We start from the raw sequence: 57,671 nt of genomic DNA on the forward strand, positions 1-57,671 counted from the left end.
GCTGGATCAGGTCGCCGAGCGTGACCTTGCCGGACTTTTCGATCGCGGCGTGGTCGATGGTGAGCACCGGGTTGGCGGTTTCCATGTCGACGCGGCGGATGTTCGAACCGGTCACCACGATGGTTTCGAGGTTCTGGCTCTTCTTGTCGCCGCTGTCGGCGTTCTGGGCTTGGGCAGTCGTAGCGATACCGGCGGTGGCCACGGCGCCCATGGTCAGGGCGAGGCGCACCGAGGAAGATAGCTTGTTGATTTCGTTGAGTTTCATACACTCTCCAACGTCAGGGTTGATCTTTCGGGACAAAAAAATTCCTCCCCATCCAGGGGAAAAAGCACACACGAACACGCCTACGCGCAATTTCGATGACGCCGGATACTAGCAACAAATCCTTAACAAGGAAACATTCAAGGCGCGCCCGGAACTTCCGTTCGGTTCCGATTCAGGGACATGGTCACGCCCGATGAGAAGGCAAAAAAAAAGCCCGCGCGTCCGTTGCCGGGCGCGCGGGCTGCAGTACAACCAGTTGTTTTTAGAACTTCACCGTTACGCGACCCCAGAAGTAGCGGCCGATCGTGTCGTAGGTGTTGACGTCGGTGTTGGCGTTGGTCACGGCCTGGTAGAACAGCGGCGGCTGCTTGTCGCCCAGGTTGTCGATACCCACGTCGACGCGGGTCTTGAGCGCCGACAGGTTGTAGCCGACCGACACGTCGTGACGCACCCATGAGCCGACGTGGTAGCTGCCGAGGGCGAAGACGTGCACACGGCTCTGGTAGCGCTGGCGCCACGAAGCCGAGAAATCGCCCATCGACCAGTCGATGCTGCCCAGCGCGCGCCAACGGGCGAAGTTGCCGTACTGCGAGTTGTAGCCGCCGGCGACATGGGTGACCACCGCCGTACCGGTGCCCGTCGGCACGGTGTTGTCGTACTTGGTGTAGTACGTGGCCTGAAGGCCGAAGCGGAAGTTGCCGTACGGCGTTTCCTGCAACCGGTAGCTGGCGGCGAAGTCTGCGCCCGCGGCATCGAGGCGGCCCAGGTTGGTATAGGCGACGCCGGAGATGCTGTCGATCTGGCCCGAGGAGAAATTGATGAACTTGCAGAACGGGTTGTTCTTGTCGGCGAAGCAGAAGTTGGAGATGGTCTGACCGGTCGGACGCACGATCAGGTCGGTCAGGTAGACGCGCCACAGGTCGGCGCTGACGCTCAGGCCTTCGATGAAGTGCGGGTCGTAGACGAAGCCGTAGTCGAAGGTCGAACCGACTTCCGGCTTGATCGGCTGGCCGGCCACATTGGCGCCGGAGTAGAGCACCTGCACCTGGTTGCCGTTGGACGAACCGAAGCCCGCGCCCGGCGACACGTAGTTGTCGTACGAGCTCTGCAGGGCGGCCGAGGTCTCGGTCAGGTTCGGCGCACGGAACACCTTCGACACCGTGCCGCGCAGCAGCAGGTCTTCCAGCGGCTTGTACTCGATCGCCGCCTTCCAGTTGTTGGTGCTGCCGAAGCTCGAATACTTCGAGTAACGGTCGCCGAGGATCAGGTTGAGGCTGTTCGCGAACGGCGCGTCCTTGACGATCGGCACGAGCAACTCGGCGTAGGCTTCCTTGACGTCATAGTTGCCGCTGAACGGCGAGGTGCAGGTTTCCGGGATGCCGCCGCAACGCCCGCCGTTGTGCGGATCGGCGACCGTGGCCTGATCGGCGTCGGTTTCGACGTACTGCTTGCGGTAGCTCAGGCCCGCGGCCATGCTGACGTTGCCGGCCGGCAGCGAGAACAGGTCGCCGTTGGCGCTGACGTTGGCCTGGCGCTGGATCTGCAGGGCGTGATAGTGCAGCGTGCTGCCGTAGTACTTCTGCAGAAGCGTCACGGTGTTCGGGTCGAACTGGTTGAGGATGTTCAGGCAGGTGGTATTGCTCAGGCCGGCGCTGGCCGGCGTGCAGTTCGCGCCGAGCGCGCCGCTCTGGGTGATCGCCGCGGCGTTGAGATAGCCCGCGCGCGTGCGGTTGGCGCTGAACTTGCCAAAGCCGATGTTTGCATCCCACTGCCAGCCGGTGTCGAGCAGATTGCCGCCGAGGCCGGCGGTCACCTGGTTGTTTTCCGTATTGTAGTTCTGGTGGCGAGGACCGAGCGCGACCAGGCGCAGCGAAGCATTTTGTGCGCTCTTGGTGCCGATGTCGACGCCGAACGGGTTGTACGGATTCTTCGAGGAAATCAGCAGGCCCGTGCTGAACAGGCTGACCGGGACCGAGGCGATCTGGAATGCCGAGTCGGTCTTGTTGTACAGCAGGTTCATGTAGGCTTCGACCGAATCGGTCAGCTTGTAGGTGCCCTTGACGAAGGCGTTGGTGCGCTCGGACGGCGTCGAGATCAGGTTGATCGCGGCGAAGTTGTAGAGGTCGCCCAGGCCGGCAGAACTGCCGCCCTGGAAACAACGGAAGCCTTTCGGGATGCCATTGCCGCCAGGGGCGGTCGGGTCGTACGTACCACCCGGAACGTTGCCACCTTCGACGACATTCGGGCATGCGCTGAACATCGGTCCGCGGATGAAGCCGGTCGGTGCCGAGGTCGAACCGGTGTAGCCGACCGCCCCGGTAGCAACGTTACGAGTGTAGGAATAACGGGCGTAGTCGCGCAGGCCGGCGAGGATCTGGTCCTGCTTGTTGTAGTCGATGCCGCCCATGACGCTGCCACGGTCGGTGGCCTGGCCGATGGTCAGGTTGAAACCCTTGCGCTGACCGTCGTCGCGGTCGGAAATGCCGTACTGGCCGCTGACTTCGAGGCCCTGGTAGTTCTTGCGCGTGATGACGTTGACCACGCCGCCGATCGCGTCGGAGCCGTAGATCGCCGAGGCGCCGTCGGTCAGCACTTCGATGCGCTCGATCAGGTTGGCCGGAATCGCGTTGACGTCGGCCGTGGTGCCGCCGATCTGCAGGCGGCGACCATCGATGAGGACGAGCGAGCGCACCGAGCCCAGGCCGCGCAGCGAAACGTTCGCCTGGCCGCTGCCGCCGCCGTTGTTGACGTTGGTGTTGTTGGCGTTGCCGGCGATCGCGGGCAGATCCTGGACGATGTCGCCGAGGGTGGTCTTGCCCGATTTGGAAATCGCGGCGTGGTCGATCGTGATGACCGGGTTGGCCGTTTCCATGTCGACACGGCGGATGTTCGAACCGGTGACGACGATGGTTTCGAGATTGCGGGCCTTGCTGTCCGCGCTGTCCGCGTTCTGCGCGAGGGTCGTGCCGGCCGTGGCCGCGGCGCCGATGGCGAGGCCGAAACGGACCGCCGAAACCAGCTTGTTGGTATTCAAATTCATCTAACTGCTCCCCAACGGGTAAAGTGGAAATTCATCGAAATGACCGGCCACCGGCAAAAAGTCCGGGCTCAAGCTTCGGTGGAAGGTGCATGAATCTGCAATATTAGCAACAAATCTTTAACAATGGAACAGGTTTTTTCTTTTCATTTCATCTGCTTGCAAATGTGCAGAAATCGTGAAGTCCATCGCGGGGGCGACAAGCAAGGGGCGCGCTGCACGGCCGATGAGGTGCGCTGCCGCGCACGCAGCAACGTGGCGGCGCAGGAAATGCGGGGCTTCGCAGCGACTTTGGGCGGCGCCGGGACGGCTGCCGGGATCAGAGATCCTGGTGGTATTGCACGTACGGCACGCGTGCCTGACTCGATTCGATTTCGCGCGAGACGGGGCCGTTGTTGAGGTAGGGCAAGTTGCCCGAGGACCACAGGTTCTGCGTACCCACGCGGAACATGCCGCTCCATGGCGTGCGCCAGGAGATGCCGAGGTCGAGGCCGGTCAGGCGCGAACTGACGGCGTTGGCGCCGAGCGGATCGGCGGGACTGAGCACGTGGCCGGTGAGGTTGCCGCCGAACGAGCCGTACTGCACGCCGAAGCTGACCGCGGCCTGGTTGAGGCTGGTCAGCGGCGTTGTCGTGCCGGGGACGGAGAGCTGGATGCGGCCGAGACTGGCGCCGATGTTGACCGACTGGTCGTCATCGAGGCGGAAGCGGCCGAGTGCGTTGACCTGCGAGTTCTGTGCATCAAGCAGCGAATAGCTGGACAGGCCGAGAGGCAGCGACGGATTGCCCAGTCCGGCGACGCCGTAGTTGGGGGAAAAGCCGGCGACGTTGTCGTGGCGCAGCCAGGTCAGGTCGTAGCTGAGGCCGAGTTCGAAAGCATCGGAAGCCAGCCAGTTCGTGCCGAGACGGAATTCACCGCCATGCGCCAGCATGTCGGGGTTCGCGCCGGCCGGCATTTGCGGGGCGGAGCGTCCCAGGCTGACTTGCGCGCTCGCATTGTTGCCGATACGCATCAACAGGCCGCCGGAGACGAGGCTGGTGACGTCGATCAGCCGCCATTCGTTTGCTGCGCCGATCTGTGGCGACTTGGGCAAGGTGGGATTGTGATTGTCGCCCGCTGCAACCAAAGCCAGGATGCGGCCATCGGGGGTGCCCCAAAGCGGAACACTGCGCGCGTCCGAGCTGCCGAGAAGACTGCTCGAGCCGAGCATCTGTTCGAGCAGTTGCGGTGTGGCCCGGGTCGGCGGGGCAAGCGCAAGTGCCGGCGCAGGCGACTGCGCGACGCCGGCAAGCGGCATCGATGCAGTCAGCACCAGGGCGAGGAGTTTGCGCATGAATCCGGCCGTCACGTTTCCGCAGGTTATAGAGTGTTCATCCAGGTTCCGAGTTCCGTGTCGCAGGACGGGAAAACTTTATCCAGCGGCCTGCCGATGGTACCACGGTTTATGAAAAACTAACAATCATTTTCCCGTCTTTGTGTGAGTCGCGCCACAGATTCTTTCGCGGACGACGCAGCCGCCTGCTGTGCCAAACTTCCCGATCCATGCGCACCCCCGCAAAATCCTCGTCGCGCCCGCGACCACGGCGTTGGCCGCGGCGCGTCGTCCTTGCATTGCTCGCCTTCATCGCCCTCACCTGGCTGCCGGTGCTTATCCTGCGCTTCCTGCCGCCGCCGACTTCGGCCTTCATGGTCGAACGGCGGTTCGCGGCCTGGCGCGAGGGCGACGGCCGCTTTGCCTTGAAGCATCGCCACCTGCCGCTGGCCGACATTTCCGTCGAATTGCCGATCGCGCTGGTCGCGGCCGAGGACCAGAAATTCCCGTTCCACCACGGCTTCGACCTGCAGGCGATCGGCGAGGCGATGGACGATGCCGACGATGGCGCGCGCCTGCGCGGCGCGAGCACCATCTCGCAACAGGTCGCGAAGAACCTGTTCCTGTGGAACGGACGCAGCTTGGTGCGCAAGGGGCTGGAGGCATATTTCACCGTGCTGATCGAGCTGACCTGGCCGAAGTCGCGCATCCTGGAGGTCTACGCCAACATCGCCCAGTTCGGCGACGGTATCTACGGCGCCGACGCGGCGGCACGGCAATTCTTCGGCAAATCCGCGCGGGAGCTGGGCGCGCGCGAATCGGCGCTGCTCGCGGCAAGCCTGCCCAATCCGCTCAAGCTGCGCGTCGACGCGCCATCGCCCTACATGCTTGGGCGCGTGGCGTGGATCGAGCGCCAGGTGCGCCAGCTCGGCGGCCCCGGCTATCTCGCGCGCTGAAACGATGCCGGGAAGCCGACGCGGCCGAGGTATCGGTTGCCGCAGGCTTGGGCTAGCATTCAGCCATTCCCGCTTCGGCCCGCGTGCTCCATGTCCAGACTCTGCGTTGTCGTCCCGGCCTACAACGAAGGCGAGAGCCTGCGCGAATTCCACGCGCGGCTTGCGACCGTCTTCGATCAGGTCGCCGGCAAATTCGACATGCAGTGCGAGGTGCTCTACGTCGACGACGGCAGCCGCGACGACACCTACGTGGTGATGTGCAGCCTGCGCGACAGCGATGCGCGCGTGGCGACGCTCAAGCTGGCGCGCAACTTCGGCAAGGAACTCGCGTTGACCGCGGGACTCGACGCCGCCGATGCCGACGCTGTTGTCGTCATCGATGCCGACCTGCAGGACCCGCCCGAGTTGATTCCGTCGTTCATCGAGTATTGGCGCGAAGGCTGCGACGTCGTTTACGGCACGCGCTCCACGCGCGCAGGCGAGACGCCGTTGAAAAAATTCACCTCGGCCGCGTTCTACCGCGTCATGGAAAAGCTCAGCGCAACGCCGGTGCCGCGCGACACCGGCGATTTCCGCCTGATGAGCCGGCGCGCGCTGGATGCGTTGAGGCGCCTGCGCGAACGCCAGCGCTTCATGAAGGGCCTGTTCACCTGGGTCGGTTACAGGCAGAAATCCGTGGTCTACGAACGCGATGCGCGTTTCGCCGGCGAGAGCAAGTTCAACTACTGGCGCCTGTGGAACTTCGCGCTCGAGGGCATCACATCCTTCTCGACCGCGCCGTTGAAACTGGCCACCTATGTTGGCCTGGGTACGGCGGGTCTGTCTTTCGTCTACGCGCTGTGGGTGTTCGGCAAGGCGCTGCTGCTCGGCGACCGCGTGCAAGGTTATCCGACCTTGATGCTCGTGATCCTCTTTCTCGGCGGCGTGCAGTTGATGGCTCTGGGCATGATCGGCGAATACCTCGGGCGCATCTACATCGAGACGAAGCAGCGGCCGCTGTATCTGATCGACGAGCTGATTCCGGCGGCGCGGGACGAAACCGGCATTTCCTTGCAAAATTCGGCAAGCCAAGCCGGGAAGGTCGGCGTAAACTGACATCCGTTCGTCCTTCCGGCTTGACCAGCCATTCGGCTGTTGAAAACCGCCGGAGTGACGTGAATAACTCCGAAACTTCGAGCGGGAGGTTGCGATGCGCATCGTCAAGCAATTGATCGAAGGCAGACGCGAGATCTATTCGATCGGTCCGGACCAACCCGTGCTCGCGGCCATCCAGATGATGGCCGACAAGTTCGTCGGCGCCCTGCTCGTGGTGCGCGGCGACGATTTGCTCGGCATCGTTTCCGAGCGCGACTATGCGCGCAAGGTCATCCTCAAGGGCCGTTCGTCGAGCGACACGCCGGTGCGCGACATCATGACCGCGGATCTGATCACCGTCAGCCCGCACGAAACCGTGCATCGCTGCATGCGTCTGGTCACCGACAAGCACATCCGCCATCTGCCCGTGGTCGAGAACGGCAAGGTCATCGGCATGCTCTCGATCGGCGACCTGGTCAAGGCGGTGATCGATGACCAGGCCGAGCAGCTCGAGCAGTTGCAGCGCTATATTTCGGGTTGAAGCCTGCTTCCCTTATCCCGGCGGAAAAAGGGAGAAGCTACACCGCCACCGCACTCGCGTGCTCGCGCGTGGCGGCAAAGCTGATGTCGGGCCAGCGTTCTTCAGTCAGTTGCAGATTCACGCGCGATGGCGCGATGTAGACGAGCTCACCGGCCGCGTCGAGGGCGAGGTTCGGCGCGGCTTTCTCGCGGAACTCCTCGAGCTTCTTCGCGTCGCTGCACTTGATCCAGCGCGCGGTGACGACGTTGACGTTCTCGAACGTGGCCTCGACGCCGTATTCGTCTTTCAGGCGATACGCGACGACGTCGAACTGGAGCACGCCGACCGCGCCGAGGATCAGGTCGTTCGACATCAGCGGGCGGAAGAACTGCGTCGCGCCTTCCTCGGACAATTGCGCGAGGCCCTTCTGCAACTGCTTCATCTTGAGCGGATCGCGCAGGCGCGCGCGGCGGAACAGCTCGGGCGCGAAGTTCGGGATGCCGGTGAAGGCGAGCGCTTCGCCTTCGGTGAAGGTGTCGCCGATCGAGATCGTACCGTGGTTGTGAATGCCGATCACGTCGCCGGGAAACGCTTTTTCCACGATGTCGCGATCGCTGGCCATGAAGGTCAGTGCGTTGGCGAGTTTCATTGTCGATGCGGTGCGCACGTGGAACGCCTTCATGCCCGCGCTGAACGTGCCCGAGCAGATGCGCATGAAGGCGACGCGGTCGCGGTGCATCGGATCCATGTTTGCCTGGATCTTGAACACGAAACCGCTGAGCGGGCTCTCGGTCGCATCGACCGAGCGCGTCGTCGCCGCATGCGAAGCCGGCGCGGGCGCGTGCTCGACGAAGAAGTCGAGCAGCAGCTGCACGCCGAAGTTGTTCACCGCCGAGCCGAAGAACACCGGGGTCTGCTTGCCGGCGAGATACTGATCCGGATCGAACGGGTGCGATGCGCCCTGCACGAGTTCGAGTTCGTCGCGCAGCTCGCGCAGCATGTCTTCGCCGATCTTCGCGGCGAGCGCGGGGTCGTCGAGCGAGGCGAAGATGGTCGAATCCTGGCGGGTGAAATTGCGCCCCGGCTCGAATACGTGCACCTCGCCGGTCAGCAGGTGATACACGCCCTTGAGGCGCGAGCCCATGCCGATCGGCCAGGTGATCGGCGCGCACCGGATCTTCAACACCGACTCGACCTCGTCAAGCAGCTCGATCGGCGCGCGGCCCTCGCGGTCGAGCTTGTTGATGAAGGTCATGATCGGCGTGTCGCGCAGGCGGCACACGTCCATCAGCTTGATCGTGCGTTCCTCGACGCCCTTGGCGCAGTCGATCACCATGAGCGCCGAATCGACCGCGGTCAGCACGCGGTAGGTGTCCTCGGAAAAATCCGCGTGGCCCGGCGTGTCGAGCAGGTTGACGACGCGGCCTTCGTACGGAAATTGCATCACCGACGAAGTCACCGAGATGCCGCGCTCCTTCTCCAGCGCCATCCAGTCCGAGGTCGCGTGCTTGGCCGCCTTGCGCGACTTGACGCTGCCGGCCATCTGGATCGCGCCGCCGAACAGCAGCAGCTTCTCGGTCAGCGTGGTCTTGCCCGCGTCGGGATGCGAGATGATCGCGAACGTGCGCCGGCGGCGGGTTTCGAAGGTGTGGTCCATGAAAAACGCGAATTTTCCGGGGCAAAGGGGCGGTATCATAAAGCGCGCGGCGAACGATTCGCCAAAATTTCGATTGATCCGGCCTTGCGCCCGATGCGCCCTCGAGAACTTCCGATGCAAACCAGCGTGACCAAGGCCGCGACCGCCGTTGATCAGTACCGGCATTGGCGCAGTCGATTTTCCGCGCAGGTCGCGGCGAAAAAAATGTGCGATTTCCTCGCCGCTGCCGACGAGCAGGATTGGCTCGAAGCCGCCCGCGCCGTGATGATGGAGTACGGCCTGCCGGCGGCGCAGCCGATGCTCGAGGCGGCGATCGGCGCACATCCGCGCTCGGTCGAACTGCGCCGGGCTCTCGGCGGTGTGTATCGTCGGGCAGGTCGTGATGCGAAGGCGGAGGAAATCCTGCGCCGCTTGCTCGACGAGAAACCGGATGATGTCTCCACCGCACTCGCCCTGGCGGAGATGTTCAAGGAGCAGGGACGCGTCCGCGCCGCGGCGGACTGCCTGCACTCGTGCATGCGGCATCACTCGGCGGACGCGAAGCTGGCGATCTGGGCGATCGAATTTCTCGACGCTTGCGATTGCAAGGCCGATGCTGCCGCGGTGGCGTCCGCGGCAATCGCGGCGAATCCCGACGACGCACGCCTGCACGCCTACGCCGGCATGCTGCAACTCCAGCTCGGAAATTTCGAAGCGGCACGCGAACATCATCTGTTTGCGCTCAATCGCAGCGAACAGGCGTGGGAATGGAACATGCCGCTCGGCCTGTCGCAGACGCTGAAGTACCGCTCTGCAGAGCATCCGGATTTCGCCTTGTACGCCGCAGGGCGCGCGCGCGCGGGGCTCAGCGATCGCGCCCGTTCCGCGCTGCTGTTCACTTCCGGCAAGGCTTGCGACGATGTCGGCGACTACGCGGCGGCTGCGCGATATTTCCGCGACGCGAATGCCCTGGCCGGCCGCATGACGAAGTGGACGCTCGGGCACTGGGAACAAATGGTCCAGGCGCGTCTGGCCGCCGCGGCGCCGCCTGCCCGATCCATGTCGCCCGGCGAGCCCGCGCCGATCTTCATCGTCGGTCTGCCCCGTTCCGGCACCACGCTCGCTGCCGAACTGCTGGCGCGATATCCGCATGTATGCAATCGCGGCGAGCTGCCGTGGATCGCCTGGCTGTTCGAGAGATCGATGACGCAGAGGATGCCGTCGGTTGGCGATCTGGATCGTGTTGCCGCGACCTACCTCGCGCAGTTGCGCCGCGACGATACCGATGCGCGGTGGTTCATCGACAAGCAGCCGCATAATTTCCGTTACGTCGACTTCACGCTCGCGCTCTGGCCGCAGGCCAAGATCATCTACTGTGAACGCAATCCACGCGACAACGCGCTGTCGCTGTGGATGCAGGCGTTCCTGGAAGACGTGCAGGGATTTTCCTATCGCTTCGATCACATCGACCGCGTGATGAAGGATTGCCGGCGACTGATGGATCACTGGCGCGGACGATATCCCGCCTCGATACGCACTCTGCGCTACGAGTCGCTCGTGCGCGATCCGCAGGCGCACATCGCCGAACTTGCCGAGTGGATCGGCATCTCCGGTGCAGCGGACATCTCCAAAGCGCCGGTCGCTTCGTCGAGCATCAGCACCGCGAGCCTGTGGCAGGCCCGCCAACCCGTGTACGCGAGTTCCGTCGGGCGCTGGCACAACTACCTGCCTTTCGTGCCCGAGCTGGCGGCGTTTGCGGAAGAGTGATTTTCGCGCGACCTCAGGGCGCGCCCACGCCCACGCCTTCCGTCGGCGTGAAGGCCCTGCCGTCGGGGCCGACGAGCTGGATCGGCACCGACAGCATCGTCATGTTCGCATTGCGCTGCACGACGAAATGCAGGTGCGGGCCGTTGGTGTAGCCGGTATCTCCCGACAGCGCCAGTACTTGGCCCGTGTGCACACGATCGCCTACCTGCACGCGCGCGCTTTCGAGTTGCAGGTGCGCGTACACCGCCATCGTGCCGTCGCTGTGCACGATGCGCACGTTGTTCGCGCGGTCGCCGTACTTGTCCATGTCGAGACCGTTGCCGTAGTAGTCGTTGTCGACCGTCATCACGATGCCGTCGCGCGCGGCGAGCACGGGCGTGCCCTCGGGCATGCCGATGTCGATCGCGTATCGGTTCTGCGGTTCGTTGTGGCTGAACGCGCCGCCGAAGCCCTGGTTGATGCGCAGCTTGAGATCGGCAGGAAACGGCAACGCGTAGCGCGCATTCTCGTCGGGCACAGCGCGGTAATCGCCCGGCATGTAGGTGTACTTGTAGCCATAGCGGAAGCCCGCAGCCGGATTGGTCGCGACGATGTGCAGTGCGCGCGTCTCGCTGCGCCCGGGCAGCACCACGCGCGCGGGCAGAACTTCGGGTACGGTACGCACGTTGTTCGCGTCGGTGACGTCGATCTCGACCGTGATCGGCCCGCCCGCATCGTTGACGAGGACGATCGTTCGATCCTCATCGCTGCCTTCCTCGCGCGCGCGCAGCAACGGCTGTGCGTCGGTGCGCACCAGCGTCGACTTCACTCCGGGCGTGTTGTCCGGCGGCTTGACGTCAGTGAAATGAATGATGCCCTGCGCGTCGGTGTACTGATACATGTGCTTGGCGTGCGCGAGCGCGGCCAGGCCGGCGAGCATGAATCCCGCCATCGCGCGCAAACCGTTTGCTGGGTAGTGCATTGAACTTCCGGCTCCGCCGCAAACTGAACTAGCGCTTCGCGGGCGCCTCATGCAGCCCGTACCACAGCACATCGAGCAACTCGCCCTTCGGGTCTTCATCCTGTTCCCGATACATGATGCCACCCAATCGATTCGACCGGACGAAGGCGGTTTTCGCTTTCAGCGACTGTGCGTCTTCGTAGCGGATGAAGTGTTGTGTCCTCGGGTTTCACAGGAATGGCGCTTGCGCAACGGCGTCCCAATGACGCTCGTAGCCGTTTTTGCCGCCGCCGTTTTCCGAGAATCCGCCCGCGCCCCAGCCGCCGATCGACATCGTCACTTGCAGTCGCGGATGATCCTTCTTCAGCGCGGGAATGCCTTGCAGGCACGGTTTCGCCGCATCGGCGAGGACGACCGCGCCATCCTTCACCGGGGGCGAACGCGAAGATCAGCGCATCGATCTTGCCGGCGTCCCAACTGTCCGCTGCCTTGCGCGCGCCGACGTAGCCGACGATGCGATTTGCCTGCGCCGGCGTCTGTATTGCGCTGGCGTGGCAAACAGCGTGGCGAGAATCCGCCTTGCGCGCTTCAGCATTCGATCATGTTCACTGCCAGCCGGCCGCGCGACGTCTCCTTGTACTCGTCCCGCATGTCCGGTTCCGTCGCGCATGGTCTTGACACCTTGTCGAGCGAGACGCGATGTTTGCCGCCGCCGCGCAGCGCGAGCCTGCGCGGGGATTGATCAGGGCGCTTGCGGTGACGGGGCGCGCGCACGGCTGAGGCCGAGCCGCGAAGCGAAATCCGGTGCCGGGCAGGACGTCGGCCCGCGGCCCATCTGCATTCGATTGCGCTTGCCGTCGGGCCGCTGCGCGAGGCTTCCTTTACGCCGGCCGGCCGCGCGCGAGCGCGATCAGGCCAAGTACTGCGCTCAGCAGACCGAGCAGGAGCAGCGCGCGGCCGTCTAGCATCGGCGCGGTCTGCGTCGCTGCGGTTGGCGCCGCGACGAGAATCGTCACCGGATCCTTGATCGCGCCATTCACGACGCCGTCTTCGTCGCCCGCGCCGCCGTCGGTGATCGTGTAGGTCACCGTATCGCCGCTGAAGACGGCGGGATACGATGACCATTGGCTTTCGGACTCCGGCAGGCCGGGCGGCGGTCCGAATTTGTACAGATGGTCGGTGCTGTCGAAGTGGCTGCCCGGAAAGGTCAGCGTCACCGTGATCGTTGCGCCCGGCGTGCAACCCTTTGCGCCAAACGAGAAATCCTGTTGTATGAACGCCGACAAATTGGCCGATCCGCCCAGCGTGCTCGTCGGCGGAGCCTTGGCGATGGTCGCCAGTCCAGCAAAGTCCGTGGACACGAATGTGCATTGGCCGCCACCGCCGCTGATCCTCGCCGAAATACCGCCGACCTGTGTCGAATCGACGCTCGTCGCGGAGAAATTCGCGCCCACCGTGCAATCGGCGACGATCGGCGCGGTCGTGTAGGTCGTGCCGGCCAGCGTTCCGCCGCAGGTTCCGATTTCCAGCGGATTGAAACCTGCATCCGGGCTGAGCGTGAAGCTCAAGGTCGAACCGGGCGTGGCCTGGATGGGGCCGCTCGGGCTGATTTGCCCGTTTGCGCCGACCGTCGTGAGCACGGTGTAGCCCGCCGTTGCACCTATCTTTTCCACGTCGAAATTGTCGACGATGAACGCGTTGTCGTTGGTGCCGGACGCGGGGTTTTCCTGGATGTGCAGTCGCAACGGATTCCCTGTTCCGGCGAATGTCGCGCTCACGTGATGCGTGCCCACGCTCGTTGCGAAATTGCCGTGGTAGAGCACGGCTTGGGTCGCGGTATCGACCACCGTCACGTCCAGATGCGGCGTCGGGTTGGCGTACCAGCCCGCCCAGTCGAACGACAGGCTATAGTTTTGGCCGACGGTGCTCGCAAAATCCTGATAGAAATCCGCGTTGACCCCGTTGTATCCCTCGCCATCCGTATTGACGCTGTAGAGGCCCGAGATCGTCGGGTAGCCGCCTTGCGAGTGGATGGTGACGAGATGCCCGGGTGCTATCGTCCAGCCCGGGAGCTGCGAGCCGCTCAAGGCCGAGCATTTCGTATCGTGGCCGCTGCCGCAGGCGGTTCCGTTGCTCGCACCCCAGTTGGGCTCGTTCTCGAAATCGCCGTTGACCAGCACGTTGGCGCTGGCGGCGGCCGGCGTGAGTGACAAACCGGGCAGCGCGGCGAGAGCAACGACGAACCGGGCAAGGGAAATGCGCGTTTTCATGGGCGATGGCCTGTGGTGGGCGACATGCCGGGGTAATGCGCAAAAGTGGGCCGAAAAGTCTCATCGACTCTGCCGGGCCGCGAGCGCCGTATACTCCGGATCGGCCGAGTGGGGGCGGCGCGACGATGGCTGACGATCACGAACAACCAATCACGACGCTGCTGTCCGCGATGGGCGAGGGCGATGCGCAGGCGGCGGAGAAGCTGTTTCCGATCGTCTATGCGCAGTTGCGCCAGCTCGCCCAGCGCCAGCTTGCCGGCGAGTTCGGCCAGGTCACGCTCGCGCCGACCGATCTCGTCCACGAGGCCTATCTGAAACTTTCCGGCGGTGCGTCGCTGCGCGCCGCCGACTGCCGGCATTTTTTCACCATCGCCGCGCGCGCGATGCGCCAGGTGCTCATCGACCGTGCGCGTCGCCGCGAGGCGCTCAAGCGCGATGGCGGCGAGCGCGTGAGCCTGACCCCCGAACTGGCCGTGGACATGCGCACGCCACTGGATTTGCTGGCGCTCGATCAGGCGCTGAATCAACTCGCCGAAGTCGACGCGCGCAAGGCGCGCGCGATCGAGCTGCGCGTATTCGCCGGCATCGGCTTCGAGCAGATCGCCGATACGCTCGGTGTTTCGCGTGCCACGTTGGCGCGCGACTACCGCGGCGCACAGGCTTGGCTGTATCGCGCGCTCAGCGCCACCGAGCCGGCATCGTGACCGATTGGCGACGCGCATTGGATCTGTTCGACCGCGCCGTCGCCCTGGATCCGGCGGCGCGCGCCGCGCTGCTCGCGGCCGAATGCGGTGACGATGCCGCGTTGCGCCGCGAAGTCGACGAGCTTGTCGACGCCGACGCGCAGGCGCGGGATTTCCTCGCCGTCCCGCTGAGCGTTTGCGACGCCGGATCGGCCGACCGCAGCGGCGAGCAGCTCGGCGCATATCGTCTCGTCGCGCTGGTCGGCATGGGCGGCATGGGCAGCGTCTACCGGGCGCAGCGTGCCGATGGTGCGTTCGACAAGCCGGTGGCGATCAAGCTGCTGACCTTCGATGCGGGCGATTTGCGTGCGCGTTTCGCGCGCGAGCAGCGCATCCTCGGCAATCTCGACCATGCGCATATCGCGCGCCTGCTCGACGTGGGCCGGGATGTCAACGGCGCGCCGTTCTTCGTCATGGAGTACGTCGACGGCGAGCCGATCACGCGCCACGCGCGCGCGCTCGGGCTGCGCGCACGCATCGAGCTGCTGCTGCCCGTGCTCGACGCGGTGCAGGCCGCGCACGCGCAACTCGTCGTGCACCGCGACATCAAGCCCGGCAACGTGCTCGTCGACCGCGACGGCGCGGCCAAGCTGCTCGATTTCGGCATCGCCAAGTTGCTCGACGATGCGGCACGCAGCGGCCACACGCGCACCGGCATGGCGCCGCTGACGCCCGAGTATGCGAGTCCCGAGCAGGTGCGCGGCGAGCCGGTCGGCCCGGCATCGGACGTCTATTCGCTGGGCGTTCTGCTCTATGAGATCGTCTGCGAGATGCGTCCCTACCGGATCGCGGATACCTCACCGTCCGGCATCGAGCTTGCGGTTTGCGAGAGCGAGCCACCACGCCCGAGCACACGCATCGCCGATGCCGACGGCGGCAATCCACGCGATCTCGATGCGGTCCTGCTCAAGGCGCTGGAGAAAACCCCGGCGCGGCGCTACGCGAGCTGCGCCGAGTTCGCCGCCGATCTCAAACGCTGGCTCGCGCACGAGGCTGTCGTCGCGCGCGAACCCTCCACGCGCGAGCGTGTGGCGCGCTACGTGCGGCGGCACCGTCTGGGCGTTGCGGTCGCCGTGGCGACGAGCCTGGCGCTGCTTGTCGGCCTCGGCCTCGCGCTGTGGCAGGCGGGCGTGGCGCGGCAGGCGCAGGCGCGCGCGGAGGAGATGAACCGTTTCCTGCTGGCGATGTTCGACGCGGCCGATCCCGACGACCTCGGTCGCAACACGCCGATCGGCACCGTGCTCGACCGTGCCGGCGCGCGCGCCGAACGCGAGCTCGCCGGCGATCCGCTGCTGCTGGGGCAGATCCAGGGCGCGCTGGCGAATGCGTACTTCAAGTCCGGCGACATCGACAACGCGGTGCGCGAGGCACAGGCGCAACTGGCCAGCGCACAGCGCAGCGGCGACGCGCACGCGCGCCTTCTCGCCCAGCTGAATCTCGGCGATGCACTGATCCACGCAAGCCGATTCGAGGAGGCGCGCAAGTCGCTCGACGCCGCGCACGAGCTGGCGCTCGCGACGGGCGAGCGTGGCCTGCTCGGCCGTGTCGAGAATTCGCTCGGCGCACTCGCCAACGCGCTGGCACAACCCGATTCGGCGTTGCGCCACTACACGAATGCGCTGGCCGATCTGGGCGAGGGTGAGCTCGAACCGCGCGCCGAGGCGCTGAACGGGCTGGCGCTCGATGCCGGCAACCACGCGCAGTGGGCGAAGGCGATCGCGTTCCACGAGCAGTCGCTGGCGCTGCTCAAACGGCTGTATCCGGACGGTTCGATCTACATCGTCGTGCAACTGGGCAATCTGGCCACCGAACTGGAGGCGGCGGGACGCCACGACGAGGCCGACCGCACCTATGCCGAAGGGCTGGCGATGGGTCGGCGCCTCGTCGGCGAGAACGACGACCAGGTTGTCAACCTGCTCGCCAACTGGGCGTTCGACGACACGCGCCGCGGCGACGTCGCCGCGGCGCTGGCGCACGGCGAGCAGGCGTACCGTGCCGCGCAGCCGCTGGCCGCGCGCAACAACGCGCAGGCCGCCTACGCGGCGTCCGTCTATGCCGGTGCATTGATTCTCGCCAAACGCTACGCTGACGCGCTGCCCGTTGTCGACCAATGCCTGAAAACCCGCGAGGCGATCCTGGCCAAGGATCATCCGCTGCTGGTCAATACACGCAACCTGCGCGGTCTCGTGCTCGCCCATGTCGGTCGCATCGACGAAGGCCTGGCGCTCGTGCGCGAGACCTACGCGGCGCAGCGCGCCAAACTCGGCGGCGACCATCCGCTCACACGCACCGCGCGCGAGCGGCTTGTCGATGTGGAGGGTCTGGCGCGTTGAATCGCGCGTCGCCCATCAGCACTCGATCACATTCACCGCAAGCCCGCCGCGACTCGTCTCCTTGTACTTGTCCTGCATGTCGCGCCCCGTGTCGCGCATGGTCTTGATGACTTTATCCAAACTCACGCGGTGCTTGCCGTCGCCACGCATGGCCATGCGCTGGGCGTTGATCGCCTTGACCGAACCCATCGCGTTGCGTTCGATGCAGGGAATCTGGACGAGGCCGCCGATCGGATCGCAGGTGAGTCCGAGGTTGTGCTCCATGCCGATCTCGGCGGCGTTTTCGACTTGATAGATGCTGCCGCCCGTTGCCGCCGTGAGTCCGCCCGCAGCCATCGAACAGGCCACGCCGACTTCGCCCTGGCAGCCGACTTCGGCGCCGCTGATGCTGGCATTCTCCTTGTACAGAATGCCGATCGCGCCGGCGGTGAGCAGGAAATCGACGAGGCCGGCGTCGTTCGCGCCGGGCACGAAGCGTTCGTAGTAGTGCAGCACGGCGGGGATGATGCCGGCCGCGCCGTTGGTCGGCGCAGTGACGACGCGGCCGCCCGCGGCGTTTTCCTCGTTGACCGCGAGTGCGTAGAGGTTGACCCAGTCGAGGATCGTCAACGGATCGCGCAGCGCGGCCTCGGGGCGGTTGCGCAATTCGGCGGCGAGCATCGGCGCGCGGCGCAGCACCTTGAGTCCGCCCGGCAGCGTGCCTTTCTCGCGCATACCCCGCGCGACACAGTCCGACATTGCCCTCCAGATGGCCAGAAGCCCTTCGCGCACTTCCGCTTCGCTGCGCCATACCATTTCATTGGCCAGCATCACCTGTGCGATCGTCTTGCCGGATTCGGCGCAGAGTCTCAGCAGCTCGTCGCCGCTGGAAAACGGATAAGGCAGCGGCGTCGCATCGGGCACGATCTTGTCATCCGCCGCCTCGTCGGTGTTGACGACGAAACCACCGCCGACCGAGTAGTAGTCGCGCGTCGCAATCACTTCGCCTTGCGCGTCGTATGCCGTGAAGCGCATGCCGTTGGTGTGGTAGGGCAGCTTCTGGCGCTTGTTCATGGCGAGATCGGTCTTCTCGTCGAACGGGATTTCGTGCGTGCCGAGCACGCGGATTCTTTTTGTCTCGCGGATGCGCTTCAAACGCTCGGGAATCGAGTCGGGATCGATCTTGTCCGGCCATTCGCCTTCGATGCCGCAGAGCACCGCCTTGTCGGTGCCGTGGCCGCGTCCGGTAAGCGCGAGCGAGCCGAATACCTCGGCGCGGATGCGCGCGACGCGCGGCAAGTCACCTTTCTCCTCGAGCCAGCGCGTGCAGAAGCGCGCGGCCGCGCGCATCGGTCCTACCGTGTGCGAGGACGAAGGACCGATGCCGATCTTGAACAGGTCGAAGACGCTGACGGCCATGGGTTGCTCCGGGGGTTTGCGGCTATTCTACGCTTCCTGCCGAGCATTCCCGATGGCATGCGCCTGATCCTTTTCCAACGCGACGACTGCCACCTCTGCGACCTTGCGCTCGAGGCGCTCGCGCAGGCGCGCACGCCCGAGTTCGCCAGCGTGTTCGTCGACGAAGACGCGCAACTCCAGGCGCGCTATGGCGAGCGCGTGCCGGTGCTGCGCGACGAGGATTCAGGCGCCGAGCTGGGTTGGCCGTTCGACGCGGCGGCGATCGTGCGTTTCCTCGCGGGCTGACCCGCGGCGGAACTCAATCGACGACGCGCAGATTCACATCGTCGAGCCAGGCCGTGCCGTAGTCATTGAGGACGGCGGAGAACTCGACGTCCTGCGCGCCGGGCGGTACCCGGGTGCGGATCGCGACCGTGCGGAAATCCTGCGTGCCGGTCAGCGGTGCCGCCTCGCGCGCCGGATTCGGCACGCCGCCGGTAAATACCAGCGTCAGCTGCCAGCCGCCCGGACCGACGTCGCGGGTCCTCATCTTCGCGCTGAGTTCGAGCGTGTGGCCGGCATGGCTGGCGACTGGCACAGTCTGTGACACCGAGCCGTAGACCTGCTCGCGAATGCGTTCGATGCGGAAGCTCGCCGCACCTTTGGCGTGCACGTCGCGGTCGATCCCGGTCTTGTAGGAAACCGGTCCCGCGTGCTGGCTCGTGGTCCAGCCCTCGATGCTGCCGTCGGCGCCGGGGGCGGCTTCGAAACCCGCATTCGTCAGCGCAATCGCGACGCCGGCAAGCGGCGCTTCGTTGTCCGTCCGGCTGGCGCAGCCGCTCAGCGCGACCAGGATCGCGCACATCCACCCTGTTGTTCGCATCGATGTTTCTTCGCAACCGGAACAAGGCTGGCAGTATGCCACGCCGGTTCAGCGAAGTTCGCGCGCCCGCCCGCGCAGCCGCGCGAGGATCGCCGCGCGTGCTTCGCGCAGGATCGAGTCGCGGTCCAGGCTGGCGACGATGTCGGCGACTGCGCGCTTGGCGCCGCCCTCGCCCCAGGATTTGCCCTGGACCAGGTATTTCTCCGCCGCACGACCGACCAGTTCGGTCGCGTACCAGGCCAGCGCGCCTTGCGCGCCGGCGGTGACCACCGTCGTCAGCCCGGCACTCACGCCCTTCAGCGCGCTGGAGACGAGGTGCACGCCCCAGATCGCGCCCATCAGCGCGGCGAGCTGAGCGCAGATCGTCGCGATCAGCGTGCCGGCCTCGCTGCGCGTCAACGGCAGCCCGTATACTTTTCCCAGATGCAGCACGAGTGCGACGTCGAGCGAGGCCGCGGCGAGCAGGTCGGCGACCGGCACCGGATTGAGCGCGACGGCGACGCCCTTGGCCAGACAGTAGTTGCGGATCACGCGCTGGGCGAGATCCTTGCGCGCCGCGGCCACGCGCAGCGCGACGCGGTCGGAAAGGTCGCCCGCGAACAGGCCGGCGTTGAGCGCGGCCAGCGTCTTGCCCTCGCGTTCGGCGATCGCGCGCACGCGCGCCTCGAGCGCGGCGACGTCGGGCGGCTGCGCCGTGCGCGTCTCGCTTTCGCCGCCGTCGACGCCGACCTGGACGACGACGCGCTCGGCCGGCAGCGCGGCGCAGGCGATCACGTCGTCGGCGCGCACGAGTCCGGATGCGTGTTCGCGCAGGCGCGCGAGCAGGCGCGTGCGCTCGTCGGCGGTGTAGCGGTCGGCCTTGTTCAGCGCGAGCAGCAGCGGGCGCTGCGTCTTGCCCAGCGTATGCAGCGCATCGAGTTCGCTCTGGGTCATGTCGCCATCGACGACGAAGAGGACGAGGTCGCTGATCGCGGCCACGTCGAAGGCGAGGCGCTCGCGCTCCTCGCCCGACAATTCGTTGATGCCGGGCGTGTCGATCAGGTGCAGGCCCTGTCCGCCGACTTCCTGCCAACGCGTGGCGTTGCGCGTTTTCGTCGTGCCGTGCAGCACACCGGTCGCGAACACCTCGCGGCCGAGCAGTGCGTTGCCCAGCGCCGACTTGCCGACGCTGACGCGGCCGAACACGGCGATGTGCAGGTCGCCCGCGTCGAGCTTGTCGAGCAGCGCCTGGACCTGGGCGAAGTCGTCGTTCAGCTCGTTGCGCACGCTCGCGGGCACGCTCTTGTCGTTGAGCAGCGTGCGCAGCGCTTCGCTGGTTTGAGCAGTATGAAAATCATTGCCCGTGCCGTCCTGACCGCGTGGAGCGCTGCTCAGTCTTGAGCGTAGTCGGGCCCACCAGTCACTTGCAGACATTGCGACGTCGTCATCGGGAAATGGAGAAACATGGTAGCGCGTCGTCGGATTCTGCCGGACATTCCCGCCGAGAGCGCGCGGGAGCGACGCGCAACGCCAACAGCGTTGCTTACTTGCCGGTCAACACCAGATGCCCATGCACTGGCACGTCCGCGCCGATATCGTTCCAGTCGCTGCCGGTGCCGAGGCCGAAGGCGGCGCGCTTGAGCACGGTGTCGACGTCGAGCGTGGCCTTGTCGCCGGTGGCGACGAATTTCACCTTGAGCGTCACGGCTTGCGTCTTGTCGCGGATCGTCAGTTGGCCCTTGGCCTCGACGCCGCCGTCGGCGGCCCTGGCAAACGATTCGGTGACGAAGTGTGCCTGCGGGAATTTTCCCGGGTCGAAGAAATCCTCGCCCTTGAGCGAATCGTCGCGCTCGCTGCTCGCGGTGTCGACGCTGGCGACGTCGATGGTGACGTCGAACTTCGCTTTGGACAGATCGGCCTCGTCATAGCTGATCGTTGCGTCGAACTTCTTGAACTTGCCGGTGAAGCCCTCGCCCGAGTAGGTGTCCTTGAAGCCCAGCGTCGACTGCGCGGGATCGGCGGCCCAGTCACGCGCCTGGGTCGCGAGCGGCAGGGTCAACAGCAGGGATGGCAGCAGCAGGCGTGGTTTCAGCATGGTCGTTCTCCGTGAGTGTGGATGCGGTGGCGGCGGACGTGGCGACGCCAGGCGCGATCGCGAGGGCATGGCGACGTCCGGGCAGCATGCGCGACAACGTGCCGTCGCGGCTGACGAATTCGTGAATGAGGGCCATCGCGGCGTGGCCGAGCGCGACTGCGACAAGCAACCAGAACAGCCATTCGTGCGCCTCGTGAGCGAGTTCTTTCAGGTCGGTATTCGGCGCGGCGATATGCGGAATCTCGAACAGGCCGAAGAAATACATGGGCCGCAGCGCGGCGACCGAGTCGAACCACCAGCCCGACAGCGGCACGGCGAACAGCAGCGCGTAGAGCAGCGCGTGTCCCGCGCGCGCGCCCAGCGCCTGCCAGTGCGGGGTCGAGGCGGGTTCCGCGGGGCGCGGATCGAACGCGCGCCAGGCCAGGCGCAGCACGGCGAGTGCGAGCACGGTCATGCCGATCGACTTGTGCAGGTTGTAGTAGGGGATGATGCCTGGCTTCTTCGGCAGCCCGACCATGTACAGGCCGAGCACGCCCTGCGCGAGGATCAGCAGCACGACCAGCCAGTGCAGGGTTTTCGCCAGGCTGCCCCAGTGATGCGCGTCGCTCTTCCACGGCATGTCAGGGTTCCCCGGTCTTTTCGGTTGATGCGGTGCTCGAGTCAGCGGCAGATTTCCGCGCATCGGCGTCGCGAATGCCCTCGGCCTCGATGCCGATGCTGACTTCGTCGCCGACATCTGGCAGGTATTTTGTCATGCGGAAATCCGAGCGCTTCAACGTCGCGGTCGCCGCGAAGCCAGCCGTCCACTTGAGCGTATAGGCATGCACGCCGATGCGATGCAGCGTGATCGCGAGGTCGAGCGGGCGGGTGAGGCCGAGCAGGGTCAGCTTGCCGTGCGCGACGCCGGTTTTGTCGCCGGTCTTCTCGACTTTGTCCGCAACGAAGCGCGCAGTCGGATGATGCGCCACGTCGAGGAATTCGCGCGAGCGCAGTTTGTCGTTCCACGCCGCATTGCCGAAATCAATCGATGTCGCATCGATGGTCACGTCGACCCGCGCCGTGCTCCAGTCGTCGGGATCGAAGCGGAACCAGCCGCCGCTCACATGCAGGCGTCCGCCCGGCCGCGAGAAGCCGAGATGGCTGGCGCTGGCCGTCACCTGCGTGTGCACGGTGTCGAGGCGGTAGTCATGCGGCGTAGCCGAACCCACTGCGGGTGCGGCGAGGGCGATGGCGGCGATGGCGCGGGCGATGGGCATGGTCGGACTATGCGATACCGGAGTGGGACGGACAAGCATCAACCATGGAACGAAGTGTTCGACGCTCGTCGGACACGGGACCGGGGCGCTACGGTTTTTCGTTCTCGCCGCCGAGTGCATACTGCGCGATGCGCCGGAGCCGCTCAGCGCTGGCATCGGCGAGCAGTCGCGACAACGCGCTGGCCGCGGCGTCGCGATCGAGCGCATGGCGCTCGCGCAGCGTCGTCGCGATCGCGCGGCCGAGGCTGTCGAAGATCAAACCGTAGGCGATCGCGTGCAGCACGCCGCCGCCGAGCGTGCCGAGGCCGGGGAATGCCTTGGCCGCATTGCCCGCGATTGCGAGCACGAGCGAGGCGCTGGTGCGCACGGTCAGCTTGACCTGGGCGATGAACGCTTCGACGTCGATGTCGCGCACGGGAACAGCGTAGAGTTTCGACAGCTCACGGATGAGCCCCGTGGCGAGCACGGCCTGGATCACGAGGTCGCTGCCCGGCATCACCGCGGCGAGCGCGCCGACCACGGCGCGCTTCGTGTACTTGGCTACGACGGCTTCGGCTTCGCGTTCGCGCATGCCGGCCTCGAGCTCGCCGGCGCGCGCATCGACGCGGCTGAGCACGGCCGCCGTGCGCGCGGGCTCCAATGCCACCGCGCCGCCGGCTGCGTAGCGGCGGAGTGCCTCGGTCAACGCACTCACGTCCGCTCTGCGTTCGCGCTCGATGGTTTCGCTGCGGCCGTCGGTGCGACGGCGCTCGACCGTTTCCGTGCCGCCCGCGCTGACCACGAGCTGCGCATCGGTGACGTCGCGATACTTCTGCCGCAACGCCGCGGTGAGCGTGAGGCGCTCGGCGGCGTGCAACTGGTCCGCCTTGTTGAGCACGAGCACGAGCGGTTTGCCGAAGCCGCGCAGCCAGCGCAGTTCCGCATCCTGGTCGCGGGTCAGGTCGCCGGCGCCGACGTAGAGCACGACGTGCGCGCGCAGCGCCTCGTCGCGTGCGATCGCTTCGCGCGCAATTCCGGCGACTTCGTGTGTGCCCGGCACGTCGGCCAGGGTGAGTTGTGCCGCGCCGATATGCGCGGAATAGTGCGCGACCGCGCGCGTGGTGCCGCCGAGCACGTCGGCGGCGGGTGCGGCACCGTCGGCGAGCGCTCGGATCAGGCTGGACTTGCCCGCACTGATTTCGCCGAACACGGCGATGTAGAGTTGTTCGCTGCGTGCGCGCCGGTCGAGTTCGGCAAGTTCGGCTTGCAGTTCCGCGGTGTCGGCGCGTTGCTGCGCGAGCACATCCAGGCGCGCCTGCACCTCGGCGCGCTCGGGCGCCTTCGCGATCGACGGCTTGCGCGGCCTCGGCCGCAGCAGGCGCCAGGCGAGCCAGGCGAAGCCGAGCACGACCGCGGCGAGCAGGCCTGCCGTGGCGTATTGCAGCAAGGCGGGCAGTTCACGCAATTCGCGCCACAGTGCGATGCCGCCGCGCAACGCGGCGATCGTCGCCCACAAAGCCGCGGCGAGCACGAGCGCGAGCGCGGCGAAGAGGATCAGGCGCAACGAGCGGCTGGAATTGGCCATGCGGGTTCCACCGGAGAACGCAGCGATTCTACTGGAGCGGGTCGCGTTTCTGGCATGATCGCGACGGCAACGGCAGGGAGAAGGGCATGTTGGCCAATCTGGTTTTCGCGACGCTGCTAGCCGCGACACCGCCCCCCGCGGACGCGGCGGCGAAGCCGGGCACGCCGGCGCCGACGCTGCTGGCCACCCCGTATTTCCAGGTGCTGACCGTGGCCGACGGACTGCCGTCCAGCCATGTCTACAAGATCATCGAGGACAGCCGCGGCTTCATCTGGATCGGCACGCGCGACGGCCTCGCTCGCTACGATGGCGCGGCGTTCCGCGTCTGGCGGCACGATGCGGGCGATGCGGATTCGCTCGCCAGCAGCGACGTGCCCACCGTCTACGCCGACCGCGACGGCCGCATCTGGTGCGGCGGCGATGATGGTCTGTCGATGCTCGATCCGCGCGCGGACGGCGGCGGGCGCTTCACCCACTACCGCCACGACCCCAAAGATGCGGCGAGCCTGTCGAGCAACGATGTCTGGGCGATCGCGGGCGATGGCGCCGGTGCGATCTGGATCGGCGGCTACGGCGGCGGCGTCGACCGGCTCGATCCCGCGAGCGGCGCGATCACGCATCTGCGCAAGCTGGCCGGCAGTACCCTGGGCCTGGCTTCGGACAACGTGCTCGCCTTGCACTTCGATCGCAGCGGGCGCCTGTGGATCGGCACCGACGCCGGCATCGACGTGCGCGCCACGGATGGCTCCATCCGCCATGTCGATCTCGCCGCGGTGTCGGGCGATGGCAGCTTCAACGTGACCGGCCTGGTCGAGGACGGCGACGGCAGCATGCTCGCGAGTACGCGCCACGGGCTGCTGCGCATCGGTGCGGACTTCACCGCGCGCGTCCTGGCTGCGAGCGGATTGAACGACACCTACGTGTACGCCCTGACGCGCGACGACGCCGGGGATCTGTGGATCGGTACGCGCAATGGCCTCAATCGCATGGATATGAATGGGCGTCTATACGGCTATATGGAAAACTTCGCCGTGCCCGGGAGCTTTCCGGGAGGCATTGTCGGCGATGCGATGCGCGACCACGAAGGCGGTCTCTGGTTTACCACACTCGAAGGCGGCGTCGCGCGCCTGCCGCCGAACTGGCGCAACTTCAGCCTGTATCGCAACGACCCGGGCAATTCGGCGAGTATTTCCTTCAATCGCGTGCAAGGCATGGCCGAGGATGCCGCCGGTGCGGTCTGGGCCGTCGATTTCAGTGGCGGCATCGATCGCCTCGACCCGGCCAGCGGCATCGTCGAGCGGATGGCCGGGCATCTGCCGCCGCCGGACAAATCCTTGTGGTCGGTTCTTGCCGACCGCAGCGGCCAGCTCTGGGTCGGCCACAGACATGGCCTGCGCGTCTACGACCTGCGCAACAACACGTTCAGCGACCTGCCGGTCGACCGCAAGCGCAGCGACGCGCTCGCATCCGGCCTGGTGCAGCAACTGGTGCAGTCCGGTTCGGGCGCGATCTGGGCGAGCAGCAATGGTAGTGCGATGCATCGCATCGATCCGGAAACGCATGCGATCGAACGTTTCGACGAGGCCAATTCGGGCCTGCGCAACGCCGAGGTCAACCAGATCGGTTTCGATCGCGACGGCGCGGTGCTCGTCGCCAATGGCGCCGGTCTTGACCGCTTCGACACCACCGTACAGCATTTCGCGCCCGTGCCGGGTGCGCCGAACGCGCGCGTGATGGCGTTCGCCTGGGCGCCCGACGGCACGCTCTGGCTGCACCTGCCCGGTGCGCTCGAACACTACCGTGAGGGTGTTGACAGGCTCGAGGCAATCGAGCACGTCGATGCGAAGGCGGGTTGGCCCGCGCTGGCCGTCGGCGGCATGCAGGTCGATGCCTCGGGCATGGTCTGGGTCAGTAGTCCGCGCGGTCTGTGGCGTTACGATCCGCGTACGCGCGACGTGCGCCAGTTCGACGCCCACGACGGCCTGGCCAACGCGGAGTTCTCGCGCATGCCGTTGCTCAAGCGCCGCGACGGCAGCTTGTTCGGCGGTACGCTCGCGGGCATCGTCGGCTTCGTGCCCGAGCGCGTGGTCGGGAATCCCGCGCCGCCGCCGCTGGCACTGGAAAGCCTGACCGTGCGCCGCGCGGGCCGCGACATAGAGCTTGCAGCGGGCGCGGGCGCGGTCGCGCTTGTTTGGGGCGACCGCGACCTGCGCATCCGGGCCGCGGCGCTGTCGCATGCGAATCCCGCCGGCAACCGTTTCCGCTGGAAGATGAGCGGCATCGATGCCGATTGGGTCGACACGGGCAATCGCGGCGAGCGCGAGTACTCGCAGCTTCCGCCCGGAAAGCACATGCTCAGGCTGAAGGCAGCGAACGCGAGCGGCGTGTGGAACGATCTGGCGCCGCTCACGTTCGACCAGCCCGCACCGCCGTGGGCGACACGCTGGGCGTATGCCGGCTACGTGCTTGCCGCGCTGCTTCTCGCCTGGTGGGTGTTTCTCGGCTACCGCGCGCGCCTGGAGCGCCGCCATGCGTTTGCGCTCGCCGAGCAACAGCGCCGTTTCGCCGAGGCGGCAAGCGCGGCGAAGAGCGACTTCCTCGCCACGATGGGCCACGAGATCCGCACGCCTATGACCGGGGTGCTCGGCATGACCGAGCTGCTGTTGCTCACGCCGCTCGCGGCGAAGCAGCGCGGCTACGCGGAGGCGATCCAGGCATCGGGGCGGATGATGTTGCGCATGGTCAACGACTCGCTTGATCTCGCGCGCATCGAAGCAGGCCGGCTCGAGCTCGAGGATGCGCCGCTCGACCTGCACGCGCTGGTCGCGGAAGTCGCCGCGCTGGTGCGTCCGCTCGCGGCGAACAAGGGCCTGGTCTTCGATTGCGCGATCGCACCGGATGCGCCGCGGTACGTGCGCGGTGACGCGGTACGGATCAAGCAGGTGTTCCTCAACCTTGCCAACAACTCGGTCAAGTTCACCGAGCGCGGCAGTGTCGCGCTCGCGCTCACGCGCGCGGCGAACGCCGCCGCCGAACTGTGCGTGCGCGACACCGGCCCCGGCATCGCCGAGTCGACGCGCGCGCGCCTGTTCCAGCGCTTCGAGCAGGCGCAGGGCACACAGCAACGCCACGGCGGCAGCGGCCTCGGCCTCGCGATCTGCCGCGAGCTCGTCGCGCGCATGGGCGGCGAGATCGTGCTCGCCAGCGAAGAAGGTGTCGGCAGCACGTTTCGCGTTGTCCTGCCGTTGCGCGAGCAGGCGGAAACGGATGAAAGCGTACGCGTGGGAGATATGGTGCCAGCGCCGGCGACGACGCGCGGCCTGCAAGTCCTGCTGGTCGAGGACGATGCGACCGTCGCCGCCGTGATCGCCGGACTGCTCGAAGCGCAAGGTCACCACGTGCGGCATGTCGAGCACGGTCTCGCCGCGCTGGCCGAGATCGAATCGACGCCGTTCGATCTGGCCCTGCTCGATCTCGACCTGCCCGGCCTCGATGGCCTCGCGCTCGCGCGCACGTTGCGCGCACGCGAGCTGCAGACCGGTGTGCGTCGCTTGCCGTTGATCGGGGTCAGCGCGCGCTCGGCCGGCAACGAGGAGGCGCTGTGCCTGGCCGCGGGCATGGACGCCTTCCTGCGCAAACCGGTCACCGGCGAGTTGTTGCGCGCGGGTGTCGATCGCGTCATCGATCCGGTATCGGCCTAGGCGCATACTCGGGCTCCCTGTCACGGTGACCGGAGGCAATGTCATGCGCCCGTACCTGATGATCAGCAACCGCAACCGCGAAGGCGACCGGCTCGGCTCGCGCCTCGCGGCACCGGCTTTCTACACGGCGCCGGCCGACGCCGATCCCGGCAGGCTGCACACGCTTCCGGCGTGGACCAAGGTGACGCGCCAGGCCTTCGTCGCACAGTTGAGGGCCATCGGCAACGAATGCCCGATCGTGCCCGAGACCGAGCACGAGGAACAGAAGCTGCTGTGCCTGTTCGTCCACGGCTACAACGACGACTGGGAGGACACGGTCAACGACTACCTGCTGATCAAGAACGGCCTCATGGAAGGCACCGCCGACCTGGGCCAGCTCGTGCTTTACTCATGGCCGTCCAAGGGCAACGTCGCCGGCTACCTGCCCGACCGAGAAAGCGCGCATGATAGCGCTCCCGACCTCGCCGGCCTGCTGGTCGAACTCAGCGATTATCTGACGCTGCGGCAGCGCATCGCTGCGCGCAGCGACGATCCGGGCAAGTTCTGCCGCATGAAAGTGTCGGTGCTCGCGCACAGCATGGGCAACTACGTCATGCAGGAGGCGCTGGTCGCGGCGTCCAAGCAGCTCAACGATCCGCAGCTGGTCAGCCTGATCAACCAGTTCGTCATGGTCGCGGCCGATGTCGACAACGACCTGTTCCAGCGCGACCAGCCTGTCGGCAGCGACGGCAGCCTGATGGCGAACCTGTGCTACCGCATCGCCGCGCTGTACACCGGCCTCGATTCGATGCTCGGCATGTCCGCGGGCCTGAAGCACTTCGGCACGCGCCGGCTCGGGCGCAGCGGCCTTGCCGATCCGGACAACGTCTGGGACAACGTGTTCGAATTCGACGTCAGCCGCTACATCGACACGCGCGACAGCATTCACTCCGCCGTGTTCGAGTCATCGCCGGCGATCGCGGTCGTGCGCAACATCCTGCGCGGCGTGGATCGCAACTACATCGCCTCCGGCGTCGCGCCGTACGCGCAGCCGGGACCACCGCAGGCGATCCCGATGCCTGCGACCTAGCGGATCTTGCCGGCGCTGAGCTCGTGCACGGCGTCGATCAGCACGCCCAGGCGCGCGGGATCGATGTCGGGCGTGATGCCGTGGCCAAGGTTGAACACGTGGCCCGGATGCGCACCGAAATCCGCGAGTGCGCGACCGATCTCGGCGCGGATCGCTTCGGGACTAGCGTGCAGCACGGCCGGATCGAGATTACCCTGCAGCGCGACGCGGTTGCCGACACGCGTGCGTGCTTCACCGAGGCCGATCGTCCAGTCGAGGCCGAGCGCATCGCAGCCGGTGTCGGCCAGCGCTTCGAGATGGCCGTTGGCACCTTTCGAGAACAGGATCAGCGGAGTATCCTTTGTCGCATTGTCGCTTTTTAGACTTTGCGCAATCTGCGCGAGGTAGCGCAGACTGAATTCGCGGAACATCGCCGGCGCGAGCAGCCCGCCCCAGGTGTCGAACACCATCAGCGCCTGCGCGCCCGCGGCGGCCTGCGCGGCGAGATAAGCGGCGACCGAACGCGCGATCACGTCGAGCAGTTTGTGCATCGTCGCCGGCGCGTCGAGCGCGAGCGCCTTCGGTCGCGAGAAGCTTGCCGAGCCCGCGCCTTCGATCATGTAGCAGGCCAGTGTCCACGGGCTGCCGGCGAAACCGATCAGCGGCACCTTGTCGTTCAGTTCGCGGCGGATCAGGCGCACCGCGTCGATCACGTAGCGCAGCTCGGTTTCGGCATCGGGCACGCCGAGTTTTTCGATCTCGGCCAGCGTGCGCACCGGTTTGGCCAGGCGCGGGCCGACACCTTCGTCGACCGACAGGCCCAGGCCCATCGCGTCGGGAATGGTGAGAATGTCGGAGAACAGGATCGCCGCATCGAGCGGATAGCGCGCGATCGGCTGCAACGTGACCTCGCACGCCAGCTCGGGGGTCTTGCACAGGTTGACGAAGCTGCCGGCGCGCGCGCGCGTGGCGCGGTACTCCGGCAGATAGCGGCCGGCCTGGCGCATGATCCAGACCGGTGTGGCGTCGACGGGTTGGCGTGCGAGCGCGCGCAGGAAACGGTGGTTTTGCATCGTGGGTTCTTCTGAATTGCTTCTCCCGGCGGGAGAAGGGGGCTATGAGTACGGCGAATCGATCCCCTGACTGAACATCAGGCGAAAGCCGCGCTTGAGTTGCGCATCACGCGCGTGCTCGAACGCGGCGAGTGCGTCGTCGCGCTCGAGGAACACTTCGCGTTTCAGGCTCGCGCGCCCGCCCTGCTGGCCCCACTCGCGTGTCAGCGTCCAGCCGCCGAGCAGGTCCTGCTGCAACTGGAGCTGGTAGTAGCGCGGCGCCTCGGCGGCTAGCGGCTGGGTTTGCAGGAGGATGCGCATGGCCGGATTGTACAGCAGGGTTGCGAACCCTCGCGCCCGCCTTGGTCGCGCCGATTCGTCCGGGGCACGTGCAGCCGCGCCAACGGGACGAGCTGTCTCAGCCCGTCGTCTCGATCCGCTCCACGCGCTGGAAGCCGCGCGGCAGGCTGCCGCCGCGCTGCGCGCGGTTGCCGTTGTATTCGACCAGGTCGGCCCATTTGAGGATGAGCTTGCGCTGGCCGGCGTAGACGGTGACTTCGCCCGAGCCTTCGGCGACTACTGCTGTTCCGGCGACGCGTTCGCCCTCGGCCAGTTTCGCCTTCGGAATCTCGATCAGCTTGTTGCCCTTGCCGCCATTGTCGAGCTCGGGCAGCTCGGCGACCGAGAACATGAGAAAGTGGCCGAGGTTCGTCGCCACCGCGATGCGGTCGCGCGCGGGATCGCTGACGTACGCCGGCGCGAGCACGTGTGCCTCGCCGTCGAGATTGATGATCTGCTTGCCGGCCTTCTTGTTCGCGAGCAACGCCTCGAACCGGGTGACGAAGCCGTAGCCGAAGTCGGAGGCGAGCACGAGCCGCGTCGCCGCGTCGGCCATCGCGACCGCGTCGAAGCGCGCTCCTCCAGCGGGCGTGAAGCGGCCGGTCAGCGGTTCGCCGTTACCGCGCGCGGAAGGAAGCGTATGGGCTGCCGTGGAATAGCTTCTGCCGTTCGAATCGATGAACGCGACCTGCTGCGTGGTCTTGCCGCGCGCCGCCTGCTGGAAACCGTCGCCCTCGCGATAACCGAGTGCGGCCGCGTCGATGTCGTGACCCTTGGCCGCGCGCACCCAGCCCTTCGCCGACAGGATCACGGTGATCGGTTCGCTCGCGACGAGCGCGGACTCGTCCAGTGCCTGCGCCGCTTCGCGTTCGACGATCGGCGAGCGGCGCTTGTCGCCGTACTTGTCGGCGTCGGCGCGCAGCTCGTCCTTGATCAGCGTCTTCATCTTCGCCGGCGATTTCAGGATCACCGTGATCCTGGCGCGCTCCTCTTCGAGCGCGTCGCGCTCGGCGTTGAGCTTCATTTCCTCCAGGCGCGCGAGCTGGCGCAGCCGGGTTTCGAGGATGTAGTCGGCCTGTTCCTCGCTCAAGCGGAAGCGCGCGATCAGCTTCGGCTTCGGCTCCTCCTCGGTACGCACGATGCGGATGACTTCGTCGAGGTTGAGGAAGGCGATGCGCAGGCCTTCGAGCAAGTGCAGGCGGCGCTCGACCTTGTCCAGGCGATACTGCAGGCGACGCGTCACCGTGCGCTCGCGGAAGATCAGCCATTCGCCGAGGATCTTCTTCAGATCCTTGACCTGCGGCTTGCCGTCGAGGCCGATCATGTTGAGGTTGACGCGGTAGCTCTTCTCGAGATCAGTGGTCGCGAACAGGTGCTGCATCATCTCGTCGAGATCGATGCGGTTCGAGCGCGGGATCAACACGAGGCGCACTGCGTTCTCGTGATCGGACTCGTCGCGCAGGTCCTCGAGCATCGGCAGCTTCTTCGCGCGCATCTGCTCGGCGATCTGAGCGATGATCTTCGCGCCCGAGACCTGATACGGCAGCGCGTTGACGACGACGTTGCCGTCCTCGATCACGTAGCGCGCACGCGCGCGCACCGAGCCGTTGCCGCTGGTGTACATCGCCTTGAGTTCGCTCTTCGGCGTGATGATCTCGGCCGTGGTCGGGAAATCCGGGCCCTTGATCTTCTGGCACAGGTTGGCGATCGACGCCTCGGGCTCGTCGATCAGCAGGATCGCGGCTTCGGCGACTTCGCGCAGGTTGTGCGGCGGAATGTCGGTAGCCATGCCGACCGCGATGCCGGTCGAGCCGTTGAGCAGCACATGCGGCACGCGCGCGGGCAGCCACGAGGGTTCCTTCAGCGTGCCGTCGAAGTTGGGCGTGAAATCGACCGTGCCTTGGCCGATTTCGTCGAGCAGCAAGTCGGCAATCGGGGTCAGCTTCGACTCGGTGTAGCGCATCGCCGCGAACGACTTCGGATCGTCGGGTGAACCGAAGTTGCCCTGGCCGTCGATCAGCGGATAGCGGTACGAGAACGGCTGCGCCATCAGCACCATCGCTTCGTAGCAGGCGCTGTCGCCATGCGGATGGAACTTGCCGATGACATCGCCGACGGTGCGCGCGGACTTTTTCGGTTTCGCCGCAGCGTCGAGGCCGAGCTCGCTCATCGAATAGACGATGCGCCGCTGCACCGGCTTCAAGCCGTCGCCGATGAACGGCAGCGCGCGGTCGAGCACGACGTACATCGAGTAGTCGAGATAGGAGCGCTCGGCGAATTCCTTGAGCGGCAGTTGTTCGTAGTTGGCTTGCAGGTTCATTTGTTGCGCGGTGGAGGGAATCGACAACCGCGCATTGTGCCGCAAACTGCGCCGCCGTGCGCAGATCGCGCGCAGTCGCGGTTGCGTTCAGCGTACCGCGGCATAACCCCCGGGCACGCCGCGCGGCGACCAGACGATTTGCCAGAGTTGGTCGCGGCGCGCGCGGAAACTGGCCATGCTCGCGGCAAGATAGAAATGCCACATGCGGCGGAAGCGCTCGCCGTATTTTTCCGCTAGCTGCGGCCAGGCCGCATCGAAGTTCGAGCGCCAGGCCTGCAGGGTACGGTCGTAGTAGGGGCCGAAGCCGTGCCAGTCTTCGAGCACGAACAGGCCCTCTGCCGCCTTGGCGATCTGCGCGGCGGAAGGGATCATCGAATTGGGAAAAATATACTTTGCGATCCACGGATCGGTATGGTTGGTCGACTCGTTGCCGCCGATCGCGTGCAGCAGGGTGAGTCCTTCGTCGCGCAGGCAGCGGCGCACGGTCTCGAAATACGCGCGGTAATTCTTCACGCCGACATGCTCGAACATGCCGATCGACCAGATGCGGTCGAACTTCCCGCCTTCGGTTTTTGCGGACAGGCTGCGGTAGTCCTGCACGCGAATCTCGATCGGCAGACCGCGGCACAGTTGGCGCGCGAATTCCGCCTGTTCCTGCGACACGGTGACGCCGACGCCGACGACGCCGTACTTCTGCGCGGCGTATTTCAACGCCTCGCCCCAGCCGCAGCCGATGTCGAGCACGCGCATGCCGGGCGCGAGGCCGAGCTTGCGGCAGACCAGATCGAGCTTCGCTTCCTGCGCGGCGTCGAGGTTCGCCGCGTCCTTCCAGTAGCCGCAGCTGTAGACGAGGCGTTTGCCGAGCATCGCGCGGAACAGATCGTTGCCGAGATCGTAGTGCTGTTCGCCGACCTTGTACGCGCGCCGGCCGCGCTGCATGTTGACGAGCTTGGCGCGCAGGAACAGCGCCGCATCATCGATGCCGCCGACCTTTTCGTCGACGTGTGCCGCGAGCAGGCGATGGAGAAACCCGTCGAGGCTGGCCGCATCCCACCAGCCATCCATGTAGGCCTCGCCGAGGCCGAGCGAGCCATGCGCGATCGCGCGTGCGTAGAAGCGCTCGTCGTGAACCTGGATATCGCACGGTTCGCCGCCGTCGACGTGGATGTCGGCGAGCGCGAGCAGGGACTCGATGCGGCTGCGAGGATTGTTGCCGTGCATGTCCAGGCCTCGAGTAGTGCGGACTCCACTGACTTGGGGGCTCGGCGCGAAGTGTCAAGCGCCGCGGTCGAGAAACGCGAATGCCCGGAACGGTGGCGCCGATCAGCTGCCCGCGGCCGGCTGCGGCGGTTTGCCGTCGTTGTCGTCGAGGTCGACGAGCGCGCCGAAATCCGAGGCGATGCGCGAGCAGAACACGTCGATCCGTTGCGCGCGCAGGTCGGCAAGAAGGCGATCCGCGTGTTCCGCGTCGACGAGAAATTCGACCAGCACGGGCACTTCGCCCGCGAGCTCGAAGAAACGCTGTTCGTGCAGGTGGCCATGGCGGCCGAAGCCGGCGATCGCGCGGAACGCCGAGCCGCCGTGAATGCCCTGTTTCCTCGCGTACTCGAGCAGCCATTCGTAGAGAAGTTTGCCGTCGTGCCGGCGGTTCTCGCAGGTGTAGAAGCGCAGGTGCGTGCCTTTCATCGAACGTCTCCCCGCAATCTTCGCCGGCTCATTTGAGCAGCAGGCGCATGGCATGAATGCCGATCACGGTCATCGCCAGCGAACCGATCAGGTGCGCGGCGACGATGGTGAACGACCAACCGTATTGCTGGCGCAGCAACGCGTTCACCGTTTCGGCGGAGAACGTCGAGAACGTCGTCAGTCCGCCGCAGAAGCCGGTGATGACGAACAGGCGCAGTTCCGGCGGCAACGACTGGAATTGATCGAAGATGCCGATCGCGGTGCCGATGATGAAGCCACCGACGAGATTGACGGTCAGCGTGCCCAGCGGCAGATCGGGGAAAACCGGGTTGAGTGCGAGCCCGAGCATCCAGCGCAGCGCGCTGCCGATGGCGCCGCCGGCGAGGACGGAAGACAGGGAAAGCCAGGTCATCGGTGGGGTCATGCGTTTGCCATTCGTGCCCGGTGGATACGGCGTCTTCGTCCGCTGTGCCGCGGCGACTCTACATCCGCATGGCGAGGTCGGCCAGCGGCACGATCACGAGCAGGCGCGCGAGAATCAGCGCGATCGAGGCGATCCAGAACGAAAAATCGAGTCCGGCCAGCGGCGGCACGAGGCGGCGCAGCGGGCGCACGAGCGGCTCGGTCAGTTGCACGAGCACGCGCGTGTTGGGATGGCCCCGCCCGTCGGTGAAAAAACTCAGCAGGGCGCGGATCAGCAGCACCCAGAAAACGATCCAGACGGCGATGCTCGCCACGGCGACGATCGCGGCGAGCAGCCAGCCCGGTACCGCGTAGTGTGGGCCGCCGAGGCCGGAGAGCAGGCCGAGTTCGATCAGCGCGAGCACGAGCGCGACGGCGAGCGAGGCGGTTTCGATCTTGCCCATGCGCGGCAGGAATCCGCGAATCGGCGCGATGGCCGGATTGGTCAGCTTGTAGACGAACTGACAGATCGGGTCGTGGAACGAGGCGTTGACCGCGATCAGCATGGCGCGGACGACGAACACTCCGATCAGGAAGTCGAAAACCGTCTGGATCAGGAATGCGGCTGCGTTGGCGAGGTAGGGCATGTCGGAATCAGCCACCCGGGTGTGCGGAAAGTTCCTGCCCGCGGCGCGTGGCCGCTGCCACTGCGCCTGCGACGAGCGCACGCAGGCCGTTGGCCTCGAAGCTTTCGACCGCGGCCTGGGTGGTGCCGTTGGGCGAGGTCACGCGCTGGCGCAGTGCGGCCGGTGCCGCGCCGTCCTCGCGCAGCATGCGTCCCGCGCCGAGGCAGGTCTGCGCGGCCAGTGCGCGCGCGGTCTCGCGTGGCAGGCCCTGGGCCACCGCGGCGTCCTCCAGCGCTTCGACGAGCAGGAAGAAATATGCCGGCCCGGAGCCGGACAGCGCGGTGACCGTATCCATCAGCGCTTCGTCCGCTATCCACACGGCGAGGCCGGCGGCATCGAGGATGCGCTGCGCCAATTCGCGCTGGCGCGCGTCGGCACGCGCATTGGCGACGAGGCCGGCGGCACCGGCGCCGATCAGGGCCGGCGTGTTCGGCATCGTGCGCACGACGGCGTAGCCGCCACCGAGCCAGGTATCGATCTGCTCGATGCGGATGCCGGCGGCGATCGACACGATCAGCGGTTTGCGCGGCCACGCGATTTCGCCGAGCGAAGTGCATACCGCTTTCATCACCTGAGGCTTCACCGCGAGCACGACGGCATCGGCGTCGCGCGCCGCATCGGCGGCGTTGTCGCAGACGGTCACACCGAAGTCGCTTGCCAGCGCGGCGCGCTGGTCGGCGTTAGGCTCGGCGACGGCGATGTCCGCGCCGTGCTTTCCGGCGCGCACGAGCCCGCCGATCAGGCTGCGCGCCATGTTGCCGCCGCCGACGAAGGTGATGCGCGTAGGTGTGTTGGTCATGGGATGGCCAATGCGGTGGACGGTACGATGATCTCGACACGCCGGTTCTGCGCGCGGCCCTCGGGACTGCCATTGTCCGCTGCCGGATGGTCGGGGCCGAAGCCCTTGCGAACGACGTCCCTCGCGGCGAAGCCGTCGGCGACGAACGCATCGGCGACGATGTCCGCGCGGCGTCGGGAAAGGGCCATGTTGTAGTCGTACGCGCCGAGGTTGTCGGTGTGGCCCTCCGCGCGCAGCTGGCGGATGTCCAGCGCGAGCAATTGCCGCGCGAAGTCGGCGATAACCTTGCGCAATTCAGGCTTGAGGTCGTCCTTGCCGAATTCGAAGGAGATGTACTCGGGCAGGGTCAGCAGCCAGCCCTCGTCGACTTTCCTGAAGCCGAGATGGGTCAGCGCTTCCGTCTGGCGTTGGGCGAGCGTCGGTTTGGGCGGGGCGGAGGCGCACGCCGCGAGCAGGCAGAACGCGAGCACAAGCGGGAACAGTCGCTGAAGTCGGGGGAGGTAAAAGTCTGCCTGCAAGATGCTTCCTCGGGTTTCGAACGGCGAAGTGTATCGGACAGTGCCCGGTCTCATTCTACTTGCTGGATTGCGCCGGGATCGATGCCGATCCAGTCCGAGTTCGCCGCCTGCTTGGCAGCGGCGGCATCAGCGTTCCAGCGCGTGACGTGGCCCTGTTCGCGGCGGCGCCCTTTTGCCGCGTACATCGACTGGTCGGCCAGATGCACGAACTCGTCGATGCTCCGTGCGGCGTCGGGATAGACGGCCACGCCGATGCTCGTGCTCGGATGCAGCACGAGATCGCCGTGGCGGATCGGCGCTTCGAGCTCGGCATGCAGTTCGGCGAGGATGTTCTCGGGATCCGCGTTCGCGGCCAGCGGCGAGAACAGGACGACGAACTCGTCGCCGCCGATGCGCGTGGCCGTGGTCTCCTGCGGGCGCCAGTTGCGCAGGCGCGCGGCAATGCGGCTGAGCAATTCGTCGCCGACGGCGTGGCCGAGGTTGTCGTTGACCGACTTGAATGCGTCGATGTCGAGATAGAACAGGCATGCGCGCGTGCGGTCACGATTGCAAGCGTCGATCGTCGCCTGCAACGCGGGCTCGAACATCGCACGGTTCGGCAGGCCGGTCAGTGCGTCGATGTAGGCGACGCGCCGCAGCGCGGCGTTGCTTTGGGTGAGCAGGTGGTCACGCAGGCTGATTTCGTCGAGCAGGGCGTTGAATTCACAACGCAGATCTTCTACCTCGGTGAGTGACGACGGCGGCGCACGTCGACTGAAATCTCGCCCCTCGATCAGCTGCTTGACCACTTCGTGCAACTGCCAGATCGGCTGGGTGAAGCGACGCGTGTACTTGCGCGCGAGGGCGAGGGCGCTGGCGGCGATCAATAGCGTGCCGAAGCCGAACCAGGCGAGCAATCCGCCGAGCGTACGCAGCATCGGCTCGCTGCCGCCTTCGAGGACGATGTCGCCGATGCGCCGGCCTTCCTCGACCACCTCCTGGCGGACGCGCTCGTCGCCGACCCAGCCGGACAACCGGCCCACCCATCCGTCCGCACGCCCGTCGATGCGGGCGAGCACGACGCCCGATGCGTCGCGGATCTCGGCGAAGGTGATGCCCTCGTCCCCGGGAATCGACTGCAGGATCTCGGTCGCCGTCTTCGTATCGCGGAACACGATTGCGCTGCGGCTTTCGCTGGCGGCGAAGCTGATCAGCGTGCGCAGATGGCGCTCGGTCTGCTGGTGCAGGAAATGGTAGCTCAGCAGGAAGGCGCCGGTGCCGACGACGACGATGGCCAGTGCGGAAATCGACAGCAGCGCACGCCCGATGTGCGCGGCGGAGGCCGTCGCCGACAATTTCTTGCGCGCGCGCAGCGGCTGGCTCATGGCGTGTCCTTGCCGGCGGTGCGCGACGAACCGAGGGTGAGCAGGCGCGAACTGACCACGAGGGCCGCCTCCCTCATCGCCGAGATGTTGACTTCGAATTTCTGCTGCTCCGCGGCTGGCGCACCGCCGAGGTGCAGGCAGATTTGACCGCCCGCGGTGCAGAACCCGGAACCGGAACCGACCGCGAGTATCGGCTGCCGGCGCACGCGCGCGAGCAGCTTGTCCGTGGTCGCGGCATCGGCGGCGCTCAGGTCGAGGACCTGGCAATTGTTCAGCGCGGCCTCGGCGTCGATGCGGTGGATCGCAAACGGCTTGCCGCGCACGATGCGGCCGGCGTAGACGCGGTCCTGCTCGACCGGCACGTCGCCAACTATGCAGACGGTCCAGGCAGGCAATCGGTCCTCACCCTGCCAGTGCACGTAGTGGACGAAGCCGGTGATGTACTCGGCGGAATTGCTCAATCCGTCCGTCTGCGCCTCGGCGCCGCAGGCGATTCCCGCGCACGACAGCGCCGCAGCCGCCCAGGCGGTGATGCGGATCAGGCAGGCGCTGGGCGAAAACCGATTGATCATCGTGAAGGACAGGCTGCGCCCGGTATTTTCCCGCCGGGGCTGCGTTGGCAAATGGCGGATGGTCGGAGAGCGGAAGTGTGAATCATCGCACAGTTGTCGCGCGCGCGCCGAACAGGGCGCTGCCGACACGCACCATTGTCGCCCCGCAGGCTATCGCCAGTTCGAAGTCTTCGGACATGCCCATCGACAGCGTATCGATGTCGGCGTGGTCGCGGCGCAACTCCTCGAACAATGCACGCATGCGCACGAATGCAGTCTCGCGGCGGCGCGGGTCTGCGGCCGGTGCGGGGATCGCCATCAGGCCGCGCAGGGCGAGGCGTGGCGCGGTGCGCACGACCGCGGCGAGCGCGCCGATTTGCTCCGGCGTGCAGCCCGATTTGCTGGCCTCGTCGTCGACGTTGACCTGGATCAGCACATTGAGCGGCGTGCGCCCGGGCGGGCGGGCGCGATCGAGCAGGGCGACGAGCTTGACCCGATCCAGGCTCTGCAGCCAGTCGAAATGCGCGGCGACCTCGCGCGCCTTGTTCGATTGCAGCGGGCCGATCAGATGCCATTCCAGGCCGGGATCGGCCAGCTCGCGCTGCTTGGCCAGGCATTCCTGCACATAGTTCTCGCCGAATGCGCGCTGGCCGAACGCAGCGAGTCCGCGCACCGAGGCGGCCGGCCTGGTCTTGCTGACCGCAAGCAGGGTCACCTCGCGCCCGGCGCGTTGCGCCGCGGCGACTACGCGTTCGCGCACGGCGCGATAGTTTTCGCTCGAATCCATGAAGCAGGCGTGCATTGTTGTCTTTCCCGCACGTTATACTGCCGGCGCAAACTACGGCAAGCGCCAATGGGGGGGATGTGGACATAGCGGAGCTTCTGGCGTTCTCCATCAAGAACAAGGCCTCGGACCTGCATCTCTCGGCGGGCCTGCCGCCGATGATCCGCGTCGACGGTGACGTGCGCCGCATCAACATGCCGGCGCTCGAGCACAAGCAGGTGCATGCACTGGTCTACGACATCATGTCGGACAAGCAGCGCCGCGACTACGAGGAATTCCTCGAGCTGGATTTCTCGTTCGAACTGGCCGGCATGGCGCGCTTCCGCGTCAACGCGTTCAACCAGAACCGCGGTGCGGGCGCGGTGTTCCGCACGATTCCTTCCGAAGTGCTCACGCTCGACGATCTCGGTGCGCCGAAGATCTTCAAGGAGCTGATCGCGCAGCCGGTAGGCCTGATCCTCGTCACCGGGCCGACCGGCTCGGGCAAATCGACCACGCTCGCGGCGATGGTCGACCACATCAACAAGAACGAATACGGTCACATCCTCACGATCGAGGATCCGATCGAATTCGTGCACACGGCGAACAAGTGCCTGGTCAACCAGCGCGAGGTGCACCGCGACACCCACGGGTTCAACGAGGCATTGCGTTCGGCCTTGCGTGAAGATCCGGACTACGTCCTCGTCGGCGAACTGCGCGACCTCGAGACGATCCGCCTCGCCCTGACCGCGGCCGAGACCGGCCATCTCGTCTTCGGCACGCTGCACACCTCCAGCGCGGCGAAGACCGTGGACCGCATCATCGACGTATTCCCGGCCGGCGAGAAGCCGATGGTGCGCTCGATGCTGTCCGAGTCGCTGCGCGCGGTGGTTTCGCAGTCGCTGCTGAAGAAGGTCGGCGGCGGCCGCATCGCCGCGCACGAGATCATGGTCGGCATCCCGGCGATCCGCAACCTGATCCGCGAAGACAAGGTCGCGCAGATGTATTCGACGATCCAGACCGGCAGTGCGTTCGGCATGCAGACGCTGGACCAGTGCCTGCTCGACATGGTCAAGCGCGGCCAGGTGACGCGACAGGAAGCGTCGACCTACGCGAAGAACAAGGACGTGTTCAAATAAGCGTGGTGCCTTGATTCGAACGCCTGAAAGCGGAAACCGCCATGACTCCAGCCGATTTCAACTCGTACCTGAAACTGATGGTGCACAAGCGCGCCTCCGACCTGTTCATCACGGCCGGTCTGCCGCCCTCGATCAAGATCGCCGGCCGCATCGGGCCGGTGACCAAGGAGCCGCTCAGCGCGCAGCAGTCGCGCGACCTCGTGCTCAGCGTGATGACGCCCTCGCAGCGCGAGGAGTTCGAGAAGACGCATGAATGCCAGTTCGCGATCGCGCTCGCCGGCGTCGGCCGCTTCCGCGTGAGCTGCTTCTACCAGCGCAGCAATGTCGGCATGGTGCTGCGCCGGATCGAGGGCAAGATCCCGACGCCGGAGGAGTTGAACCTGCCACCGATCATCAAGCAGCTGGCGATGACCAAGCGCGGCATCATCATCTTCGTCGGCGCGACCGGCACCGGCAAGTCGACCTCGCTCGCGTCGATGATCGGCTACCGCAACCAGAATTCGACCGGCCACATCATCACGATCGAGGACCCGATCGAGTACGTGCACAACCATGCCGGCTGCATCGTCACCCAGCGCGAAATCGGCATCGACACCGACTCGTGGGAGAACGCGCTGAAGAACACGCTGCGTCAGGCCCCCGACGTGATCATGATCGGTGAGGTGCGCACGCGCGAGACGATGGAACACGCGATCGCGTTTTCCGAGACCGGTCATTTGTGCTTGTGCACGCTGCATGCGAACAACGCCAACCAGGCGATGGACCGCATCATCAACTTCTTCCCCGAGGACCGTCGCAGCCAGCTGTTCATGGATCTCTCGCTCAACCTCAAGGGCGTGGTCGCGCAGCAGCTCATTCCCACGCCCGACGGCAAGGGCCGCCGCGTCGCGATCGAAGTCATGCTCGGCACGCCGCTGGTTTCGGACTACATCCGCAAGGGCGAGGTGCACAAGCTCAAGGACGTGATGAAGGACTCGACCAACCTCGGCATGTGCACGTTCGATCAGAGCCTCGTCGCGCTCTACCATGCCGGCGAGATCTCCTACGAGGACGCGTTGCGTTACGCCGACTCGGCCAACGAGGTGCGCCTGAAGATCAAGCTCGCCCAGGGCGGAGACGCGAATTCGCTCGCGCAAGGCCTCGGCGACGTGGAACTGGTCGAGGACGAAACGAAGCGCGGCGGGTTTTCGTTCCGCGTCTAGCGCTTCCCGATTCGCGCGGCTCGATCGTCACAGGCGCCGCGGGTGCGAGGTTCGCGGCGCCCTGCTCCGCGGGCGGCATCACCAAGCGCGTGCTCGCAAATCGACGGCCCTGCGCAGCAAGCGCGCCCGCACTACCGCGGCGGCACCGACGATGCCGAAGAAGAACGCGAACGCGAGCAGCGTGGCGAGCACCTGTTTCCACAGCGCGCCGCCGACGCTGCTGGCGACGCGGAACCCCCAGCGCATCGCGGCCACGCTTGCGCCGGCGGCGAGCACGAGCACGAGGAGATCGGCAATCCAGCGCAGTGCGTGGCGCGGCTTGCGCGGATAGCAGCAGTAAAGTGTGCCGACAATGCAGAAGGCCGGCAGGAACAGGATAAAGGCGAGATCGGGTTGAATCGTCGTGGGCATGCCCTGGTCCTTCAGTCGAGCACGATTCCGTGCATCGCCTCGATGTCGGCGGCGGTCAACCGGGAGCGCTGCGCGCCGAAATTTTCGCGTACGTAGTTGGTCACCGCGGCGATCTGTGCGGAACTGAGTTGCTGCACGAACGGCGGCATCGAATACGGCGCCGGATTGCCCGCCGTCGTCACTGCAAAGCCGCCGTACAGCACCATGCGCACCGCGTTGATCGGATCGGGCGCGATCGCCGCGACCGCGTCGCGCAGTGCCGGATAGCGTCCACTCTTGCCTTCGCCGTCGTTGCCGTGGCAGTCGGCGCATGCGTGCCGATAGATTTCGGCGCCGTCGCCGGCCACCTCCGGTTGGCGCTGCGGTTCGGGCAGCAGGGTGAAAGCCGCTTCGCGCGCACGGCGTGCGGGAATGGATTTCAGATAGCGCGCGATCGCGATGGCATCGTCTTCGCGCAGTGCCTGCAGACTGCGGTAGACGACTTCGGCCATCGGCCCGTAGGCCGCGCCGTGGTCGCTGGTGCCGGAGCGCAGATAGGCGGCGAGCTGTTCGACCGGATAGCGTTGCAACTGCTTCGCGTCGAGGGGCGGCGCGTACCAGCCGCTGCCCGGAATGCGTCCACCGGCCAGATGGCCGCCGGAGGCGAGCGCGCCGCCCGGTTCGCGCTCGCTGTGACACATCGCGCAGTGGCCGAGGCCGTCGACCAGATAGCGGCCGCGATTGTCATCGGTTGCCGCGGCGGGCGCGGGGCGATAGTGCAGCATGCGCCAGAGCACGAGCGCGGGGCGCAGGTTCGCGGGAAAGTCGAGACGGTTCGGCGGCGGTACGTTGGCGCTCGCGGGCAGACTGCGCAAATAGGCGTAGATGGCGTCGATGTCCGCGTCGGCGAGCGTGGCGAAATATTCGTAGGGGAACACCGGATACAGCGGACCGCGGCGGCTGACGCCGTGGCGCATCGCATGCGCGAACTCGGCGATCGACCACGCCCCGATGCCGTGCTCGCGGTCGGGCGTCAGGTTCGAGGAGTAGATCACGCCCCGGCCGGTGGCGAAGCCGCGCCCACCCGCATAGGCGGCGCCGCCGCGTGCGGTATGGCAGGCCGCGCAGTCGCCGATGCGCGCGAGGTATTCGCCGCGCCGCAACGTTGCCGCGTCGCCCGCGACGACGCGGCCGTCGTCCACGGGCAGCCGGTAGGGCGCAAGGCCGCCCTGTTGCGCGAACAGGAAAATCCCGATGGCGAGCGCGGCGAGCACGAACGGAACGGCAACGAGGCCGGCGATGCGCCAGGTTTTCACTTCGCCACCTGTGCGTGCGGCAGCGATCCGCAGGCCCGCGGCGGCAGGAAGCTCGCGGCCGGAGCGGGACGCAGGCCGTCGACGTTCGATTGCTGCGAGAGATACACCGCGATCGCGCGCATGTCGTCGGCGGCGATCCTGCCGGCGATGTCGTGCATGCAGTCGGGCGGCGCGCCGTTGCGCACACCCTCGCGCCATGCGCCGAACTGGGCGATGACGTAGTCGGCCGGCAGGCCGAGCAGGGCGGGCACGCCGGGTTCCAGGCCGGCGAGATTGGCGCCGTGGCAGGAGCTGCATGCGGGCAAGTCGCGTGCGGGGTCGCCGTGCTCGACCAGGTTCTGCGCGACGCGGCGGCGCTCGGCAGTCAGCTCTGCGGCACCCGTGTCGGCGCCGCGCGTGCGCGGCGGCAGCTCGGCGTACCATTGCGCGATGCGTTGCAGGAAGGCGTCGTCGGCGAAGCGAACGTACCAGGTCATGGATGTGCTGGCGCGGCGGCCATCGCGGAAGCCCTTGAGCTGCTCGAACAGATAGCCGGCCGGCTTGCCGGCAAGGTGCGGGTAGTATTCCGCGCCGCGCACGCCTTCGCCGTGCTGGCCGTGGCAGGCCGCGCAGGCGGCCAGACGCTCACCGAAATCGGCGCTGTCGTCCGCGCGCGCCGGTGAGGCCAGCGCGAGCAGAAGTACCAGCAAGGTAGCGCGCAGCATCGCTGCTGCCGCTCAGCGTCCGACGCCGTGCGGCTGTATCCAACCGAGCGCGATGCACAGCATCACGAACAGGATCAGCGCGACCGAAAGCCCGATGCGCCGCGTCAGTGCCGCAACCGTGCGCCCACTGCCGCCATTGTCGACCATCATGAAATACAGGCCCGCGCCAAGGTTGTAGACGATCGCGACCAGTGTGGCGACGACGATGATTTTCCCGAACATGCTTCACTTCCCGGTGGCTGTGCCGACGCCACGTATTTTACCCCGGACAGCGCGGCCGGAGGCCGATCGGCGCCGCGGAAGCGCGCTTGTCGGCGCGCGGGTGCCGAGGCGTTTTGTCGCAGCGCCGGCGCGGGCCGCGCGCTGCGAGGGTCATCCCGCCGCCCCGGCGGCGATGCCGCTGCGGGCGGAGGCGGACGAGGAAAATCGCACGCCGACGCGCAATCCGGGTGCGTTGTCGCCCAGATCGAGCGCGGCGTCGTGCAGCGCCGCGACGGCATGGGCGAGCGCAAGGCCGAGGCCGTTTCCCGGCGTCGTGCGGCTGGCATCGAGGCGCACGAAGCGCTGCAGTACCTTCTCGCGCATGTCGACGGGGATGCCGGGGCCGTCGTCGGCGACAAGGACTTCGACACCGGCCGGCGTGCGTCGCGCCGCCAGCTCGATGTGCGCGCCGGCAGCGCAATGGCGCGATGCGTTCTCGACGAGGTTGGCGAACAACTGGGTGAGCAGTTCGCGGTCGCCGTGCACGTCCAGCCCGGCGGCGATGTCGGTATGCAGCGATTGCGATTTTTCCTCGATTGAAGGCTGGTAGATCTCGGCGACCGTGTGCAGCAGTTCGCAGAGATCGACGCTGCGGAAACTGGCCTTGCGCGCGCCGCTTTCGATCTGCGCGATGCGCAGCAGTGCGCCGAAGGTCTGCAGGATCGCATCGATGTCGGCCAGCGTCGCTTCCAGCGTCGCATGCAGCGCCTGCGCGTCCGGCGTCCGCTGCTGCGCGAGTTCGAGTCGCTGGCGCAGGCGCGTCAACGGCGTGCGCAGGTCGTGGGCGATGTCGGTCGAAACCTGACGCAGACCCTCGAGCAACACACCGATGCGGTCGAGCATGGCATTCAGGCTCTCGGCGAGATGGTCGAATTCGTCGCCGCTGCCGTTGAGCGGAATGCGCCGCTGCAGGTCGCCGGCGACGATGTCGCGGCTGGTCTGGCTCACCGTCTCGATGCGGCGCAGGACCGAGGCGCTCATCAGCGCGCCGCCGGCGAGCACGAGCAGCATCGCCGCACCGAGCCCCCAGAGGAACGACTGCGCGACCGATTCGCGCAGTTCATGCACCTCGTGCGCGCTCACGCCGACGAAGAGATAGCCGCCGTCGACCGCCGCCTCGCCGCGGCCGCGGATATCGGTCTCGTGGAATCGGGGCAACCGGTTCGGTTTCACCCATTCGCGGACGCCGGCAACGGGGTCGAGCGCCGGCATATTGCCGGCGATGGCGTTGCCGGCGCGATCCTGCAACAGGTAGAAGAAGTTGCTGGCTTGCCTGGTCGAGGCTTCGATCGCGCGGCGCAGGCTTTCGAGGCCGCCGTCGCCGGCGGCGGCGCGGACTTCCCTGATTTCGGCTGCGACGGTGATGTCGATCTGATGCTGCATGAAGCGCGTCGTCGACCAGAACACCGAAAGAAACAGCACTAGGAAGCTCGCGCCGGTGATTGCCGCGTAGATCAGGGTCAGGCGGAAGCTCGAAGTGCGGAACAGCCGATGCAGGTTCACGGCGTCGATTCGCGCAGGGAATAGCCGGCGCCGCGCAGTGTCTGGATCAGACCGACCGCATGGCCCTTGTCGACCTTGCCGCGCAGCCGGCTGATGTGGCTTTCGACGACGTTGGTGTGCGGGTCGAAGTTCAGGTCCCATACCTGTTCGAGCAGCATCGTGCGCGTGACGACCTCGTCAGCGTGACGCATGAGGAATTCGAGCAGGCGGAATTCGCGTGGCTGCAGTTCGATCGGCTGTCCCGCCCGCTGCACGCTGCGCGCGAGCAGGTCCATTTCGAGGTCGGCCACGCGCAGCACGGTCTCCGCGGCCGTGCGCCGCGGCCGACGGCCCAGCGCGCTGACGCGCGCGGCGAGCTCGGAAAACGCAAACGGCTTGACCAGATAGTCGTCGGCGCCGGCATTGAGACCATTGACGCGGTCGTCGATGCCGCCGAGCGTGGTCAGGAACAGCACCGGCGTTTCGATGCCGCCCGCGCGCAGCGTACGCACGAGGGTCATGCCGTCGAGCCCCGGCAACATGCGGTCGACGAGCAACAGGTCCCAGTCCTGGCCGGTCGCCTGGAACAGGCCGTCGCGGCCGTCGCGCGCTACGGCGATGTTGTGGCCGGACTGGCGCAAACCCGTCGTCACGTAGTCGGCGGTTTCGGCATCGTCTTCGATCAGCAGGATTCTCAAGGGGGCTCGCCGGATTTCCGTTGCGCGTGGTTCCCGGGAAGGTGGGAGCGACGCCAGAGCGCGCATCTAGACGCATGTGCCGTTGCCCGTCAAGTTGCAAAACGGTAATGTCGCGGACACCTCGGCACATAGCGCGGCCGGGTAGGGTAGCCGCGATGAAAAATTCGCCGATCTCCCGATTCGTCCGTCACACCACGCTCGCCGCCGCGATGCTGGCGCTCGGTGCCTGCGCGACCTACTCGCCGAAACCGCTGGATCTCGCCGCCACCGGCAAGACCGCGCTCGCCGATCTGCGTCACGAGGGCACGTTGCCCGAACGCCTGACGCCCGACGACATCGCGCGCCTGGCCCTCGACAACAATCCGGACCTCGTTGCGGTTCGCGCCCAGCACGGCATCGCCGAGGCACAACTGCGCACCGCGGGCATCCTGCCCAATCCGGTGGCCAGCTACAGCTATCAAAACCTGCTCAGCGGGCCGGGCGAGATGGGGGTGGTCGCCGCGAGCCTGACGATGGACATCAAGGCGCTCATCACGTTCATCCCGAAGCGTCGCGCGGCAAAGGCGACCGCGCAGTCGTCCGATGCGGCCGTGCTCTGGCAAGAGTGGCAGACGATCGGCAAGGCGCGCCTCGCCGCGATCGACCTGATTGAGGGCGACAAGCAGCTCGCCCTGCTGCGCAGCAACGCCACTCTTTGGCGGGAGCGCCTGCAGCGCAACCAGCAGGCGCTCAAGCAGGGCGACGCGACCCTGGCCACGCTTGCGCCCGATCTCGCCGCCGGCTCGGACGCACAGAAGACGCTCGATGATTTCGAGCGCGCACAGCAGACGCGGCGGCGCGATCTCAATCTGCTGTTGGGCCTCGCTCCTTCAGTGAAGCTGTCGCTTGCCGATGAAGCGGCCGTGCCGGTGATTGATGTTGACGCGGTGCGCACCCGATTGCCGGATTTGGCCAATCGTCGTCCCGACCTGATCGCGCTGCAGCTCGGCTATCGCGCGCAGGAAGAAAAAGTATGGGGTGCCGTGCTCGCCCAGTTCCCGGTGTTTTCGTTCGGTCCGACCTACGGTCGCGATGCGAGCAACGTGCGCACGTTCGGCCCGCAATACACGATGGACCTGCCGATTTTCGACCGCAACCAGGGTAACGTCGCCCAGGAGCGCGCAACGCGCGAGCAGCTCCACGCGGAGTTCGCGGCGCGCCTGGTCGCCGCCAAGGGCGAAGTCGAAGCGATGCTTGCCGATCAGACCCTGCTGCAGAAGCAACTCGAAACCAAGAGCGCCATGCTCGCGTTGATGGAGCCGATGGCTTCGCACGTGCAGACGGCGTTCCAGCAGGGCGATATCGACGAGCGCAGTTATGTCGATCTGATCGCGTCGCGCAACGCCAAGCAGCAGGAAATCCTTGCGCTGCGACTCGTGCTGCTCGAACAGCAGGTCGCCCTCGCCACGCTCGTCGGCGCCGGCATGCCGCATGCGGAAATGCCGGGCGCCTCCACCTCTTCGATGCAGGAACAACCATGAAAGCCAAACTTCTCGCCGCGATGGTCGCGGGCTTGTCGATCAGCGTCGCCGCGGGTTTGTGGGCGACCCGTTCCGCCGTGGGCGCGGCAGAAGAAGAGATCAAGGGCAGCGTGCTTGTCGAGACGCAGCCGGTCAAGCTGGGCACGATCGCCGACACCCTGACCGCCTACGGCACCGCGGCCCCCGCGATCAACGGCGGCATGACTCTTTCCGTGCAGGCGGAAGGCCGCGTCATGCATATCGCGGTGACGCCGGGCGAGGCCGTGCACAAGGGCCAGACTTTGATGGAGTTTCGTCTTTCCGCCGCCGCCTCGAGCACCTACGAACAGGCAGTGACGGCATTGAAAGCAGCGAAGGAAGAACAAACGCGCATCACTCGCCTGCTCGGCCAGCAGCTCGCCACGCGCGACCAGAAAGTCATCGCCGACAAGGCCGCAGCCGACGCGCAGGCCGCACTCACCGCGCTCGAACGCGAAACCGGCGGCAAACCGCAGCAGACGCTGGTAGCCCCATTCGACGGCGTTGTTGCCGCGATTCCGGTCAACCAGGGCGACCGCATCGCGGCCGGAGCGGCGCTGGTGACGATCACGCGCCACAACGGCCTCGTCGTCACCTGCGGCATCGAGCCGTCCGAGGTGAAGCGCCTCAAGATCGGCCAGGCCGTGCGCATCAAGCCGCTGTCGGGCGACGCCGAGGTGATCGCAGGCAAGCTGTCGCGCATCGACCGCAGCCTCAATCCGAAGACCCGCCTTGTCGATGCCGACGTCGTCGTCGACGACGAACTGATCCAAGGTCAGGCGTTCCGCGCTCAGATCGAAGTCGGCGAACTGAAGGGCTGGATCGTGCCGCGCGATGCCGTGCTGGACGACGACGAAGGCACCTACGTGTTCCAGGTTGCCGGCGACAAGGCCAAGCGAGTGAAAGTCAAGCGCGTCGGTACCGACGAGGAGAGCACGGCGGTCGATGGGCCGCTCGATGCGAAGCTCGAAGTCGTCACCGTCGGCAACTACCAGCTGGAAGACGGCGGCGCGGTGCGCAAGGAAGCAGGCGATACGCAGGACGGCAAAGCGGACGAGAAAGGCGCGGCGGGCGAAGAAAAGCCCGCGGCGAAGGACGAGAAGGCCGCGCCGGCCAAGAACGGGAACGGCAAGCAGCCATGAACTTCGTCGGATTGATCGAACACCACGCTCGCTCACTGCTCTGCATCGCCTTTGCGCTCGCGGTGGCGGGCCTCGTTGCGGCTTTCATCCTGCCGGTCGGGTTGTTTCCGCAGGTTTCGTTCCCGCGCGTCGTCGTCGATCTGTCCTCGGGCGACCGTCCGGCCGACCAGACCGTGCTTGCGGTGACGCGCCCGGTAGAGGAAGCGATCCGCTCCGTGCCTGGCGTGCGCGAAGTGCGCTCCGCCTCCTCGCGCGGTTCGGCGCAGATCTCCGTGGACTTCGGCTGGGGCCGCGACATGATCGCGACCACGCTGCTCGTCGACTCGGCCATCGCGCAGGCATTGCCGAAGCTGCCAACCGGCACGACTTACGGCGTGCGCCGCATGGACCCGACCGTGTTCCCGATCATCTCCTACGCGTTGACCTCGGACCAGCTCACGCCGAACCAGTTGCGCGACCTCGCCCAGTACGAACTCGTGCCGCTGCTCGCTCCGGTCAACGGCCTTGCGCGCGTCGACGTGCAGGGCGGGTTGATCGACGAAGTGCACGTCGAGGCCGACACGCACAAGCTCAACGAGTACGGCATCGGCATGAACGAGCTCGTCGCCGCGGTCACCGCCGGCAATTCATTGCAGGCGGTCGGCCGCGTGCAGGATCGCGACAAGCTCTTTCTCGTCGTTTCCAACAGCAACCTGCGCTCGATCGATGAACTGAAGAACATCGTCGTGCGCGGCGATGCGGCGGGCGTGGTGCATCTGTCGGACGTGGCCGAGGTCGGTCCGGGCGCGGCGCCGTTCTGGCTGCGCGTGGTCGAAGACGGCAAGCCGGCCGTTTTGTTCAACGTCTACGAGCAACCCGACGGCAACGCCGTGCAGATTGCGAAAGACGTGCGCGCGCGCCTCGCCACGTACAAGCTGCCTGCGGGCGTGAAGCTCGCCAACTGGTACGACCAGAGTACGCTCGTGCTCGAATCCGGCGCGAGCGTGCGCGACGCGGTCATCATCGGCCTGATCCTCGCCGGCATCGTGCTGTTTGTGTTCCTGCGCAATGTGCGCGTCATGCTGATCGCCGTGCTCGTGGTGCCGGCGACGCTGACCATCACCGTGCTCGTGCTCAGTGTGGCCGGCATGAGCTTCAACATCATGACCCTGGGCGGCATTGCCGCGGCGGTGGGCCTGGTCATCGACGACATGATCGTCATCGTCGAGCACATCGCCCGCAGAGCGGGGGCCAAGGGCATCGAGGACGGCAAGGCCGCGGTGTTGCCGGCAACGCGCGAGTTCCTGCGCCCGCTGACTGGATCGAGCCTGGCCACGCTGATCGTGTTCCTGCCGCTCTCCTTCATGAGCGGCGTGACCGGCTCGTTCTCCAAGGCACTCGCAGTGACGATGGCCGCGGCGCTGATGATCTCCTACCTGTTCGCCGCATTCGTCGTGCCGGTACTCGCGCGCTACTTCATCGATTTCAAGAAGTGGCACGATCCTGCCGCCGACCGCGACGACTGGCTCTCGCGTACGCACCGGCGCATGCTCGAGCGCGCCTTTGCCAAGCCGCTGATCCTGCTCGGCGCGATCGTGCCGCTGCTGCTGGTCGGCGCACTTGCCTACAACAACGTGCAGAGCGGTTTCATGCCGAAAGTCGACGAGGGCGGTTTCGTCATGGACTTCTACACCAAGCCCGGTACTTCGCTAGACGAAACCGAACGCGAGCTGCAGCAGATCGAGGCGATCCTCAAGGAACAGCCCGAAGTCGACACATTCTCGCGCCGCACCGGCACCGGCCTCGGCGGTGACCTCGGCGAACCGCATCACGGCGATTTTTTTGTGCGCCTGAAGAGCGACCACGAACGCGGTACGGAAGAAGTCATGGCCGCCGTGCTCGAGGACATCCAGAAGAACGTACCCGGCGTCGACATCGAACTCGCGCAGTTGATGGAAGACCTCATCGGCGACCTCACCGCCGTGCCGCAGCCGATCGAGATCCAGCTCTATGCCGAGGATCCGGCCAAGCTGATTCCGCAGGCGAAGAAGGTCGCCGCGGCAATCGCGAAGATTCCGGGCGTGGTCGAGATCAAGGACGGTGTGATGCTCGCCGGCGACGGCATCGACATGAAGGTCGACCCGGTCAAGGCCGCGTTCGAAGGCGTCACTCCGGACGAGGTGAGCAAGGCGGTGGACGTGGCGATCAACGGCGCCATCGCGACCCAGCTGCCGCAGCCGAACAAATTGATCGACGTGCGCGTGCGCATGCCGCGCGCGATGAACCTGCATCTCGAAGACCTCGCCGACCTGCCGATCCGCGCGACCGACGGCCACCTGTTCCCGCTCAAGCGCGTGGCGACGCTCACGCCGGTGTCGGGCGAGCCCGAGATCAAGCGCGACAACCTGCAGCCGATGGTCGCAGTCACCGCGCGCATCGAGGGTCGCGGCATGGGCGCGGCCGTTGCCGATGTCGAAAAGGTACTCGTGCAGAAGGGCATGCTCGCGTCCGGCGTGCGCTACGAGATGGGTGGCCTGTACCGTCAGCAGCAGATCGCGTTCGCGAGTCTCGCGGTCGTCTTCATCGCCGCGCTGATCGCCGAACTGGTGCTGCTGCTGATCCTGTACGAGGATTTCTGGCTGCCGTTGATCATCGTCGGTACTTCGCTGCTGTCGACGACGGGCGTGTTCATCGCGCTGTGGATCACCGGGGTCGAGCTCAACATCACCGCGCTGATGGGCATGACGATGGTGATCGGTATTGCGACCGAGATGGCGATCTTCTACGTCAGCGAGTACACCGAACTAGCGCACACGATGCCGCTGCGTCAGGCGCTTTTCGAAGCGAGCCGCAACCGCCTGCGCCCGATCACGATGACCACGCTCGCCGCGATCCTGACCCTGCTGCCGCTCGCGTTCGCGATCGGTCAGGGCTCCGGTATCCAGCAGCCGCTCGCGATCGCGATCATCGCCGGTCTCGTCATCCAGTACCCGCTCGTGCTGCTTGCGATGCCCGTGCTGATCGGCATCGCCCAGCGCGGTCGCGGCAATCGCTTGGCGATGACCGTGGGCTGAGGCGTGTTGCGCGAGCGCCCGGATGAATGATCGTCCGGGCCAGCGCGAAAACGTGGATTGAACCGATCCGATCCTGCGCGCCGCGTCGGCGTGGGCCGCCGGCTTGGCCGGGTTTCTCCACGCAACCCCTGCTTCACAGTTTTTTGCCCGTATCGCGATTAAGATGTCGCGCAAACATCGAATCTTTCCTGCCCGGCGGGGGCGGCAGGAGAGTGTATGTCGCCGATGGAGCGGCGCAGGCCCAACGTTGCAGCAAGGGGAATCGCATGCGATCGATCCGTCCCGGCAACCGCGTCTCCGTCCGCGTCCCGCCGCGTCCGTGGCTGCTCGCCGCCGCCCTGGCAACATCCCCGTTGCAACTTGCCGCGTACGACTGGCCGCAGTTCAACGGCAATCCGCAGCACGGCGGCAACAACACCGACGAGAGCGTTCTCGGCGCAGCGAATGTCGCCAGTCTTGCTTTGCAATATCAGGCGACGCTGCCGGCGGTGGGCGACGGCACCCCGGTGTTCCTCGACGGCGTGACGACGGCGAGCGGTGTCAGGGATCTGCTTTTCTTGATCACCAAGGCCGGCGACATCCTCGCCCTGGACGTGCATGCGGGCACGACCGTCTGGAGCCAGCACTATCCGAACACGCTGCCCGCGGCAAGCTGCTCGAGCAGCGAATGCATCACCGCGTCTTCGCCCGCGCTCGATCCGAACCGGCAGTTCGTCTATGTCTATGGACTCGACGGCAATTTGCACAAGTTGCTCGTGGGTAGCGGCACCGAGGTCGCCACCGGCGGCTGGCCGCAGATCGCGACGCTCAAGCCCGGCACCGAGAAGCAGTCGGGTGCGCTCGCAATCGCGACCGTCGGCGCGACGAGCTATCTGTATTCGGCGATGAGCGCGCACAACGGCGATGCCGGCGATGTCCAGGGCCATTTGACCACGGTCAACCTCGGCAGCGGCGCGCAGAACGTATTCAACTTCGTCTGCAGCGACAAGGCCGTGCACTTCGCCTTGTCGCCGGCCGCACCGGCCTGTTCGCAGCGCCTCGCCGGCGGTTGGGCTCGTCCCGGCGTGATCTATGATGGCTCAATCAACCGCGCCTTCGTCGGCACCGGCAACGGCTCCTACAACCTGTCCCTGCACAATTGGGGCGATTCGATCCTCGCCCTCGGCGCCGACGGCACGGCCAGCGGCGGCACGCCGATCGATGCCTACACGCCGACCAATCAATCCACGCTCGATCAGCAGGACGCCGATCTCGGCAGCACCGCGCCGGCGATCCTGCCGACGCCCGCCGGATCCAAATTCCAGCATCTCGCCGTGCAGGGCGGCAAGGACCAGAAACTGCGCCTGATCAATCTCGCCAACATGAGTGGGGCCGGCGGCGCGGGTCACCTCGGCGGCGAGATCGGTGCCATCGTCAACGTGCCGCAGGGCGGGCAGGTCAAGACCCAGCCTGCGGTGTGGGTCAATCCGGCCGACCGCAGCAGTTGGGCCTTCATCGTCAACTCGAGCGGCGCGGCCGGCATGCAGCTCGCGGTCGACGGCAGCGGCAATCCCTCGCTGGCAGCGAAATGGCAGAACGGCGCGGCCGGCGCGTCGCCGCTCGTCGCCAACAACGTGCTCTACCTCGCCGGCAGCCAGTTGCGCGCGCTCGACCCGACCACGGGCACGCAATTGTGGGGCTCGGGCAAGGTCAGCAATATCCATTTCCAGAGCCCGGTTGTCGCCTGCGCATCGGTTTACGTGCTCGACAACACGAGCCATCTGAGCGCCTTCGGCCTGTCGTTGCCGCATTCGATCGTTGCCGGCGGCAACGACCAGACCGCGGTTGTCGGCGGTGCGTACGCCAATCCGTTGCAGGTGCTCGTCAGCGACGCGAACAACAATCCGCTGTCTGGTACGACCGTCACCTTCCAGTTGCCGGCCTCGGGGGCGGGTGGCACGTTTGCCGGCGACGTGACGACGGCAACGGTGGTCAGCAATGCGAGCGGCATTGCGACTTCGCCGACGCTCACGGCAAACCACGTCGCCGGCAACTATCTCGCCAGCGCGACGATCGCCAACGGCGCCTGCCCGGCGAATTTCCATCTGGCCAGCACGGCATCGAGCTTCATCGCGGTGGCGCCAGCGCGCGTGCTGGAAACGCGTCCCGCGCAGACGACCAGCGATGGCATGTTCAACGGCATCGGCAGCCTCGCCGCCGGTGGCCAGCTCGATGTCGCGATCGCCAATCGCGGCGGTCTGCCCGGGCAGAACGTGGCTGCGGTCGTGTTGAACGTCACCGCGGCGAACGCGAGCTCGCCGGGATACGTCACGGCGTGGCCGACCGGTGCGCCGCGTCCGTTTGCGTCCAACCTCAATCTGGCGCCGGGGCATCCTGTCGCCAACCTTGTCATCAGCCGGCTCGGCGACAACGGTTTCGTTTCACTGTTCAATTCGAATGGCAGCACCGACCTGATCGCCGACGTGCAGGGATGGTTTCCCACCGGTTCCGGTCTGGCCTTCGTGCCGGCTGCGCGCCTGCTCGACACCCGGCCCGGCGCGACGACCATCGACGGCCAGTTCGCAGGCCAGGGTCCCGTCGGTCCCGGAGGTCGGATCAATCTGCAGGTGCTCGGCCGCGCACAGGTGCCTGCCAGCGCCGTGTCCGCGGTCGTCCTGAACGTGACCGCGGTCGGCCCCACGGCGGCGGGATACGCGACGGTCTGGCCGGCGGACGTGCCGCAACCGACCGCATCGAACCTGAATTTCGTCGCCGGCGACACGGTAGCCAATCTCGTCGTGGCGAAAGTGGGTGGCAACGGACAGGTCGCCTTGTACAACTCGGCGGGCAACACGAACCTGGTCGCCGACGTGTCTGGCTGGTTCCAGACCGGTTCGGAGCTGACTCCGCTGACACCGTTCCGTTTGCTCGACACGCGCGGTGGTGGGCAAACCGGCGACGGCAGCTTCGCCGGCACCGGGCAGCTCGGCCCCGGCGCCCAGATCGATCTGCAGGTGACCGGCCGCGATGCCATCCCCGCGAACGCGAGCGCGGTCGTGCTCAATGTCACCGCGGTCGGTCCGAGCACCGCGGGGTACCTGGGCGTGCGGCCGACCGGCAGCGCATTGTCGACGACCTCGAACGTCAATTTCACCGCGGGTGCGACCGTTCCGAACCTCGTCGTCGCGGCCATCGGCAGCAACGGTCGCGTATCGATCTTCAACAGCAGCGGCACGAGCGACGTCGTCGTCGACGTGATCGGGTGGTTCGCGGTCTCGCACTGACTGGTAGAGCCTGCAGTTCTGCGCGGTCAGCCTCGGTCGTGGCGGGTGACCGAGCTCGACGTCGCCACCGGGACGCAGATCGTGCGTGAAGACGTAATCGCCGCGAGGTGATCGTGAATTTCCCTGATGCGCCATCCATCTTTCTGGAGAGAAGAGGCCGCATCATGAAGCCTGCCGCGACCTCCGGATCAAGCAACAGGCGGACGTTTCCCGTCGCGGCGTTGTTCCGCTGGCTGCTTCCGCTTCTGCCGTTGGTTTCGTGTACGCCGCTGGTGCCCTACCGGACGGAACGGGACCGCTCCGTGAACTGCCCGCCGCTGCACCTGCAGGACGATCCAGCCCTGGATTCGTTCGCCCGCGTCGATCCGAAGTGCGACTCGCTGCGGGAGGAAGTCGCGCCCGCGTCCGCGGGCAACGGCGGCTACAGCTTGCACTTCGTCGAATTCGACGACCAGGGCGAGTTGTTTCCCGGCACGGAACGGACCCCGTTGGCGGATTCGGAGATGGAAGATTTCCTCTCCCGAGTTCGCCTGGGAAGTCTGCAGGATGATTCGTCGAATCCAAGTCCGATCAGCGTGGTCGTTTTCGTTCACGGCTGGAAACACGATGCGCGCAGCGGCGACAGCAACGTGCGCTGGTTTCGCGCCATGCTTGCCCGGCTGGCAATCGTGGAACGCAAATCGACCTGTCCGCGCCGGGTGATTGGCCTGTATGTCGGTTGGCGCGGCGATGCGACGACGCTTGCGGATCCGGTCAAGAACATCACGTTCTGGACGCGGAAAAAAGCCGCCGCGCGTGTCGCCGACGGTCAGGTGCGCGAACTGCTCAGTCGCTTGCGTTCGATCCAGGATATTCGCAATGCCGATTGGAACGGCGTCGTCGAGCACAGTCGACGTCATCCGACCGAAGTGACTTCGTCGCATCATGAGCTCGCCTGCTCGAAGGCGATGCGCCTGACCATTGTGGGCCACAGTTTTGGCGGGCTCGTCGTCTACAAGGCGCTGAGCCCTTCGCTGATCCGCGACATCGCCGATCTCAACGAACGCATTCGCGATGCCGGATCACCCGTTGTCGATCCGGTGCTTGCGCGCGAAGGCGATCTCATCGTGACCATCAATCCGGCTGTCGAAGCCGCGGCGTTCGTGCCGTTGTGGCGGGCGGCGCGGGCGGCGAACCCGAGGAGCTATCACGCGCCGGTGTTCGTTTCCATCACCAGCGCGAATGACGATGCAACCGGAATGGCGTTTCCGGCGGCACGCTTCTTCAATACGTTGTTGAGCAAATATCCGGACGGCGCACAGGGCGAGCGCGATGCCGAACTCAAAACGATCGGTCACGACCAGGACCATGTCGACTACACCCTGAACACGCTGAGCGTCTTGAATCGCAATTCAAGATCGAACCCGCTTCTGCCGGATCCGAAATGCGAAGCCTTGCGCAACGCGCCTGACTTCTTGACCCGTTTCGATGGAGAGTTGCGACGCCTGGATGGTTTCGCCAACGCGTTGCATGCCAATCCCGACGCCAACACATTGCCTCAGTTTTTCCCGAGACAGTTCTGCATTCATGCAAGAACCGGCGACGCCGACGTAGCGATTGCGCTGCAGCCGAAATCGGGAACCAACCTCAACTCGCCGGTGTGGAACGTGTACACGTCGGTGCCGGTGCTCGACTCGCATTCGGACCTGCTCAATCCCGTGCTGGTCGATTTCCTGCGCCAGCTCTACGAAGAAGGGACACGGCCCGAAACACAGCGGCTGTCGCAAACGATGACAGGCCCGGCCGACGCCGGCCGGTGAAGCAGAGCGAGGTTGCGCCGCCAGGGCGTCGATTGTGGATGGAATTTGGCGTGAACTCGAAGTCGAGGGAACCAGCATGTCCGATACGACCTCTCCCGAATCATCCGCTGCGCATGGCGCGGCGGCGAAAGGCAGTCATGCCATCGCAACAGAGGAAAAGGCCCGGCTGGAGGCCCGATCCGCCGAACTTGCACAGAACAACGACGCGTTGAAGCAGCGTCTGGCCGCCGAGGCCGTTGCGATCCAGGCTCGCCGTGCCGAAGCGTACAAGCACGCCAGCGACAAACATGATCTGCCTGTCGCTGGACTCGCGCTCTCCGGCGGAGGTGTCCGCAGCGCGACATTCTGTTTGGGGCTGATCCAGGGCTTGGCCCAGAACGGAGTACTGCGACGCTTCGACTACCTTTCCACCGTGTCCGGGGGCGGATATATCGGTGCGGGTATCGGA

The 57,671-nt window shown here is 66.3% G+C and carries 48 protein-coding genes and 2 pseudogenes (1 of these 50 running past the window's edge); 17 read left to right on the forward strand and 33 right to left on the reverse strand.

Annotated features, from left to right (window positions below; all coding sequences use genetic code 11):
- The 3 genes from AC16HO_RS03625 to AC16HO_RS03635 form a co-directional block, all read right to left on the reverse strand.
- On the reverse strand, positions 1–265 hold a 265-nt coding region (locus tag AC16HO_RS03625), incomplete at its 3' end, for a hypothetical protein (protein WP_484335294.1).
- A gap of 262 nt (positions 266–527) precedes the next feature.
- Complete coding sequence (locus tag AC16HO_RS03630) at positions 528–3,305, reverse strand: TonB-dependent receptor plug domain-containing protein (RefSeq protein ID WP_395644006.1); 2,778 nt, start codon at positions 3,303–3,305, stop codon at positions 528–530.
- A gap of 316 nt (positions 3,306–3,621) precedes the next feature.
- Entirely contained in the window at positions 3,622–4,635 is a 1,014-nt protein-coding gene (locus tag AC16HO_RS03635; protein ID WP_395644005.1) for a porin family protein, read from the reverse strand.
- A 209-nt stretch (positions 4,636–4,844) separates the two neighbouring features.
- Between AC16HO_RS03635 and mtgA the strand changes: the two genes are divergently transcribed.
- From mtgA to AC16HO_RS03650, 3 genes are all read left to right on the forward strand, one after another.
- On the forward strand, positions 4,845–5,570 hold the full coding sequence (gene mtgA, locus AC16HO_RS03640; protein WP_395644004.1) for a monofunctional biosynthetic peptidoglycan transglycosylase: 726 nt from the start codon (positions 4,845–4,847) through the stop codon (positions 5,568–5,570).
- A 90-nt stretch (positions 5,571–5,660) separates the two neighbouring features.
- The gene (locus AC16HO_RS03645; protein ID WP_395644003.1) at positions 5,661–6,665 is read left to right on the forward strand and encodes a glycosyltransferase family 2 protein; all 1,005 of its coding nucleotides are present in this window, start codon (positions 5,661–5,663) and stop codon (positions 6,663–6,665) included.
- A 94-nt stretch (positions 6,666–6,759) separates the two neighbouring features.
- A complete protein-coding gene (locus AC16HO_RS03650) occupies positions 6,760–7,185 on the forward strand; it encodes a CBS domain-containing protein (RefSeq protein ID WP_395644002.1) in 426 nt (141 codons plus the stop codon).
- Positions 7,186–7,222: 37 nt separating this feature from the next.
- Here the strand turns inward: AC16HO_RS03650 and AC16HO_RS03655 are convergent, their stop codons facing one another.
- Positions 7,223–8,821, reverse strand: a complete 1,599-nt coding sequence (locus AC16HO_RS03655) for a peptide chain release factor 3 (protein ID WP_395644001.1) — start codon at positions 8,819–8,821, stop codon at positions 7,223–7,225.
- A 114-nt stretch (positions 8,822–8,935) separates the two neighbouring features.
- Between AC16HO_RS03655 and AC16HO_RS03660 the strand changes: the two genes are divergently transcribed.
- On the forward strand, positions 8,936–10,567 hold the full coding sequence (locus tag AC16HO_RS03660; protein ID WP_395644000.1) for a tetratricopeptide repeat-containing sulfotransferase family protein: 1,632 nt from the start codon (positions 8,936–8,938) through the stop codon (positions 10,565–10,567).
- 13 nt (positions 10,568–10,580) lie between these two features.
- Here AC16HO_RS03660 and AC16HO_RS03665 read toward each other — a convergent pair whose 3' ends face one another.
- From AC16HO_RS03665 to AC16HO_RS03680, 4 genes and pseudogenes are all read right to left on the reverse strand, one after another.
- Complete coding sequence (locus tag AC16HO_RS03665; RefSeq protein ID WP_395643999.1) at positions 10,581–11,528, reverse strand: peptidoglycan DD-metalloendopeptidase family protein; 948 nt, start codon at positions 11,526–11,528, stop codon at positions 10,581–10,583.
- 208 nt (positions 11,529–11,736) lie between these two features.
- Positions 11,737–11,937 (reverse strand): hypothetical protein, encoded by a 201-nt coding sequence (locus AC16HO_RS03670; RefSeq protein WP_395643998.1) that lies wholly within the window; start codon positions 11,935–11,937, stop codon positions 11,737–11,739.
- A 158-nt stretch (positions 11,938–12,095) separates the two neighbouring features.
- Positions 12,096–12,236: pseudogene (locus AC16HO_RS03675) on the reverse strand (L-serine ammonia-lyase); the annotation flags it as partial.
- 152 nt (positions 12,237–12,388) lie between these two features.
- Positions 12,389–13,777 carry a choice-of-anchor U domain-containing protein gene (locus AC16HO_RS03680; protein WP_395643997.1) on the reverse strand — a complete coding sequence of 463 codons (1,389 nt, stop codon included), beginning with the start codon at positions 13,775–13,777 and terminating at the stop codon, positions 12,389–12,391.
- A 125-nt stretch (positions 13,778–13,902) separates the two neighbouring features.
- On the opposite strand from AC16HO_RS03680, the gene AC16HO_RS03685 reads away from it, so the two are divergent.
- Both AC16HO_RS03685 and AC16HO_RS03690 read left to right on the forward strand, forming a co-directional pair.
- A complete protein-coding gene (locus AC16HO_RS03685; RefSeq protein WP_395643996.1) occupies positions 13,903–14,481 on the forward strand; it encodes an ECF-type sigma factor in 579 nt (192 codons plus the stop codon).
- Positions 14,478–16,853: a serine/threonine-protein kinase gene (locus AC16HO_RS03690; protein ID WP_395643995.1), complete on the forward strand. Its 2,376-nt coding sequence runs from the start codon at positions 14,478–14,480 to the stop codon at positions 16,851–16,853. Before AC16HO_RS03685 ends, AC16HO_RS03690 begins: the two co-directional genes overlap by 4 nt.
- Positions 16,854–16,868: 15 nt before the next feature.
- On the opposite strand, the gene AC16HO_RS03695 is transcribed toward AC16HO_RS03690, so the two are convergent.
- Complete coding sequence (locus tag AC16HO_RS03695; protein ID WP_395643994.1) at positions 16,869–18,251, reverse strand: L-serine ammonia-lyase; 1,383 nt, start codon at positions 18,249–18,251, stop codon at positions 16,869–16,871.
- Between the two features lie 57 nt (positions 18,252–18,308).
- On the opposite strand from AC16HO_RS03695, the gene AC16HO_RS03700 reads away from it, so the two are divergent.
- On the forward strand, positions 18,309–18,536 hold the full coding sequence (locus AC16HO_RS03700) for a glutaredoxin family protein (protein WP_395643993.1): 228 nt from the start codon (positions 18,309–18,311) through the stop codon (positions 18,534–18,536).
- A 13-nt stretch (positions 18,537–18,549) separates the two neighbouring features.
- Here AC16HO_RS03700 and AC16HO_RS03705 read toward each other — a convergent pair whose 3' ends face one another.
- The 6 genes and pseudogenes from AC16HO_RS03705 to AC16HO_RS03730 form a co-directional block, all read right to left on the reverse strand.
- Positions 18,550–19,113 (reverse strand): hypothetical protein, encoded by a 564-nt coding sequence (locus AC16HO_RS03705; RefSeq protein ID WP_395643992.1) that lies wholly within the window; start codon positions 19,111–19,113, stop codon positions 18,550–18,552.
- Positions 19,114–19,161: 48 nt separating this feature from the next.
- A complete protein-coding gene (locus AC16HO_RS03710) occupies positions 19,162–20,526 on the reverse strand; it encodes a DUF697 domain-containing protein (protein ID WP_395643991.1) in 1,365 nt (454 codons plus the stop codon).
- Between the two features lie 109 nt (positions 20,527–20,635).
- Entirely contained in the window at positions 20,636–21,187 is a 552-nt protein-coding gene (locus AC16HO_RS03715; protein ID WP_395643990.1) for a YceI family protein, read from the reverse strand.
- Positions 21,188–21,266: 79 nt separating this feature from the next.
- A pseudogene (locus AC16HO_RS03720) lies at positions 21,267–21,806 on the reverse strand (cytochrome b); the annotation flags it as partial.
- Position 21,807: 1 nt separating this feature from the next.
- Positions 21,808–22,443: a YceI family protein gene (locus AC16HO_RS03725; protein ID WP_395643989.1), complete on the reverse strand. Its 636-nt coding sequence runs from the start codon at positions 22,441–22,443 to the stop codon at positions 21,808–21,810.
- 88 nt (positions 22,444–22,531) lie between these two features.
- On the reverse strand, positions 22,532–24,007 hold the full coding sequence (locus AC16HO_RS03730; protein WP_395643988.1) for a GTPase: 1,476 nt from the start codon (positions 24,005–24,007) through the stop codon (positions 22,532–22,534).
- A gap of 86 nt (positions 24,008–24,093) precedes the next feature.
- Between AC16HO_RS03730 and AC16HO_RS03735 the strand changes: the two genes are divergently transcribed.
- Both AC16HO_RS03735 and AC16HO_RS03740 read left to right on the forward strand, forming a co-directional pair.
- Positions 24,094–27,708, forward strand: coding sequence for a hybrid sensor histidine kinase/response regulator (locus tag AC16HO_RS03735; RefSeq protein ID WP_395643987.1), 3,615 nt, complete (start codon positions 24,094–24,096; stop codon positions 27,706–27,708).
- A gap of 43 nt (positions 27,709–27,751) precedes the next feature.
- On the forward strand, positions 27,752–28,777 hold the full coding sequence (locus tag AC16HO_RS03740; protein WP_395643986.1) for an alpha/beta hydrolase: 1,026 nt from the start codon (positions 27,752–27,754) through the stop codon (positions 28,775–28,777).
- On the opposite strand, the gene hemE is transcribed toward AC16HO_RS03740, so the two are convergent.
- The 12 genes from hemE to AC16HO_RS03800 form a co-directional block, all read right to left on the reverse strand.
- Positions 28,774–29,829, reverse strand: coding sequence for a uroporphyrinogen decarboxylase (gene hemE, locus AC16HO_RS03745; RefSeq protein ID WP_395643985.1), 1,056 nt, complete (start codon positions 29,827–29,829; stop codon positions 28,774–28,776). The two genes, AC16HO_RS03740 and hemE, sit on opposite strands and share 4 nt — an antisense overlap.
- 42 nt (positions 29,830–29,871) lie before the next feature.
- The gene (locus AC16HO_RS03750) at positions 29,872–30,129 is read right to left on the reverse strand and encodes a WGR domain-containing protein (protein WP_395643984.1); all 258 of its coding nucleotides are present in this window, start codon (positions 30,127–30,129) and stop codon (positions 29,872–29,874) included.
- 97 nt (positions 30,130–30,226) lie between these two features.
- Positions 30,227–32,467, reverse strand: a complete 2,241-nt coding sequence (parC, locus tag AC16HO_RS03755; RefSeq protein WP_395643983.1) for a DNA topoisomerase IV subunit A — start codon at positions 32,465–32,467, stop codon at positions 30,227–30,229.
- An 87-nt stretch (positions 32,468–32,554) separates the two neighbouring features.
- Positions 32,555–33,688, reverse strand: coding sequence for a cyclopropane fatty acyl phospholipid synthase (gene cfa, locus AC16HO_RS03760; protein ID WP_395643982.1), 1,134 nt, complete (start codon positions 33,686–33,688; stop codon positions 32,555–32,557).
- A gap of 102 nt (positions 33,689–33,790) precedes the next feature.
- Positions 33,791–34,153: a DUF190 domain-containing protein gene (locus AC16HO_RS03765; protein ID WP_395643981.1), complete on the reverse strand. Its 363-nt coding sequence runs from the start codon at positions 34,151–34,153 to the stop codon at positions 33,791–33,793.
- Between the two features lie 28 nt (positions 34,154–34,181).
- Complete coding sequence (gene crcB, locus AC16HO_RS03770) at positions 34,182–34,577, reverse strand: fluoride efflux transporter CrcB (protein WP_484335295.1); 396 nt, start codon at positions 34,575–34,577, stop codon at positions 34,182–34,184.
- A gap of 58 nt (positions 34,578–34,635) precedes the next feature.
- A complete protein-coding gene (locus tag AC16HO_RS03775) occupies positions 34,636–35,202 on the reverse strand; it encodes a YggT family protein (RefSeq protein WP_395643979.1) in 567 nt (188 codons plus the stop codon).
- 7 nt (positions 35,203–35,209) lie between these two features.
- Positions 35,210–36,040, reverse strand: a complete 831-nt coding sequence (proC, locus tag AC16HO_RS03780; protein WP_395643978.1) for a pyrroline-5-carboxylate reductase — start codon at positions 36,038–36,040, stop codon at positions 35,210–35,212.
- A complete protein-coding gene (gene yfiB, locus AC16HO_RS03785) occupies positions 36,037–36,558 on the reverse strand; it encodes an outer membrane lipoprotein YfiB (protein ID WP_484335296.1) in 522 nt (173 codons plus the stop codon). The genes proC and yfiB overlap by 4 nt, the downstream gene beginning before the upstream one ends.
- 50 nt (positions 36,559–36,608) lie before the next feature.
- Positions 36,609–37,922: a diguanylate cyclase domain-containing protein gene (locus tag AC16HO_RS03790; RefSeq protein ID WP_395643976.1), complete on the reverse strand. Its 1,314-nt coding sequence runs from the start codon at positions 37,920–37,922 to the stop codon at positions 36,609–36,611.
- On the reverse strand, positions 37,919–38,494 hold the full coding sequence (locus AC16HO_RS03795; RefSeq protein ID WP_395643975.1) for a YfiR family protein: 576 nt from the start codon (positions 38,492–38,494) through the stop codon (positions 37,919–37,921). Before AC16HO_RS03795 ends, AC16HO_RS03790 begins: the two co-directional genes overlap by 4 nt.
- 82 nt (positions 38,495–38,576) lie before the next feature.
- Entirely contained in the window at positions 38,577–39,260 is a 684-nt protein-coding gene (locus tag AC16HO_RS03800) for a YggS family pyridoxal phosphate-dependent enzyme (protein WP_395644047.1), read from the reverse strand.
- A 77-nt stretch (positions 39,261–39,337) separates the two neighbouring features.
- On the opposite strand from AC16HO_RS03800, the gene AC16HO_RS03805 reads away from it, so the two are divergent.
- Both AC16HO_RS03805 and AC16HO_RS03810 read left to right on the forward strand, forming a co-directional pair.
- On the forward strand, positions 39,338–40,375 hold the full coding sequence (locus AC16HO_RS03805; RefSeq protein ID WP_347261332.1) for a type IV pilus twitching motility protein PilT: 1,038 nt from the start codon (positions 39,338–39,340) through the stop codon (positions 40,373–40,375).
- Positions 40,376–40,416: 41 nt separating this feature from the next.
- Positions 40,417–41,577 carry a PilT/PilU family type 4a pilus ATPase gene (locus AC16HO_RS03810; RefSeq protein ID WP_395643974.1) on the forward strand — a complete coding sequence of 387 codons (1,161 nt, stop codon included), beginning with the start codon at positions 40,417–40,419 and terminating at the stop codon, positions 41,575–41,577.
- A gap of 78 nt (positions 41,578–41,655) precedes the next feature.
- Here the strand turns inward: AC16HO_RS03810 and AC16HO_RS03815 are convergent, their stop codons facing one another.
- The 6 genes from AC16HO_RS03815 to AC16HO_RS03840 all read right to left on the reverse strand — a co-directional run bounded on the left by AC16HO_RS03815 (position 41,656) and on the right by AC16HO_RS03840 (position 46,428).
- Entirely contained in the window at positions 41,656–41,988 is a 333-nt protein-coding gene (locus AC16HO_RS03815; RefSeq protein WP_395643973.1) for a hypothetical protein, read from the reverse strand.
- An 11-nt stretch (positions 41,989–41,999) separates the two neighbouring features.
- Positions 42,000–43,283 carry a c-type cytochrome gene (locus tag AC16HO_RS03820; RefSeq protein ID WP_395643972.1) on the reverse strand — a complete coding sequence of 428 codons (1,284 nt, stop codon included), beginning with the start codon at positions 43,281–43,283 and terminating at the stop codon, positions 42,000–42,002.
- Positions 43,280–43,987 (reverse strand): c-type cytochrome, encoded by a 708-nt coding sequence (locus AC16HO_RS03825; RefSeq protein WP_395643971.1) that lies wholly within the window; start codon positions 43,985–43,987, stop codon positions 43,280–43,282. The genes AC16HO_RS03820 and AC16HO_RS03825 overlap by 4 nt, the downstream gene beginning before the upstream one ends.
- Positions 43,988–43,999: 12 nt before the next feature.
- Complete coding sequence (locus AC16HO_RS03830) at positions 44,000–44,209, reverse strand: twin transmembrane helix small protein (protein WP_395643970.1); 210 nt, start codon at positions 44,207–44,209, stop codon at positions 44,000–44,002.
- Between the two features lie 150 nt (positions 44,210–44,359).
- On the reverse strand, positions 44,360–45,751 hold the full coding sequence (locus tag AC16HO_RS03835) for a sensor histidine kinase (protein ID WP_395643969.1): 1,392 nt from the start codon (positions 45,749–45,751) through the stop codon (positions 44,360–44,362).
- Positions 45,748–46,428, reverse strand: a complete 681-nt coding sequence (locus AC16HO_RS03840) for a winged helix-turn-helix domain-containing protein (RefSeq protein WP_395643968.1) — start codon at positions 46,426–46,428, stop codon at positions 45,748–45,750. The genes AC16HO_RS03835 and AC16HO_RS03840 overlap by 4 nt, the downstream gene beginning before the upstream one ends.
- Positions 46,429–46,583: 155 nt before the next feature.
- Between AC16HO_RS03840 and AC16HO_RS03845 the strand changes: the two genes are divergently transcribed.
- From AC16HO_RS03845 to AC16HO_RS03870, 6 genes are all read left to right on the forward strand, one after another.
- A complete protein-coding gene (locus tag AC16HO_RS03845; RefSeq protein ID WP_395643967.1) occupies positions 46,584–47,948 on the forward strand; it encodes a TolC family protein in 1,365 nt (454 codons plus the stop codon).
- Positions 47,945–49,108 carry an efflux RND transporter periplasmic adaptor subunit gene (locus tag AC16HO_RS03850; protein ID WP_395643966.1) on the forward strand — a complete coding sequence of 388 codons (1,164 nt, stop codon included), beginning with the start codon at positions 47,945–47,947 and terminating at the stop codon, positions 49,106–49,108. Before AC16HO_RS03845 ends, AC16HO_RS03850 begins: the two co-directional genes overlap by 4 nt.
- Positions 49,105–52,161, forward strand: coding sequence for an efflux RND transporter permease subunit (locus tag AC16HO_RS03855; protein WP_395643965.1), 3,057 nt, complete (start codon positions 49,105–49,107; stop codon positions 52,159–52,161). Before AC16HO_RS03850 ends, AC16HO_RS03855 begins: the two co-directional genes overlap by 4 nt.
- Positions 52,162–52,427: 266 nt before the next feature.
- Positions 52,428–55,424, forward strand: coding sequence for a hypothetical protein (locus AC16HO_RS03860; RefSeq protein ID WP_395643964.1), 2,997 nt, complete (start codon positions 52,428–52,430; stop codon positions 55,422–55,424).
- Positions 55,425–55,531: 107 nt separating this feature from the next.
- Positions 55,532–57,223 (forward strand): hypothetical protein, encoded by a 1,692-nt coding sequence (locus AC16HO_RS03865; protein ID WP_395643963.1) that lies wholly within the window; start codon positions 55,532–55,534, stop codon positions 57,221–57,223.
- Between the two features lie 76 nt (positions 57,224–57,299).
- Positions 57,300–57,671, forward strand: the 5' end (the start) of a protein-coding gene (locus tag AC16HO_RS03870) for a hypothetical protein (protein ID WP_484335297.1). 3,633 nt of this gene lie beyond the right edge of the window; the window shows 372 of its 4,005 coding nt (coding positions 1–372); it begins with the start codon at positions 57,300–57,302; the stop codon falls past the right edge of the window.

The sequence above is a fragment of the Rudaea sp. genome (assembly GCF_057139185.1).

Bases quoted from the DNA above. Each gene is read 5' to 3' on its own strand.
- mtgA (WP_395644004.1), top strand. From the start codon at position 4,845: ATGCGCACCCCCGCAAAATCCTCGTCGCGCCCGCGACCACGGCGTTGG.
- AC16HO_RS03650 (WP_395644002.1), top strand. From the start codon at position 6,760: ATGCGCATCGTCAAGCAATTGATCGAAGGCAGACGCGAGATCTATTCG.
- crcB (WP_484335295.1), bottom strand. From the start codon at position 34,577: ATGACCCCACCGATGACCTGGCTTTCCCTGTCTTCCGTCCTCGCCGGC.
- AC16HO_RS03750 (WP_395643984.1), bottom strand. From the start codon at position 30,129: ATGCGCATCCTCCTGCAAACCCAGCCGCTAGCCGCCGAGGCGCCGCGC.
- cfa (WP_395643982.1), bottom strand. From the start codon at position 33,688: ATGCACGGCAACAATCCTCGCAGCCGCATCGAGTCCCTGCTCGCGCTC.
- AC16HO_RS03795 (WP_395643975.1), bottom strand. From the start codon at position 38,494: ATGATCAATCGGTTTTCGCCCAGCGCCTGCCTGATCCGCATCACCGCC.
- AC16HO_RS03850 (WP_395643966.1), top strand. From the start codon at position 47,945: ATGAAAGCCAAACTTCTCGCCGCGATGGTCGCGGGCTTGTCGATCAGC.
- AC16HO_RS03655 (WP_395644001.1), bottom strand. From the start codon at position 8,821: ATGGACCACACCTTCGAAACCCGCCGCCGGCGCACGTTCGCGATCATC.
- AC16HO_RS03740 (WP_395643986.1), top strand. From the start codon at position 27,752: ATGCGCCCGTACCTGATGATCAGCAACCGCAACCGCGAAGGCGACCGG.
- AC16HO_RS03710 (WP_395643991.1), bottom strand. From the start codon at position 20,526: ATGTCTGCAAGTGACTGGTGGGCCCGACTACGCTCAAGACTGAGCAGC.
- AC16HO_RS03860 (WP_395643964.1), top strand. From the start codon at position 52,428: ATGCGATCGATCCGTCCCGGCAACCGCGTCTCCGTCCGCGTCCCGCCG.
- AC16HO_RS03825 (WP_395643971.1), bottom strand. From the start codon at position 43,987: ATGCTGCGCGCTACCTTGCTGGTACTTCTGCTCGCGCTGGCCTCACCG.
- parC (WP_395643983.1), bottom strand. From the start codon at position 32,467: ATGAACCTGCAAGCCAACTACGAACAACTGCCGCTCAAGGAATTCGCC.
- AC16HO_RS03705 (WP_395643992.1), bottom strand. From the start codon at position 19,113: ATGCGAACAACAGGGTGGATGTGCGCGATCCTGGTCGCGCTGAGCGGC.
- AC16HO_RS03665 (WP_395643999.1), bottom strand. From the start codon at position 11,528: ATGCACTACCCAGCAAACGGTTTGCGCGCGATGGCGGGATTCATGCTC.
- AC16HO_RS03790 (WP_395643976.1), bottom strand. From the start codon at position 37,922: ATGAGCCAGCCGCTGCGCGCGCGCAAGAAATTGTCGGCGACGGCCTCC.
- AC16HO_RS03660 (WP_395644000.1), top strand. From the start codon at position 8,936: ATGCAAACCAGCGTGACCAAGGCCGCGACCGCCGTTGATCAGTACCGG.
- AC16HO_RS03775 (WP_395643979.1), bottom strand. From the start codon at position 35,202: ATGCCCTACCTCGCCAACGCAGCCGCATTCCTGATCCAGACGGTTTTC.
- hemE (WP_395643985.1), bottom strand. From the start codon at position 29,829: ATGCAAAACCACCGTTTCCTGCGCGCGCTCGCACGCCAACCCGTCGAC.
- AC16HO_RS03800 (WP_395644047.1), bottom strand. From the start codon at position 39,260: ATGGATTCGAGCGAAAACTATCGCGCCGTGCGCGAACGCGTAGTCGCC.
- AC16HO_RS03680 (WP_395643997.1), bottom strand. From the start codon at position 13,777: ATGAAAACGCGCATTTCCCTTGCCCGGTTCGTCGTTGCTCTCGCCGCG.
- AC16HO_RS03810 (WP_395643974.1), top strand. From the start codon at position 40,417: ATGACTCCAGCCGATTTCAACTCGTACCTGAAACTGATGGTGCACAAG.
- AC16HO_RS03715 (WP_395643990.1), bottom strand. From the start codon at position 21,187: ATGCTGAAACCACGCCTGCTGCTGCCATCCCTGCTGTTGACCCTGCCG.
- proC (WP_395643978.1), bottom strand. From the start codon at position 36,040: ATGACCAACACACCTACGCGCATCACCTTCGTCGGCGGCGGCAACATG.
- AC16HO_RS03735 (WP_395643987.1), top strand. From the start codon at position 24,094: ATGTTGGCCAATCTGGTTTTCGCGACGCTGCTAGCCGCGACACCGCCC.
- AC16HO_RS03725 (WP_395643989.1), bottom strand. From the start codon at position 22,443: ATGCCCATCGCCCGCGCCATCGCCGCCATCGCCCTCGCCGCACCCGCA.
- AC16HO_RS03645 (WP_395644003.1), top strand. From the start codon at position 5,661: ATGTCCAGACTCTGCGTTGTCGTCCCGGCCTACAACGAAGGCGAGAGC.
- AC16HO_RS03830 (WP_395643970.1), bottom strand. From the start codon at position 44,209: ATGTTCGGGAAAATCATCGTCGTCGCCACACTGGTCGCGATCGTCTAC.
- AC16HO_RS03630 (WP_395644006.1), bottom strand. From the start codon at position 3,305: ATGAATTTGAATACCAACAAGCTGGTTTCGGCGGTCCGTTTCGGCCTC.
- AC16HO_RS03855 (WP_395643965.1), top strand. From the start codon at position 49,105: ATGAACTTCGTCGGATTGATCGAACACCACGCTCGCTCACTGCTCTGC.
- AC16HO_RS03845 (WP_395643967.1), top strand. From the start codon at position 46,584: ATGAAAAATTCGCCGATCTCCCGATTCGTCCGTCACACCACGCTCGCC.
- AC16HO_RS03695 (WP_395643994.1), bottom strand. From the start codon at position 18,251: ATGGCCGTCAGCGTCTTCGACCTGTTCAAGATCGGCATCGGTCCTTCG.
- AC16HO_RS03815 (WP_395643973.1), bottom strand. From the start codon at position 41,988: ATGCCCACGACGATTCAACCCGATCTCGCCTTTATCCTGTTCCTGCCG.
- AC16HO_RS03700 (WP_395643993.1), top strand. From the start codon at position 18,309: ATGCGCCTGATCCTTTTCCAACGCGACGACTGCCACCTCTGCGACCTT.
- AC16HO_RS03685 (WP_395643996.1), top strand. From the start codon at position 13,903: ATGGCTGACGATCACGAACAACCAATCACGACGCTGCTGTCCGCGATG.
- AC16HO_RS03765 (WP_395643981.1), bottom strand. From the start codon at position 34,153: ATGAAAGGCACGCACCTGCGCTTCTACACCTGCGAGAACCGCCGGCAC.
- AC16HO_RS03635 (WP_395644005.1), bottom strand. From the start codon at position 4,635: ATGCGCAAACTCCTCGCCCTGGTGCTGACTGCATCGATGCCGCTTGCC.
- AC16HO_RS03730 (WP_395643988.1), bottom strand. From the start codon at position 24,007: ATGGCCAATTCCAGCCGCTCGTTGCGCCTGATCCTCTTCGCCGCGCTC.